Source organism: Agrobacterium sp. 22-3639C2, assembly GCF_053522105.1.
In genome coordinates this window covers 115,344-173,014 of sequence record NZ_JBNWDB010000002.1, presented here as the reverse complement: position 1 = coordinate 173,014, position 57,671 = coordinate 115,344, and the positions used below count along the sequence as shown (strand labels likewise).

Genomic DNA, 57,671 nt, shown 5'->3' with positions numbered 1-57,671 from the left:
CGGTTTTATGAACGCGGCATTCTCGACTCGCGCATGCGCCATCGAGATCTTGCCGGTTGGCACATCAACATTAATGTCGTTCAGCTCCAGTGCGCCATCCAGGAAAGGAAATTTTGGACGTCCATCGATAGCTGCAATCCGGATGTTCTTGCCATCGGCAAGCGGCAAGGCCAGTTCGCGAATATGAATCTGCCCGAGGAAATCAACCTCAACGGAACGGGCAGTTGCGCCAGTGCGAGCAACGAGTTCGCTGACCTTTGCTTCGTAGAAGGCCTTACCCCCGATGACGCCTGCAGCAGCAACAGCAATAATCGCAACCGCCGCCCATAAAGCTTTGGTCCGGCCCTTGCCGGTTTGGGTATTTACCTGTTCCACGAAATTGGTCCTCTCCGACGCGATTTGAAACTGCACGCCTTTTAAGCACGCGAAAGTTGCTCCGCAAGTGGGCGCTAGCGGGACAGTTGGAGAACTTGTCCCAAAACGCAAAACGCCGGGTCCGCTCCTGACCAACATCAAACGGGACAGCCTGGCATTTTGCAGATCATAAAGGTCAAGAATGCTGGACAGCGCCAACGCGGTGCCGGTTCGACCGTCTCAGCTACCGCCACTCACTGGACAATATAGTAGACATAGTCCACCATATTGTTTCCGACGTATGAAGCGTCGGCCAAAGCGAACAAAGTTACAAAAAAACAAGGGGAACTTATGTCGCATCCAACCACGTCAGCCGACGTGGTGCTGTCCGTTCGCAATCTCACGGTGGATCTTCCGCCGGGAATGGAGCGCACCCACGCGGTCAAGAATATCTCTTTCGACCTCCACGCAGGTGAAATCCTGTGCATTATCGGTGAATCCGGGTCCGGCAAATCCGTCACTGCCAGCACGATCATGGGGCTGTTGTCGCCCGTGATAAAAGTCAGCTCCGGCGAAATCCATTTCAAGGGAATGGACATACTTGCGGCCAGGGAAGATAAAATCCGGCCGCTGCGTGGTCAGGCGGTCTCAATCATTTTCCAGGATCCGCTCTCCGCGCTCAATCCGCTGATGACAATCGGGGATCAGATCGCCGAAGTGCTTGAAGCGCATGGCTATGGAACGCCTGAAACCCGCAAGACCAAGGTTCTGGATCTACTTGAAGAAGTCGGTCTTCCCGACCCGCCTCTGATGCGGCTGCAATATCCATTCCGTCTGTCTGGCGGACAACGCCAGCGGGTCATGATCGCCATGGCACTGGCACTCGATCCGGATGTCCTGATTGCCGATGAGCCAACAACCGCTCTCGACGTTACCACCCAGGCGCAGATCCTTGAGCTCATCCGCAAGATACAGAAGCGCAAGGACATGAGCGTCATGTTCATCACCCATGATTTCGGCGTCGTTGCCGAAATTGCCGATCGCGTCGTGGTGATGGAGAAGGGATATCTTGTGGAGCAGGGAAGGGCGGACCAGGTTCTGGTCAATCCCGTCCACCCCTATACCCAGCGACTTGTCGCTGCGGTGCCACGGATGCGGAGCACTGAGCGTTCAGTCAGCGAAGAAGCTCCCGTCGTTCTCAAGGTCGAAAATCTTGAGAAGGAATATCGCAGCTCCGGCTCGTTTTTCCGCAAGGCCCGTATCGTCAAGGCGGTCAATGGTGTCAGCTTCAAGCTTCACAAGGGCCAGACCCTTGGTATCGTTGGCGAAAGCGGGTCGGGCAAGTCCTCGCTCGGGCGTGTCCTGCTGAAATTGCTGGACGCGGATGGCGGTTCAATATGCTTCGATGGCCGTGACATAGCAGCGATGGACGAAACGGCGTTTCGATCGTTGCGACCCTATATCCAGATGATTTTTCAGGATCCTTTCGCGTCGCTTAATCCCCGCCATACGATCGGCAGGATCTTGACGGTCGGCCCCGTTGCCCACGGAATGGCTGTGCATGAGGCGAGAATAAAGGCTCTCGGAATTCTGAAGCTCGTGGGGCTGGATGAACAGGCCTATGACCGTTACCCGCACGAATTCTCCGGCGGCCAACGCCAGCGCATCGGCATTGCCCGTGCGCTGATGTTTGATCCGGTCGTCCTTGTGGCCGACGAAGCCGTGTCTGCTCTCGACGTTTCCATACAGGCGCAGGTTCTGGAGCTTCTGGCGCGGGTGCAGGCTGAAATGAAGGTGGCGATGATCTTCATCACCCATGACTTGAGAGTCGCAAGCCAGATTTGCGACGATGTGCTTGTCATGCACAAGGGAACGGTTGTCGAACAGGGGCCGCCGACAAAAATCTTCCGGTCGCCGGCCCATCCCTATACCCGCAAACTCGTTGCTGCGATCCCCGGTGCGGACTGGGAACCTGCGGCAACTGCCGTCGGCACATAACATCGAAGTCTGACGAGCCGGACACCTCGTCAGACTTTGCATCGCGCGACATCAAAGACCGATTGAACCGCCGGATTATCATGGATCCGGCGGCGCGAGAGGTTTTCCTTTTAAATATCTGATTTAAATAATAAAAATATGATTTCAGGAATAAAAAGTAGTTGCGTTTGTCTACTAATTATCCTTTCATTCAGTCACGAAACTGACATACGACATGGCCGAAAACCTGCACTGCGGCACGCCGGGAAAGCGTGTGCGCCAATGTCGATCTTTGACCATTCGAACGGAAACTCCATGTCCAAACCAACTGAAAACCCGCCGACATCGCCAACTGATATCAATCTCGACGTGCTTGAAGACACGCTGAGCTTTTACATCCGCACGATCAACCTTGCCGTATCGCGCGATCTCGATGCCCGGCTGGACGGGCTGGATGTGGCGAAGGGAACTGGAAAGATCACGACTTTGCTGCTCGTCGATGACTACCCGGGTATCCGTCCTTCAGTGATAGCTCATCTGACGATGCGGGACCGGTCTGCAATGGGCAGGATCATCGACCAGATGGTGTCGCACGATCTGATACGCCGGGAAGTGTCGCAGGAGGACAGCCGCGCCCAGGAGCTTTACATCACCGAAGCCGGAGCGGCGCTTGCAACGAAAATCCGGGAGATCGTTCCGCAGCAATCGCGCGATTTCTTCAGCTTCATCCCGGAAGACGAGCAGAAGCAGGTTATCGACATTTTGCGTCGCGCCTACCGCCATATTGTGGGGCTAGCATGATGGAACGAACGACAAAACGCGTTGCTCTCATATCCGGTGCAAGCCGGGGTATAGGCGACCATATCGCTGCTACTCTTCTTGGCGAAGGCTGGTCGGTATCGCTTGGTATGCGCAGCCCGTCGCTGCCGCAATGGGCTGTGGGTCACGAGGGACAGGTCCATCTTGCCCATTATGACGCAAATGATGCGAGTGCGGAGAAGCGCTGGGCCGATGAAGCGCATCAGCATTTCGGTCGTATCGATGCTGTCGTGGCCAATGCCGGCATCATGATACCGAAGACAGTGATCGAAGCAGATGACGAAGACATCGACGCCATGCTTGCGGTCAACGTCAAGGCACCGAGAAGGCTGGTTAAGGCCGCCTGGGAGGCGTTGAGCGAGAGCGGTCGTGGCCGGGTCATCATCCTCGCTTCCCTCTCCGGCAAGCGGGTGAAGTCCGCATCTGCCGGTAGCTATTCTCTCTCCAAATTTGCGGCGGTCGCGCTTGCGCATGCCATCCGACAGGCGGGCTTCGAAAGCGGCGTGCGCGCGACAGCCGTATGCCCCGGTTTCGTTGCGACAGATATGGCGACCGCCTTATCCGAACGGCCGGCGGATCAAATGACCCAGCCCGCCGATCTTGCCCGCATCATTGCCATGCTGCTGTCCTTACCGAATGAGGCTTCCGTCGCCGAATTTGCCATCAATTGCCAGCTTGAGGAGTTTTTCTGACATGCCCGGTCCTTATGTCGTTCCCGTCCATGGCGATGCGGAATTGCCGAAAGAAGTCGATGTCGTCGTCATTGGCGGCGGCATTATCGGCACCTCCACCGCGCTTGAACTCGTCGATCAGGGACTGCGTGTTGCGCTTTGCGAAAAGGGCGGTATCGGCCACGAGCAGTCGAGCCGCAACTGGGGCTGGGTGCGCATTTCCCGCCGCGACCCACGCGAGGTGCCCTTGATGGCAGAATCGCTGCGCATCTGGGCGGATCTCAATCGTCGTACAGGGCGGGAGACTGGTTTCAAGCGTTCCGGCATCGTCTTTACATGCGCAAACGAAAAGGAATTTTCCGAGCACGAACGCTGGAACCGCAATCTGGAAGGCTACCAGATTGAAAGCCGCATGTTGAGCGCTAAGGAATTCAAGGCGAAATATCCCGGCTCCAACATGGATGTCGCCGGTGCCCTCTATACCGCCGGCGATTGCCGGGCCGAGCCGCAGCGCGCCGCCCCGGCAATCGCCGAAGCTGCCCGCGACCGCGGCGCCTTCATCCTGACCGAATGCGCCGTGCGTGGTCTGCAGCTTTCCGGCGGCAAGGTGTCTGGTGTCGTGACAGAGCGCGGTGAAATTGCCTGCAAGGCGGCGGTCATGGCGGGTGGCGCGTGGTCCAGCCTGTTTCTCGGCAACAACGGTCTCGATCTGCCGCAGCTCAAGGTCATGAATTCCGTGCTGCGCACAAAGCCGCTGGAAGGCGGTCCGGAAGAGGCAATCTGGTCGAACGGTTTTGCGATCCGCAAGCGCCTCGACGGCGGATATACGATCGCGAACGGCTTCCAGAACATCGTCGACATCGTGCCCGCATCTTTCCGTTATGCACTGAAATTCCTGCCGGCTCTGCGGCATGAGTGGCGCTCGCTCGACCTGCGCCTGACTGGCCGCTTTTACGATGAATGGCGCATTCCGCGCCGCTGGGCGCTCGATGAGGCTTCGCCCTTCGAATATAACCGCGTGCTCGATCCCGTTCCGGCCATGGACATGACGGACGGCGCCTTTTCCAAGCTGAAGAAGGCCTTCCCCGTTTTCGAAAAGGCCGAAATTTCGCAGCGCTGGGCGGGCATGATCGATGTGACGCCTGACGCTATTCCGGTCATCGACAATATCGACGCCATTCCGGGCTTTCATGTTGCAACCGGCTTTTCCGGCCATGGCTTCGGCATCGGCCCGGCGGCTGGAAAACTCATGGCTGATATCGTCACAGGCCGCAATCCGATTGTCGATCGTCGCGATTTCCGTTTCAGCCGCTTCAGCGACGGCTCGAAGATCGAGCTGGTCAGCGGCTTTTGAAATGAGAAGCCCGGCGGTCAGGTGGCGCCGATCCTTTTGACGCATGAGGCAGGCAACTGCTGATGGGAGTAGTACCGCCCAAAGAGGCGGAAGCAAAAATAATCGTCGTGTTCAACCATCGGATCAAGGGGAACTAAAAATGTCCGACCAGAACAAGCCGCTTATCAATACCACCCGCCGCCAGGCACTCGGCCTTTTGGCGCTCGGCGCATCCGGCGTCGTCCTTTCCGGTCTTCCGGGTTTTTCCCGCGCCATGGCGCAGGACAAGGCCGCCAAAGGCCAGCTGACGGTCGGCTTCTCGCAGGAGCCTACCGTGTTCAATCCACATATGCCGCATATTGAAGTAGACGAAGGCATCCATTTCAGCATCTTCGACCCGTTGTTTTATGTCGACGAGAAAGGTGCCTTCGTGGCAGCTCTCGCCGCCGAAGTGCCGACGGTCGAAAACGGCGGCATTTCCGCCGATGGTCTCAACTGGAAGGTCAAGCTGCGTGACGACGTCAAATGGCACGACGGCAAGCCGTTCACCGCTGAAGACGTGAAGTTCACGCTTGAACTTCTGGTCGATCCCAACTTCCGTTCATGGCGCAAGACCGGGCACGAATTCGTAAGGGATTTGACCGTGCTTTCGCCGACGGAAATTACCTGGAAGATGGAAAAGCCATTCGCGCCCTATCCCTCGATCCTTGCTTCCACATTTATTACGCCGAAGCACCTCCTAGGTGCGGAAGCTGACCGCAATACCGCCGCCTATAACAACGCGCCGGTCGGAACGGGCGCATTCAAATGGAAAGAGCGGGTTGCGGGTGACTACATTCTGCTCGACGCCAATACCGAGTATTTTGGTGATGGCCCGCATATAGAGCGTCTGGTCTACAAATACGTACCCGACCTGAATGTGATGTACACCCAGTTCAAGACCGGCGACATAGACGTGGTGGGCCTGCAATGGATCACACCCGACCATTATGACGAGGCCAAGGATCTCGCCGGCAAGGTGGTCAACGTCGTGCCGGGCTCAACGATTGAATCCCTCTCGTTCAACATGGAACGTCCACAGTTCAAGGAGCCGGCGGTAAGAGAGGCGCTTTATGCGGCGATCGACAAACAGTCGATCATCGAGGCACTTTATTATGGTTTGCCCACACCCACCGAAAGCTACGTTCCGCAGCAGTCTTTCTATTACAATCCAGATCTTCCCAAGCATGAATATTCCATCGAGAAAGCTAAAAAGCTGCTCGACGATGCGGGCTGGGCGCCCGGGGCGGATGGCATTCGCGCCAAGGATGGCGTGAAGCTGGCCTTCACCTGCTCCACGACAGCGGGCAATCACATCCGCGAACAGGTTCAGCAATACATGCAGCAATCCTTCAAGGATATCGGCGTGGAGATGACCATTTCGAACCTGCCGCCAGCTGTCATGTGGGGTGACTACTGGATGCTGTCGAAGTTCGATTCGGTTATCGTCGGGCTCGACTTCCTGACCGGCCCGGATCCCGATACCTCCGACTTCTTCCGCTCGACGTCGAGTGCTGCAAAAGGCGGCTCGGGCCAGAATACCTGGCAGTTCGTCAACAAGGACGTCGATGATCTTCTGGCCAAGGGCGGCAGTCTCTTCGTGCCGGAGGAGCGCAAGGCCGTCTACCTGAAGATCCAGGAGATCATGCGCAAGGAACTGCCGCTGTTGCCGCTGTTCCAGTACGCAACGGTGCGTGGTCACAAGCAGGGCGTCGAAAACGTGAAGCCAAACGTCAATAACCGCATCGATACCTGGAACGTTGCGACCTGGCGTCTGGCGTAAAGCCTGCCGCAGACAGGGCTTTATGCCCCGATCCATGTGAAGTGCCGGCTTTGAAGCAGCCGGCACTCTGACGGCTATTCGTGGATGGTGCTAGCCAGTTCCACGATGCGACCTGGAGTCTCATCATGCTGACCTTTCTTCTCCATCGGATATGGCAGAGCCTCGTACTTCTGCTGCTTGTCTCGATCATCGGTTTTGCCATCCTCAACCTCGCGCCTGGCGGGCCATTGTCGCAATTTGCCCTGACGCCCGGCATGACGCGGGAGGCGCTTGATCGCATCGCCCACCAGATGGGTCTCGATCGACCCTTGCCGGTACAATATCTCGAATGGGCCTGGCGCCTGCTGCAAGGCGATTGGGGGAAATCCTATCGCGACCAACGTCCGGTTCTCGATATCATCTCCGGCCATTTGTTTGCGACCCTGCTGTTGATGGTCTCATCAACCGTCGTATCCATCCTTGTCGGCACCTGGATCGGTATCAAGGGGGCGACCAAACGTTACACGCTGTTCGATTACACCGCCACGGTCGGGGCCATGGTCGCGCTTTCAATTCCCACCTTCTGGTTCGGGCTGGTGGCCATCTATGTTTTCGCGCTCAGGCTGAAATGGCTACCGGCGGGCAACATGTATACGATCGGCGATCAGTCTTTTTATGACTATGCAATTCACCTGATCATGCCGAGCCTGGTACTTGCCCTCGTCAACATCGCCGTCTGGAGCCGCTACATGCGGACTGCGACGCTTGACGTCATCAATCAGGATTTTGTCCGCACCGCCCGCGCCAAGGGGCTGACCCCGCGCCGGGTTCTGATGAAACACGTCGTCGGCAATGCACTTCTGCCAATGATTACCCTTGCCGGTCTCCAGCTCCCGACGATTCTCGGCGGCGCCCTCGTAACGGAGACGGTCTTTACCTGGCCCGGCATGGGCCGCCTGTTCCTCGATAGCCTTGGTTATCACGACTACCCTGTCGTGATGGGGCTTCTGATGTTTTCCGCAATTCTCGTGCTCATCGGAAGTCTGCTCGCTGACCTCATGGTTGCTCTCGTCGATCCCCGCATCCGGCTCGGATAGAGCCGGATCGACGAAACGCCGCACTCAATCGAAGGAAAGACCATGTCCGCTACAACCCTCCATCCCTCGCAGGCCGCACCGCGGTTTCACTGGTGGCAGAACCGCACGCTGCGCCGTTTCGCCCGCCACAAGCTTGCTGTGCTCGGCCTCATCATGATCACCGTCATGATTTTCGCCTGCGTGGTCGGGCCCTATCTCTTGCCTTACGATGAATTGTTCATCGATCTGCGCGCCCGTTTTGCCCCGCCGATGACCGGTTACCATATTTTCGGCACCGATCCGCTCGGACGCGACATAGCCGCGCGCCTTTTCAATGCCGGCCGCATTTCACTGCTGGTCGGGTTTTTCGCCATGGTGCTGTCGACACTGATCGGCACCATCATCGGTGTCGTTGCCGGTTATTATGGCGGGCGCATCGGCGCGATATTGATGCGTTTCGTCGATGCCTTTCTGTCTTTCCCGAGTATTTTCCTGCTTCTCGCTCTGGCTGCTTTCGTCAAGCCGAGCCCGTTCATGATCACGGTTATCATTGCCGTTACGAGCTGGATGGAAATTGCCCGTCTGGTTGAAGCGGAAGTGCGGTCTCTGCGCGAACGCGACTTCGTCATGGCAGCCCGTATGCTGGGCCTGCCTAATGGCTGGATCATGTTTCGGGAACTGCTGCCGAATGCTGTCGGCCCCATCATCGTTGCCGCGACCCTGACGGTCGCGCGTGCCATCCTTCTGGAGGCCTATATCAGCTTTCTCGGTTATGGCATTCAGCCGCCGCTGCCGAGCTGGGGAAATATGCTGAACGGAGCCCAGCAATATCTCGACAAGGCGCCCTGGCTCGCCATCGTGCCGGGCGTCGCCATCACGCTTGCCGTCACCAGCTTCAATTTCATCGGTGATGGGCTTCGTGATGCGCTCGATGCGCGCAGCGACCTGAACTGAAGGTGTCGGTAGATGGTTTCGTTCTCACCCTTTGACGTGACACTGTGGTATGCGACCGCAGCTTCAGCACCGCATACGGAGCCTCTTTCGGGTCGCGTGCAGGCCGATGTCTGCATCGTCGGCGCGGGTTATACCGGTCTGACGACCGCATTGGAGCTGGCGAAAACCGGCATCAATGTCGTGCTTCTGGAGCGGCAGGAAATCGGCTTCGGCGGTTCGGGCCGCAATGCCGGACATTGCACCCCGACCTTTACCCATTATAGCCTGCCCGAGCTGCGCAGGATGCTGGGTGAGCCCTGGGCGGAACGGCTGATCGAACGGCAGACGCGGGCGAATGACCGCGTATCGAGCATGATCCGCGACTATCAGATCGACTGCGAATGGGTACAGAACGGTTATGTGATGGGCGCACCGCATAAGGGCGCCATGGATGAGATCAGGCGCAAGGTCGAGACCTATAATGCGGTGGGCGCGAAAACCCGGCTGCTCGACCGTGACGAGGTGGAAGCGGTCACCGGCAGTCCGCGTTTCGACGGCGGCTGGCTGCACGAAGAGGCAGGTCACCTCAATCCGCTCGGTTACGCCCGCGGTCTCGGCCGTGCTGTCATCCAGGAGCGCGGAAAGATATTTACCGGCTCGGCAGTGACGGGTTGCGAACGCGACATAACCGGAGGCTGGAAGGTCAAGACCGATCGCGGAGAAGTGGTCGCGTCGAAAGTGATCTTTACCACTGGCGCTTATACGGTTGGTGGTTGGCCCAAGCTGGATCGAACCTTCAAGATTCAAAGCGTGTTCGTTGCTGCCACGCAAATTTTGTCCGAAGAAACACGCCGGACCGTCCTTCCGCAGAACACAACCATTCATGATGGTCGCGGCGATATCTACGTCTACAAATACAATGCCGAAGGCCGGATCGTCGCATCGATGTTTCCCATGGGACGCCGCGGCCGCGACATGGCCTATACGAGACAGGTCATGAGCGAACGGCTCAAATGGCTGCATCCAAAGCTCCGGGAAGAGATCCGCTGGGAGTATTTCTGGTTCGGCGAACTCGATATGCAATATCGCACCGTACCGCGGTTTTATGGTCTCGCGCCGGGCGTTGTGGCTTTGACCGGTCTTTCCGGCCGTGGTGTGCCGACCGGCTCGATGCTCGGTTCCATCCTTTCGGAATGGGCGCTTGGCAAGCCGGAGAACGAGCTTGCCCTGAAGCTGGAACCACTGAAGGCAGCTCCCTTCTTTATGGGTTTCGCACCCGCAATGGCGCTGCGTTACTACCGGCTGCGCGACAACATATCCACGAAACTAGCTGGGGCGGAACTGCCACCCCATGCCTGAACCGGCGCGGCCCCAAGGTCCGTGCCAACATTGACAAAGCAAGGAGAATTCCCGTGACCATGCCGATTTTCAATATTTCCGATGACGTGGATCTTGTTCCGGCCATGCCCGCCGAAGGCCGTGAAGGCGGTTCGTATCGTCGCCAGATATGGCAGGACCAGATCGAAAATGGCACGATCGTCGCAGTCTGGAAGGCCGAGCCCGGCATCTACAATTATCCGGGTCGTGACCTCGAGGAAACTTTTGTCGTCGTTGAGGGCGAGGCAATGTATTCGCAGGCCGAAGCCGAACCGGTGAAGATCGGTCCCGGATCGATTATCAGCATCGCCAAGGGCGTGCCAAGCCGCCTCGAAATCCTGTCGCCGTTCCGTAAGCTCGCAACTGTCATCCCGAAGCCGTGAGGTTTGGGGGAGGGGTGCCTGCAGACCTAAGGCAGGCTGTGTCCTGTATGCGGGGCACGAGGATTTAGGTCTCGCCGATCTGTCTTTCGTCACAGCAATCCGGTGCAACGCTGATGGCCCGACAATCAAAGATTTGAAGAAACAGGGCTCCGAGGAGACGCAGAGCCCTGTTTGCGTTCAATGGTTTGGGAAGCAGCTGGTGCAAAACAGGCCACTCATTTGAAACATCCTTGTGACCGTCATCCCTTTTCCCAGCCCCAGCCGGTGCGAAAAAGCGGTGCCAGGGCCAGGGCGTTGATCCCTTGCTTATGGGGGCGTGCATCGGACATACTTACACTCGAACCACAAAGGGCCAAGGGCAAGACGAGCCAGCGACGTTAGTGCCGGCTCGCGGAGCCATGCGGGAAGATTTTACCTCATGAATACGCGATTTCTCGAAACTTTCCTCTGGGCTGCACGACTGAACAGCTTTTCGGCGGCCGCGGAACGGTTGAATACCACCCAGGCGTCGGTGTCCAACCGAATTGCCGCCCTCGAAAGGGAGCTTGGCGTCGTGCTTTTCACGCGCGATGTGCGCTGCGTCAACTTGACACCTGCTGGTCGTCTGGCGCTGCAGCATGCCGAAAAGATCGTCAATCTGACCGGTGAGTTCCGACAGATCGTGAGTAGCCGGGAGGCGCTGAGAGGCACCGTGCGCATCGGTGCTGCCGACACGATCGTCTATGCCTGGTTGCCGCTGCTCATTCGCCGCATGAACGAACGTTACCCCGGCGTCAGTCTGGATCTGACCATCGACACCAGCCTGAAACTATCCCAGCGCATTCAAAACGGTGAGGTGGATGTCGGTTTCATCATGGGGCCGATCATGGCTGCAAATATCTACAACTCACCGCTCTGTACGTTCGAGTCCTGTTGGGTTGGCGCGGTCGAATTGCCGCTGCCGGAAACGGGCGTCACACTCGAAGATATCGCGCATTTTCCGTTACTTACCTTCTCGACAGGCTCGCAGCCACATCAGGCGTTGCGCGCGTTGCTCGATTCTCACGGGTTGTCCGACAGCCGCATCTATAATTCCAATTCGCTGTCGATCATGACCCGCCTTGTGGCCGCGGCCGTTGGGGTGGGCGCTTTGCCGCGTGTGCTGGTGGACGGCATCATCAAATCCGGTGAGGCGCGTATTCTCGACATTAGTCCGTCAGTACCGCCCCTCACATTTCACACCGTTTATCAGGAGCGTGGCGACAACGCGATTGCCCGGGCCATTGCCGATATGGCGACGGAAATCGTCAGTGAAACCACCACGCAATGGATGACGGCTGCCGCCTAAATTTTGCGCTGCAGCGCAAAATGATTAATCTATAAGCTTACCTTATGGGTTTCGATAGAGTTTTTCCGTTTGTAATGAAAACAGTTCCCGTTCTTAATTCTCCTCGCAACATGAGAGGAGAGCAACGTGAAAGTCTCACTTGTTCAAATGAATACCCAGAATGACAAGGCAGAAAACCTTAAGGTTGCTGCCGATCTTATTGAGAAGGCAGTCAAGGCGGATAATCCTGACCTTGTTGTTCTTCCAGAATACTTCGCATTTCTTGGAGATAATCCCCAGGAGATGCATGAGAGCGGGGAGGAATTCCCTGACGGCGAGATTTACACGCTGCTCTCGGGGCTGGCCAAGAAGCACGCGATCACGCTGCATGCCGGCTCCATCGTCGAGAAGGAAGGCAATCGCTTTTACAATTCGACGCTCGTTTTCGGGCCGGATGGCAAACAGATCGCGCGTTACCGCAAGATGCACCTGTTCGACGTCGATACGCCGAACGGCATCAGCTACCGCGAATCCGACTCCGTTGCCCGTGGCGAAGAAGTGGTGACCTACAAGGTTGGCGACAAGACGGTCGGTTGTGGCATCTGCTACGATATTCGCTTCCCTGAACTGTTTCGCGCCCTGCGGGACAAAGGTGCAGACGTCATCGTTCTCCCAGCGGCCTTCACCCTGATGACAGGCAAGGACCATTGGGAAGTTCTGGCGCGCGCCCGTGCCGTCGAAACCCAGACCTACTTTCTGGCCGTCGGCCAGATCGGCACCCATGCGGGTGGCAAGAAGGCATGCTGGGGGCATTCCATGGTAATCGATCCGTGGGGCCACATCGTCGCCCAATGCTCCGACAGCGTTGGAACGGCCGGTGCCGTCCTTGACTTCGACTATTCGGCCAAGGTGCGCGCCAACGTACCGGTGGCGAACCACCACGTTCTCTGATCGGAGAAAGACTCAATGTTTATCGCCAACCCCATGCCCGAACAGATCGGTGCCGACATCATCGAGCTTCTTGAGAAGGTCGAAGTCGCAACGATCGGTCACGTGCTTCACTCCGGCTTCGTCGATCCTGAAATCCGCGCCGTCCTTCCGGGCAAACGTGTGGCAGGCACTGCCGTCACGCTGCGCATCCCCAATGCGGATTCCACCATGCTCCACTATTTGTCGCAGTTCGTGCGTCCCGGGGATATTGTCCTCATCGACCGTTGCGGCGATACCCGTCACGCCTGCTGGGGCGGTGTCATCACCAACACCATGAAGATGGCCGGCGTTAAGGCCGGTGTCGTTGATGGCCCGGCGACCGACTTCTCGGAGTTCGCCAAGGTCGACATGCCGATGTGGTGCCGTGGTCCTTCTCCGATCACCACCAAGATCCTCGGCCTCGAAGGCGCGATCAACGTTCCGATCAGCGTCGGCGGCCAGGTGATCAATCCGGGTGATGCGATCCTGTGCGATGAAAGCGGTGTTGTCGCTCTTCATCCAAGCCAGGCTCGAGCCATGGCTGAACGCGCCATCGGCATGCAGGAAGCCGAACTCGTGCTTCTGGAGCGCCTGCGCAACGGTGAGAAATTGCCGGACATTTCTGGCGCCAACAAGCTCGTTCAGGCCAAGCTGAGCGCCTGACATCGTCTTATGGGTGGCGGATCAGTCCGCCACTCCAAATAACAATAGAGGAGAACAGGACAATGAAGAAAACAATACTTCTGAGTGGGATTCTCATGCTCGGCGCGGCCGCTCTGCCGGCGCACGCCCAGCAGACCGTGACGTTCCTCGGCTATAGCGGCCTTTTCCAGGAGCGTTACACCAAGGCCGTCATCGAACCTTTCATGGCGGCTAACCCTGATATCAAGATCGAATATTTCCCGCAGCAGGGCTCTGCTGCAATGCTCGGCTCGCTGCGCGCCCAGAAGGCTGCGCCGCAGTCCGATATCGCTCTGATGGACGTCTCCGTCGCCAAAACAGGTACGGACGAAGGTTTGTTTGACAAGATCGACGAAAGCGTAACCAAGAATGTCGCCGACCTCTATCCTAATGCCCGCTTCGAAGGCGTGGCCGGGGTTGGCGTAACGTTCGACAATCTCGTGCTCATCTACAATACCGATGCCATCAAGACGGCTCCCGACAGCTGGAACGCTCTGAAGGATAGCGCCCTCAACGGCAAAGTCGCCATGCTGAGCGCCCCCGATATCGTCGGTATCGGTACCACCATCATCATGGACCATATGAATGGCGGCACTGATTTCATCAAGAACATCGATGCCGGCATCAATGCGATGGCTGAAGTTGCTCCGAATGTGCAGACCTGGGAGCCGAAGCCGGAAGTCTATCCGAACGTTGTAAACGGCCAGGTTTCGCTGGGCGTGGGCTGGAACGCCCGCAGCCAGGTGAATGCTGACGGTTCCAAAGGCAAGATGAAGGTGGTTCTTCCGAAGGAAGGCACGATCCTCCAGATCAACACGCTCAACCTCGTCAAGGGTGGTCCGTCATCCGAGGCTGCGCGCAAGTTCGTTGATTATGCGCTGAGCCCGGAAGCCCAGGCTGCCTTTACCGCCGCCATGTATTATGCGCCGACCAATTCCAAGTCCTCTGTCTCTGCCGATGTGAGTGAGCGCACGGTCGTCAAGGCGATGGACAAGGTCATCCCGGTGGATTGGATTGGCCTCTCGAAGGTCCGCGACCAGATTACGCAGGACTGGCGCCGCAAGGTCATTCCCCTCAGCCGTTGAGACTTCTGCGCAGAGCGCAAAAAAATGAAAGGACTTCCGCGGCTCCCATGGCAGTCGCGGAAGCAGCATACCAAAACACTCGGATCATCTCCTCTGAAGGCGCTGGGGCGGAAGAGGTGGGAGCCGACGCGGACATGCATTCCGAGCGGGGCCTAGGCCTGCACTAGGGGAGGCACCGCGGAACGGCGCAGCGATTTTTCGCCGCGCTTGCGTAGATCAAGGGCCAAGGCATTTCCGATTCCCTGCGGGTCGGAGATGTTCTGGAGAAAGGCAAGAAGCCAGAATGGGAACTTCAGATATCATGCAGCCAGGATTCCTCTCGATTCGTTCACTGACCAAGCGCTACGAGACAATCGTCGCCGTGGATAATCTCAATCTCGAGATTCCCAAGGGCGAACTGGTTGCCTTCCTCGGTCCTTCCGGCTGCGGCAAGTCGACGTCGCTGCGCATGATTGCAGGCCTCTCTCCTGTCTCCTCGGGGTCTATCCTGATCGACGGCAAGGACGTGACGAAACTTGCGCCTTATAAGCGTGACATTGGCCTCGTTTTCCAGAGCTACGCGCTCTTCCCCCACATGACGGTCCTCAAGAATGTCATGTTCGGTCTTGAAATGCGCAAAGTGCCTGCTGCCGAGGCGGAACGCCGTGCCCGTGAGGCCATTGCCATGGTGCGTCTGGAAGGGCGCGAGGACCGTCGCCCCGCACAGCTTTCCGGGGGCCAACAGCAGCGCGTCGCACTGGCGCGCGCCCTCGTCATCCAGCCGTCCATTCTCTTGTTTGACGAACCTCTTTCCAATCTTGACGCAAAGCTGCGCGACGAGATGCGCGCCGAAATTCGCCGTATCCAGAAACAGCTTGGCATCACTTCCATCTTCGTCACGCATGATCAGGTTGAGGCGCTCAGCATGTGCGACAAGGTCGCTGTGCTCAATGGCGGGCACCTGGAACAGCTTGGCACGCCGCACGATCTCTATGAGCGCCCGGCCACTGCATTCGTCGCCTCTTTCGTCGGTCGCACCAACAGGCTGGTCGGCAACGCCGCCGGTGACCGCATCACGGTCGGCGATGCGGTGCTGCGAGCGCCCGGCGCGCACAGCGGTGAGATCGACCTGATGGTACGGCCGCATCGCATGGCCATGACCGTCGCTGGCGACGCCGTCCCCGATTTCGACGGAGCACCCGTCAATCGCATCGCTGGCGAAGTCCGCGATGTCTATTATGCAGGCGACATCCTCCACTACGAGATCGCCGCTGGCGGGCAGACCCTGTCCGTGGAACGCGCGACCTCCGGCGGTGAAACGCCGGTCGCGGCAGGCAGCGCGGTCAGTCTCGTCTGGCGCGTGGAGGATACTCTGGTCTTCGGAGCAAACCGATGACGGCGGCGGTCATGATCACGGCTCCCGGTGGCCGTACCTCTTCCATCGTGTTTCTCGCAACCCTTCTTCTTGGACCCATCATTGCGGTCAACGGTCTGGCCTTCGTGTTGCCCGTCTTCAACCTGCTGCTGCTTTCCTTCCGCGAAAGCCTCGGCGGCGGCGGTCTCGGGGAAGCCCATACGCTCGACAACTGGTCGTCGACACTGACCGACGGTTTTTATATCGAGCTGATTGGTCAGAGCATCCTGACCAGCCTTATGATCACCGTTCTCACGCTGCTCGCCTCCTATCCCATTGCCCTCTACCTTCACCGGGCGCAGGGTCGCTGGAAAACGCTTTTGCTGGTGCTGGTCATTTCGCCGCTGCTCACCTCGGCGGTGGTGCGCACTTATGGCTGGATCGCAATCCTGGCGGATGACGGCCTCATCAACAACATCCTCTTCGCACTGGGTGCGCAAGACGGGGTGCGTCTGCTGTTCAACAAGATCGGCGTCGTCATCGGGCTTACCGAAATCCTGATGCCCTATATGATACTGGCGCTCCTCGCCGGCTTCGGCAGGCTTGATCCTCGCGTCGAGGAAGCTGCGGAAACGCTCGGCGCATCGCCCTGGAAAGTGTTCTGGCGGATCATCGTGCCGCTCACCATGCCCGGCGTGGCCCTGGGTTGCCTGCTCTCCTTCGTGCTGGCCGTCAGTTCGTTCATTACTCCCAAGCTGCTCGGCGGTGGCCGCGTCTTCCTTCTGGCAACGGAAATCTATGATCAGGCCATCGTGACGCTCAACTGGCCACTCGCCGCTACGCTTTCGATGATCATCCTCGTGATTTTCGGTGCCGCCCTGGTGCTCTATTCCCGGCTTCTGCGGGCCATTCTGTAAAGGAGATCGAAGATGGAAGAACGTCCCGCTCCGCTGGCGCTGAAAATTGTCGCCTTCATCATGTTCCTTTTCCTCCTTGCGCCTGTGGTGCTCGTCGTGCCGATCTCGTTTTCGGCCGACAGCTACATGACCTTCCCACCCTCCGGCTGGAGCCTGCGCTGGTATGTGGATCTCATGCACAATTCAAAGATGATCGGCGCCCTGGGCACCAGCACGCTCCTTGCGGTCATCGTTACCGTTCTGTCCATGCTGATTGCGCTGCCCGCCTCCTATGCCATCGTGCGGATGCGGGTGATTGGCGCGGATACATTGCTCGCCTTCTTCACCGCGCCGCTTCTTCTGCCGACTATCGTTCTTGGCCTTGCGATCCTGATCGTCTTTGCCGGTGCGGGTCTGCTCGGTACATTCACGGGTCTGGTGATCGCGCATCTGATCATCGTGTTGCCCTATGCGCTGCGTGTACTCACCACGTCGCTTGCGGGCCTGCCGCTGATCTACGAGGAGGCCGCCTCCACGCTCGGGGCGTCACCTCTTACCGTCTTTCGCCGCGTCACCATGCCGATGATCGCGCCTGGCATCGTTGCAACGGCAGCGCTTTCCTTTCTCGTCTCGTTCGATGAAGCCGTGATTTCGCTGTTCCTCACCGGTCCGCGCATCACGACGCTTCCCGTTGCCATGTATCAGCATGTCGAAACCCAGGCTGATCCGCTTGTTGCCGCCATCTCCGTTCTTCTGATCGTGCTCACGCTTGCCGTCGTCCTGATCGTGGACCGCACGGTGGGCCTGACGAAGACTTTCGTGAAGTAAGGGGCCGGAAAAATGGCTTATCGACAGATCGCAGCCGGCACGACCTATCGTTTCGACGATCTGAAAACCCTGATGGCAAAGGCGACGCCGGAAAGGTCCGGTGACCAATTGGCCGGGATCGCGGCGGAAGGGCCGGTGGAGAGACTGGCGGCGCAGATGGCGCTGGCCGATCTGCCGCTTTCCACCTTTGTTGCACAGGAATTGATCGCCTCGGACGAGGACGAGATTTCGGCCCTGATCGCGCGCCAGCACAACGCACTGGCCTTCGAGCCGGTGTCCTCTCTGACGGTTGGCGAATTTCGCGAATGGCTGCTCAATTCCAAGGTCGGGCACGCGGAACTTGAAGCGGTAAGTTGGGGTCTGACACCGGAAATGGTGGCGGCAGTCTCCAAGATCATGCGTCTGCAGGATCTCGTGACGGTATCGGCCAAACGGGAAGTCGTGACCCGTTTTCGCAACACGATTGGTCTTTCTGGCCGCCTGTCCACCCGCAACCAGCCAAATCATCCGACTGACAGTTCCCGCGGCATCGCCATCTCGGCCATTGACGGGTTGCTGCTGGGGAGCGGCGATGCGGTGATCGGTGTTAACCCGGCCACCAGCGCTGTGACGGACTATATCCGCGTCGTGCAGTTGCTTGACGATCTGCGGCAATGGCTAGACATTCCAACCCAGACCTGCTGCCTTGGCCATGTGACGACGGCTATCAAGGCGATGGAGCGCGCTGCACCCGTCGATCTGGTTTTTCAGTCGATTGCGGGTTCCCAGAAGGCCAATGCGGGCTTCGGCATTGATCTTGCCGTTCTGCGAGAGGCTCATGAGGCTGGTCAGTCGCTGAAGCGCGGAACTATCGGCAGCGACCTCATGTATTTCGAGACGGGGCAGGGGGCTGCCCTGTCGGCCGATGCGCATTTTGGTGTCGATCAGCAAACGATGGAGGCGCGTGCCTATGCGGTGGCGCGCGAATTCTCGCCGCTTCTGGTGAATACCGTCGTTGGCTTCATCGGTCCGGAATATCTCTATAATGGCAAGCAGATCATTCGCGCCGGGCTTGAAGATCATTTCTGCGGAAAGCTGCTTGGCCTGCCGATGGGTGTCGACGTCTGCTACACCAACCACGCCGATGCCGACCAGGAAGACATGGACGTGCTGCTGACCATGCTGTGCGCCGCTGATGTGAACTTCGTCATTACCGTGCCAGGCTCGGACGACGTCATGCTGAACTACCAGACGCTTTCCCATCACGATTCAATCTATGCCCGCGAAACGCTGAAGCGTCGGCCTGCGCCGGAGTTTGAGGAGTGGCTGGTGAATATGGGCGTCACGGATGCCGCCGGCCATATGATCGAGAACCCTGCGTTGATGAACCGCGGGCTTCGCGAACTTGATTTTCTTGGAGGGGACGCCGCCTGATGCGTGACCGCCGGCCCTCCCTCATCTCCAGCCCGCCGGAACGTCTCAAGGCCCTGCGTGTGGCAACCGATGCACGCGTGGCGCTCGGCCGCGCGGGTGCAAGCCCGCCCACGCGCGCGGTACAGACATTTCTGTTGGATCATGCGCAGGCGCGCCAGGCCGTGTGGCGTCCGCTGGACATTGAAAAAATGGAGCGTGACTTGCGCGCTTCGGGTGCGGATGTCGTGCATGTCGCAAGCCGCGCGCAGGACCGTGCGGATTACCTGCGCCGACCCGATCTCGGCCGTGCTCTTTCGGACGAAGGCCGTCTGGCGCTCGACGGGAAGGCCAAGGGAGCCGATGTCGCATTGGTAATCGCCGACGGGCTTTCCGCAACAGCTGTGGAGATGAATGCAGTGCCGGTGGCAACGGCGTTGCTTAATTTACTTGCAAGCAACGGATTGACGGTTGCGCCGATCACACTTGCCACGCAGGCACGGGTTGCGCTGGCGGATGATGTGGGAGCCGTCCTCGGCGCAAAGGTGGCGGTGATCCTGATTGGCGAGCGGCCGGGCCTTTCGGCAGCCGACAGTCTTGGTGCCTATGTCACCTTCAGGCCGGAGACCGGGCTGCCGGATTCCCGACGCAACTGCATTTCCAATATTCGTGATGGTGGCGTGCCGCCCGTCGAAGCGGCGGGGAAGATCATGACCCTGATTAGCGCCATGTGCCAGCAGGAGACAAGTGGCGTGACGCTGGTTGAATTCGAAAAGCCGCTGACGGCTTTGTCCGACTAGAAACAAAGCAGATCTCATTCATAGCCACTAACCGGCAAGGTGCATCGGCTCTATCCGTTGCGCCTGTTGATTTCGCTTTCGAACCACGAAAATAAAGGCAAGCCCATGGTCCAGAGCCTCTCCACAGCATTCGACGTCGCCATCATCGGTGCCGGGGTGGTCGGTTGCGCGGTTGCCCGTCGTTTCGCACTGGCTGGTGCGAAGGTCGTGATCATCGAGAAGGGGTCCGATATTCTTTCCGGGGCATCCAAGGCTAACAGCGCTATCCTCCACACCGGCTTCGATGCGCCTGAAGGCAGTCTGGAACTGGAATTGGTGAAGGCAGGCCGGGCAGAATATCTGTCCATCCACAGGCAGATTGGCCTTAGCCTCGTTGAAACCGGCGCGTTGGTCTGTGCGTGGCATCCCGACGAGGCGCAAAGCCTGGAGGCGATCGCCGAGCAGGGGCGACGCAACGGCATTGCCGAGCTCGGTCTGCTCACGGCCCGGCAAGCCAGGGAATCCATGCCCGGCTTGTCCGACCGTCTTGTCGCAGCACTCGAAGTTCCGGGTGAACATGTCATCGATCCCTGGTCCGCGCCGCTGGGCTATCTTACGCAAGCGGTGGCGCTTGGCGCGCAGCTGGTGCGCAACGCCGAAGTTCTGTCCGGTGCGTTTGATGGCGCGTGGCGGATAGAGACGACGGCGGGTCCGATTCTTGCGGCGAGCGTAGTCAATGCGGCCGGATTGTTCGGCGATATCGTCGATGCGCGGCTGGGGCTTGTCCCAGACTTCACCATCAAGCCTCGCAAGGGACAATTCGTCGTTCTCGACAAGGCCGCCCGTCGGCACGTGCCGCGCATCGTCCTGCCCGTTCCCACCGAAATCACCAAGGGCATCGTTGTGTGTCCAACCGCCTTCGGCAACGTTCTCATCGGCCCGACGGCAGAAGAACAGGATGACCGCGAGCGTGCGACGGTAGAAACGGCGGCGCTGGAAGCGCTGCTGACGCGCGGCAGGGAGATCGTTCCGGCACTCGCCTCCATTCCCGTGACCGCTATCTATGCCGGCTTGCGCCCGGCCTCCGAGAAGAAACATTACCGGATTTCCGCACGGCCGGACCGGCGCGCGATCACGCTTGGCGGCGTGCGATCCACCGGTCTCAGTGCGGCACTTGGTCTGGCGCAGCACGCTCTGGCGCTTCACGAAAGTTTCGGCACGCGCTTCATGCCCCAGCCCGCAGTGCCTCATGTGACGATGCCGAACCTGAGCGAAACCTGCGAGCGGGACTGGCAGCGCGCTGATCATGGCGAAATCGTCTGCCATTGCGAGCTTGTCACCCGCCGTGAGGTCGAGGCGACATTTTCCAGCGCGGTGCCGCCGGGTGATTTCGGAGGTTTGCGGCGGCGCACCCGCGCCGGCATGGGGCGCTGTCAGGGATTTTACTGCAACGCCCGGCTGGCCGCGATGACGGGCGACCGTCTGGCTGTACCGCTTGCGGTCCGTCCGGGAGACGATCGATGAGCTCCCGGAAGCCTTTTCAGCAGACGCAAGAAAACATTCCGGATGCAGATGTAATCGTGGTCGGCGGCGGCCCGGCGGGCGTGGCGGCAGCGCTGGAGCTGAAAGCACGCGGCGTTGCGCGTGTGACGATCCTCGAGCGTGAGCCAGCCCTTGGCGGCGCACCCCGTCATTGCACACATTCGCCTTTCGGCATGCGCGAATTCGGACGCGTTTATTTCGGCCCGGCCTATGCGCGACGTCTGCAGCGGCATGCGCAGGATGCGGGCGTTGATGTCCGCACCGGTCATTCCGTAGTGGAACTGGGACAGGACGGTACGCTGCTGGTTACGTCTGCGCGCGGCGTGGAGACGTTGAAGGCCCGGCGCATTGTGCTGGCGACCGGCGCGCGGGAAAAACCACGCTCAGCGCGGCTCCTGCCGGGCGACCGGCCGGTGGGAGTGATCACCACCGGCACGCTGCAATCCTATGTCGCCTTTCACGGCATCATGCCCTTTCGCCGGCCGCTTATCGTTGGTTCGGAACTGGTTTCCTTTTCCGCGCTTCTCACATGCCTGACGCATGGCGCGCGGCCGGTGGCGATGATCGAGCCTGAGCCGGAACCGCTGGCGCGGTCGCTTTTCCGGTGGTTTCCCCGATTGGTCGGAGTGCCTTTCCATTGCCGCGCAACACTTGTGGACATTCGTGGGAGCGGTCGTGTCGAGGAGGCCGACATCCGGCTGGCAGATGGCCGTATCCTCACCGTCAAGTGCGATGGTGTTCTCCTCACCGGGCGGTTCACGCCGGAGGCTACGCTTCTGAACGCATCCCCTGTTGATGTGGCGGCAGGCAGCGATGGCCCTACGATCGATCAGGACGGCCGGATGGCCAACCCGATGTTCTTCGCCACGGGGAACGTATTGCGGGCCGTGGAAACGGGTGGCTGGTCGTTTCGCGAAGGCCGCCGCGTGGGTGCTGCCGTTGCCGACGATCTCACCTTCGAACCCTGCAACGCAAAGGCAGTGCGTATCGCTTTCGCCGACCCGCTCAAACTCGCGGTACCCACTATGGTGCGATCGGGGGGACTTGACCGGCCGGCTTTTCCCGATTTTCAGCTGCGCTTCATCAGACGTGTTCAAGGCAGGCTTTCGCTTCATCTTGATGGAACGGAAGTGTGGAGCAAGTCCGGCCGATGGCTGCCGGAACGCCGTGTGCTTGTGCCCATTCCCCGCGCCGCCGTTGAGGCGACCCAGATTGCCTTTCACTTTCAGGAGACGAATTGATGCGCATAGCGGCGATCGATCAGGGAACGACGTCGACCCGATGCCTTGTGATAAGCGACGGTGGCACGGCGCAACTCGTCTCAAGCCTGCGTCATGCACAGTTCTATCCAAACCCCGGCCATGTGGAGCATGATCCGGAAGAGCTGTTGCGCAACATCCGCGCGGTACTGGCCGATGCCGGGCCGGTAGATGCGATCGCGATCGCCAACCAGGGCGAGAGTTGCCTGGCGTGGGATGCCGAGAGTGGGGAAGCGCTGTCGCCGGTCATCGTCTGGCAGGATGCCCGCACCGCCGAAGCCCTGGCCGCGTTGCCCCAATCGGCTGAGGAACGATCGAAAGAGATTTGCGGATTGCCGCTCGATCCCTATTTTTCGGCGAGCAAACTGTCGTGGTTGCTAAGGCACAATCCGGCGGTGGCACGGGCGAGAGCCGAAGGGCGGTTGCGCCTGGGCACCACCGACGCATTCTTTCTGGATCGGCTTGCAAGCTGTTTCCGCACCGACCTTGCAACGGCCTCGCGGACGGGACTGCTTGATCTGGCAACCGGTGCCTGGAGCCCGGAACTCTGCGCTCTTCATGGGGTGCCGCTGGATTGCCTGCCCGCAATCGGTCCTGTTAATGGCGGCTTCGGTTCCATCGAGGGAACGCCCATTCGCGTTTCCATCGTCGATCAGCAGGCGGCGCTTTATGGGCACGGTTGCCGCAAACCGGGCGATTGTAAGATAACCTTCGGCACGGGCGCCTTCCTGTTGGCCATCGCTGGTCACGAACGCCCGTTGTCGGGGGAGCTTCTGCCCACCATTGGCTGGCAAAAGCAAGGCGGCGCGGCCATTTTCGCCATAGAAGGCGGGGTTTATGACGCCGGTGCCGCGCTGGAATGGGCGCGAAAGATCGGCCTTTATGTTGACAATACCGAACTTGACGGTTTTGAGGGTTCATCGGCCGTTCGTCGTGGACTGGTGTTCGTGCCTGCATTTTCGGGCCTTGCCGCGCCATATTGGGATAGACAGGCCGTACCGCTTTTCATCGGCATGGACCACGCAACGGCGCGGAGTGACATGGTTCGCGCCCTGCTTGAGGGCATTGCCCTGCTGACGGTTCGGTTGATCGAAGCCGCGCAGACTTTCGTTCCCATCGGCGATACGATTTCGATAGATGGCGGCCTGTCGAACAGTCGCTATTTCGCCCGTTTCCTGGCCGCTGCCAGTGGTCGGACCATCTGCGTTCCGGCCATGCGCGAGTTGACGGCGCTTGGTCTCGCGGAACTGTGCGATATCGATGTCACCGCCATGCGAAAAAATGCCGAGATATTCAAACCCGACGGATCGGTCGAAGAAGCGGATCACGCTCGCTTTGCACGCGCCATAGGCAATGCGAGGGGCTGGTCGGGCGGTTGATGTCCACTTGGAATAGCCGGTTCATCGGCAATATCGGTGTGATCCACAACGGCCGCCCGCTCTAGCGGCGGCTTGGTGGCTTAGCGTGTTGGTCCTGCAACCCAAAACCTCCAACGCGCGGCGCGGCTTAAATTACCAAATCTTTAGTTGTGTACCAGTTCGCCAATACCTAGCTTTATGGCGAGGCTGCATCCGTTGTGGATATGAGCAAGGAACCGGTAAGCCCGTTTCCTGTTGTTATCCAGGAACAGAGCCTTGGTTCAAGGTCGAGATACCCCGTCATGACTGTTCAGGACTGCAATTCGCGCCACTTTCGCCTGCCTCATCAGCGTAACCGAGACATCTCATGATGCGCACCGGACTGGATTTTGCACCGGGCGCGCCTGGCATAGAAGCGCGCTGGACGTCGAGCGCCAAAAACGGGGTCGGCACTGCGCTGTCGGAAGCATCGCCTATCTGGTTCACGCTCAGCCACGGCATTCTGAACGAGGTCTATTATCCGAGGATAGACAGTGCCTGCACCCGCGATCTCGGTTTTGTTGTCACTGGGCCTGAGGGTTACTTTTCGGAAGAAAAACGCGACTGCGTATCCGTTACCCGCCCTTTTAAAAGTGGAATTCCGGCATTTCACATTACCAATACGGCGACGGATGGCTCGTTCAGAATTGAGAAACAGGTGATCAGCGATCCCGCGCGGGCCAGTGTTCTTCAGCAGCTTTCGTTCATTCCCCTGAAGGGACAAATTTCGGATTATCGCGTGACTGCGCTGCTGGCACCTCATCTCGTCAATGCAGGCAATCTTAATTCGGCTTGGATTGGCGACTATGAGGGACATCAGGTCCTCTTCGCGACCGGCCGTTCACGATATCTTGCGCTTGTCTGCGATCTGCCCTGGCGGGCAGTCAGCGCCGGTTTCGTGGGTGTTTCCGATGGTTGGCAGCAGTTGCATCGGCACGGACGCATCGTTGAAGAGTACCAGCGAGCCGATGACGGAAATGTCTCGCTGGCAGGTGAGATCGACTTCAGTGATGTCAATGGCGCGGCAACATTGGCGCTCGGCTTTGGCGAGACGGAATATGAAGCGGCTGCGGCGGCCGTTTACAGTCTGAAGCATGGCTTTGAACGGGCGCACGAGGCCTACGTTGCCAACTGGCGCAATTGGCAAGACCGGCTGGAAACGCTCGACCGCGATACGCATCACGGCATCAATTCCTATCGGGTGTCGACAGCAGTGCTCGCCGCACATCGTGCCGCCGACCGACCGGGCGCTGTTGTTGCAAGCCTGTCGATCCCTTGGGGAGCATCGAAGAGCGATGACGATCTCGGTGGTTATCACCTGGTCTGGCCGCGCGATCTGGTGGAAGCGGCCGGCGGATTTCTGGCGGCCGGCGATCACCACGAGGCGCTGGCGATCCTCAATTATCTTCGTCAGGTGCAGCAGCCATCGGGCCGCTGGCCGCAAAATCTCTGGCTGGATGGCAAACCCTATTGGCCAGGCGTCCAGATGGATGAATGCGCCTTTCCGATCCTGCTGGCGGATATGCTGCATCGACATGGTCACCTGGATCATGCCACGCGGGCGGATTTTATGCCGATGATCCACCGCGCCGCAGCCTATATTCTGGCAAACGGTCCGACGACCGGGGAGGACAGGTGGGAAGAGGATGCCGGCTACAGTCCCTTCACCCTTGCCGTCGAGATCGCTGCGCTGCTTGCCGCTGCCGACCTTATCGATATGGACGGTGATGCTGCCGAAGCCGTTCATCTACGGGAAACGGCTGATTGCTGGAACGAGCAGATCGAACAATGGACCTTTGCCGGTGACGAGACATTCTGCGCCGCGCTTGGCATTTCCGGCCACTATGTTCGCATCGCTTCGCCTGACGCGACCGATGTAGCTCGACCAGTCGGCGATACGCCCATCCGCAACCAGACGCCGGACCGTTCCACGCTGCCGACCAGCGATGTCATCAGCCCCGATGCGCTTGCCCTAGTTCGCTTCGGCCTGCGCGCGCCTGACGATCCGCATATTCTCGCGACGATCAAAGCAATGGACCATTGCCTGCGTGCCGATCTGCCGCAGGGGCCTGTATGGTATAGATATACGGGCGATGGATATGGTGAGCACGCCGATGGAGCAGCATTCGACGGCACCGGGCAGGGGCGGCCATGGCCGCTTTTGACCGGCGAACGCGCCCATTACGAGCTTGCTGCGGGAAGGCGGGAGGTGGCCGAAGCGCTGCTGGTAACGCTGGAGAAATCGGCCGGTGGGAACGGCCTTTTCCCCGAGCAGCTCTGGGACCAGCCCGACCTTCCCGAATACGAGCTTTTCTACGGCCAGCCCTCAGGAAGTGCGATGCCGCTGGTCTGGGCGCATGCTGAACATATCAAACTTCTGCGGTCGCTTGCCGATGGTTCCGTTTTCGACATGCCGCCGCAGGGGGTGGAACGCTACATCCTCAACAAGACGCCGTCGCACCTTCGGATCTGGTGTTTCAATAACAAGATTGCCGGGATGCCGGCCGGCAAGATGTTGCGGCTCGAACTGACGGATGATGCTGTCGTGCACTGGAGTGCGGATGGCTGGGTGACGACCAGCGACACCAGAACGATTGCTTCCGGCCTTGGCACATATTTCGTCGACTTGCCCGTTCAGGATATGGCGGCGGGCGACGCAATCGTTTTTACTTTCTTTTGGCCAAACACAGGGAATTGGGAAAACCAGGATTTCACCGTTCGCCTCGGCGAATGAAGTACATATCGCGCATTGGACAAATGGAGTGTCAGCATGCAGATCGGAATGGTTGGGCTTGGACGAATGGGCGCAAACATGGTGCGCCGTCTTCTGAAACAGGGTCATGATTGCGTGGTCTTCGACGTCAATCTCGACAATGTCGCAGCATTGGTGAAGGAAGGCGCAGTTGGCGCGAGCTCGCCAGACGACCTGGTCGCGAAGCTGTCACCGCCACGCGCCGTCTGGCTAATGCTGCCGGCGGCAATAACGCCGAAAATTGCTCGTGACTTTGCCGCCAGACTGCAGGCGGGCGATGCCATCATCGATGGCGGCAACTCCTTCTACCGGGATGCCATCGATTTGGCGGCGGAATTTGCGCCCCGTAGCATCGACTTCATCGACACCGGTACATCCGGTGGCGTCTGGGGTCTGGAGCGCGGCTATTCTCTGATGATCGGTGGTCCGTTGGGTGCCGTGCAGCGGCTCGATCCGATTTTTGCTTCGCTTGCTCCCGGTGCGGGCCAGGGCATCGCGGCCGATCCCGTCACCGGCACGGCGCCAATGGGATATTTGCATTGCGGACCGTCAGGCGCAGGGCATTTCGTCAAGATGGTTCACAATGGCATCGAATACGGTGTCATGGCGGCCTATGCGGAAGGCCTGAATATCTTGAAGGCCGCGAATGCCGGCACGCAGCACCGGGAGGCCGATGCGGAAACGGCGCCGCTCGCCCACCCGCAATATTACCAGTTCGACATCGATCTTCCTGCCGTGACGGAGGTCTGGCGGCATGGGTCCGTCATCGGCTCGTGGTTGCTCGATCTGACGGCGGAGGCGCTGAAGCAGGACCCTCATCTCGACCAGTATGGCGGGCGGGTGTCAGATTCAGGCGAAGGGCGCTGGACCCTTCAGGCGGCCGTCGAAACGGGTGTTCCTGCGCCTGTTTTGGCTTCCGCCCTGTTCGAGCGCTTCTCCTCACGCGGTGAGGCGGAGTTTGCCGGCAAGGTACTCTCGGCGATGCGCAATGCCTTTGGTGGCCATCTGGAAAAAGCAAAATGAGGGCGCCGGCCATGGACAAGCAGCGATCGGACGTGCTCGTGGTGTTCGGTGCCACGGGCGACCTTGCCTACAAAATGATCTTTCCTTCCCTTTACGCCATGGTGAAACGCGGCGCGCTTCAAACGCCAGTCATCGGTGTCGCCTTCGATGACTGGTCGCGCGATCAGCTGATCGCAAGGGCGCGCGACGCGGTTACCAGCCACGTCGACAAGATCGATGAAGCCGTCTTCGAAAAATTCGCTTCTCAACTGCATTACGTGTCCGGCGACTACCGAAACGAGGCGACATTCGAAAAGCTGCGCGCCGCACTCGGTGACCACGGTCATCCGCTTTATTACCTCGCCATTCCGCCGTCACTGTTTGAAACCGTCGTGACCGGGCTTGATAAGGCCGGGATAGCCGCCTCGGCACGATTGATGGTGGAAAAACCGTTTGGCCGCGATCTCGCCACGGCGGAGGCGCTGAACCAGTCGCTGCACGCGGTTTTCGAAGAGGACGCCATTTTTCGCATCGACCATTTTCTCGGCAAGGAGGCGATTCAGAACCTTCTTTATTTCCGGTTCGCGAATGCTTTTCTTGAACCGGTCTGGAACCGCGATCATGTTGAAAGCGTGCAGATCACCATGGCCGAGGATTTTGGCATCAAGGGACGTGGAAAGTTTTATGACGAGGTTGGATGCATCCGGGATGTGATCCAGAACCATCTCATCAACGTGCTGTTGCTACTGGCCATGGAGCCACCGGCAACAAGCGCTTCGGATGATCTTGTCGATGAGAAAGTGCAGATCCTCAAAGCCATGCCACCGCTCAGCCGCGAGGATGTTGTGCGTGGCCAGTTCGACGGTTATCTCGATGAACCCGGCGTTGCGCCCGGCTCAAGCCGCGAGACCTTTGCCGCCGTGCGGTTTCGCGTGGCCACATGGCGCTGGAACGGCGTGCCTTTTTTCATCCGCGCCGGAAAGAACCTGCCTGCCCATGCAACCGAAGTTGTGGTGCGTTTCAAGCGGCCGCCGATAGCGCTTTTCGGCGATGTTGAGGCGGCGGCCGCAAATTATGTGCGCTTCCGGCTCGGGCCAGATATCGCCATCGGCATTGGCGCGCGCCGCAAGGCTGCCGGGGACGGTATGCTCGGCGAGGCGGTGGAACTGGGTGCTGTCGATGACGGCATCGGCGACATGGCGCCTTATGAACGGCTGATCGGCGATGCGATGGCGGGCGAACGCCAGCTTTTCACCCGTCAGGATGCGGCAGAACTTGCATGGAAAATCGTTGAGCCCATTCTCGACGACCCGGCGGTGCCGCCACGCTATGCCGTAGGAAGCTGGGGTCCGGTCGAGATGGAGAGTTTCGCGCCGCCTGGCGGTTGGGTTGATCCGGAGTGACGCCCATGCCGGCAAATACCACGGACGGTAGTTCAATGACACAGGATCGGATCGTTCTAGCGATCGATATCGGCGGCAGCCACGTCAAGATCCGCTCAAGTGCCGGTGGCGACGAGCGCAAGGTCGAAAGCGGCAAGGCGATGACCGGGCCAGAAATGGTCATTGCCGTAACCGCCATGGCGAAAGACATGACCTATGACGTCATCGCCATGGGATATCCCGGTCCGGTCGTCCACAACAAACCGCTTCGCGAACCGGTCAATCTGGGTACAGGCTGGGTCGGTTATGATTACGCCGGCGCTTTCCGCTGCCCCGTTCGTATCGTTAACGATGCGCTGATGCAGGCAATCGGCTCCTATCAGGGCGGGCGCATGTTGTTTCTCGGTCTCGGAACAGGCCTGGGAGCTGCGATGATCGTCGAAAACGTGGCCCAGCCGATGGAGATCGCTCATCTTCCCTATCGGAAGGGCAAAACGTACGAGCACTATCTCCGAGAGGCGTATCGCGAAGAGAAGGGCAATGCCAAATGGCAAAAGCGCGTCACTGATGTCGTAGAGCGTCTGACTGCCGCCCTTGAACCGGATGAGGTGGTCATCGGCGGCGGTAATGTCGAAAAACTCGATACCCTGCCGCCCCGATGCCGCCGCGGAGACAATGCGCTTGCTTTCGAAGGCGGATTCCAGCTGTGGAAGAACCCGAACCTCATCGTCTAGCCGGTCAAATATGCCAGGTCGGCTGCTGCGTCGATAACCACGCAATCGGCGCGGCGGAGCCTCTACCTAATCGGTTGGAGGCTTCTCGGCCGACACCCACTTGTTCCGGCCTGTCTGCTTAGCGCTCAAAAGCGCAGCGTCCGCGCGTTCCAGGACGCTGCTCACGGTTCCGGCGCCCGGTGATGTTGCGATACCGATGGATATGGTGATCGAGTCAAGCAGACGGCCCCGGTAGGTGAAAGGTGCGCGCTCGACCGCGTGCCGGAGTTTCTCCGCAACCTTGATGGCATCTTCAATGCCCCCAGCCGGCATGAGCACGGTGAATTCCTCGCCGCCGAAACGGAATAGTTCACCCAGATCGCCGACAGCTTCCGAAAGCACCTGGGCGACATATTGCATCACCGCATCTCCGGCATCATGGCCAAACCGGTCATTGAAGCGCTTGAAATGGTCGATGTCGAGCATCAGACATGCAAGCGAATTGGTTGGCTTTTCAATATGCCTGTTCAGCGTCTCATCAAGCGATCGACGGTTCAAAAGACCGGTCAGGGCGTCTTGCCGTGCCATGCCAACCAGCCGCTGCCGAAGCTGGAGGTTTGCAACGGCAAGGCCTATATTTTCGGCGAGGAGTTCGAGATATAGCCGCTCTAACTCCAGCGTCTCGCTACTCTGCGGAATTTCGAGATACAGTAAGCCGACGGTGTCGCCCAATGCGGTGAGTGGTATGCACAGGCCTGTTCCGAAACTGCCATGTAGGTGATGGCAGACAACATCGTCTCCGCCCGGGTTGCTGGCGTGGGGACGTCCGCGACGGAGAGCCCAGCAATCGTCTATCGAAAATTCCGGGGCGGAAAACGAAGGATCGGACCATTGTCCGGTCGATTGGAGAACCGAACTGTTTTCCTTGAGAACAAGCAGGCGGCCGGCAATGGCCGGGAAAATTTGCGGCATGAATTTCGAAACGACGTCGGACAATTCTTCCTGATTCTGGCAGGCCTGAATCCGATGCATCATCTGCAGGATCAGGTCCTTGATGCGTTGATTCCTGCGGTGCTCCGCGTCAAGCCGTTCCCGTTCCAGCCCGTTGCTGCGGAAGATCCTGATAGCCTGGTTCATTTCACCGATTTCGTCACGCCGGCCTTCGTCGGGCAGGTCGATACTGTAATCCTGCCGGGCAAGGCGCGTGACGATGTTGCTCATTTTGATAAGCGGCAAGGCAACGCGTCTGCTGAGGACAAAATAGAGTACGGCCACAAACATCAGGGCGGTGAGCGCAAGCATCACCTTCGCGATCGATCCGTAGAAATCGCTTCGGTCTTTAGCCTGGTCAACCATCGCCTGCGAGCGGGCCGCAATGGCTTCTCTCAGCGTCGCGACGGTTGTCAGCAGGTCCGTATGCAGTCGATAGTGCTCATCGCCGAACAGGACCTGCTGTGCATCGTTCTGGCGGCCGGATCGATAGAAACCGATTGCATCGCGCTCCATCTTGTCCAGTGCGTCGGCGCTCTTTCGGATTTCCTGAAATGAGCCTGCCTCTTGCGGCGAAACACCAAGAGCTGCGAGTTTGTCCAGGGTGTTTTCAAGGTGCTTTTCCTGATCTTCGTCGACGTAGAATTTTGCGAGATGTTGCTCGTCGCCCCGCATGACGTAAAGACGCGCCTCCTCGGTGCGCTCGTCCGCAATGATCGCCAGTTCTTCGGCGAGATCGGTCAGTTCGAGATGATTCTGGATTGCCACCCGCTCTTGAGAAGCGCTTCTGGCCGATAGAATGAATGTGGTCGCCGATACTGTCGTGAGCACGAGGGTGACAGCATAAGCCAGGTTCGTGATGGTACTAAGTCGCATGATGGCGCCGTATACTTGCCGCACGGCATGGAAACCGGGTGCGGCGGGGTCCAATTTCAGATTCTGCTTATGTTAGGCCATCTCGTCAAACGGGAAGTCAACACGCGGTTAACCGTCAATATGATCTGTCGCATCGCGGGCCAAGTCAGGCACCCCATGGCGATGCACCTGGACCGTCTCCACCAACGGTCACAATATCCGCCAGCGCGATTCCGGTATGTCGGCAGCGGGTCAGAAAGCCATGTATTTAGAGGCTTTTGAAAAGCCCCGCGCAGCAACGGAATTATATTTCACGACGCATCACAAAGCCGTGAAACCTTTCGACGCATCGTTCGTTTAGCGCCCATGATCGATAATGACGCAGGACCGAAGCCGGTCGTTGGTGCCGACGAGACTGGCACCCAAACCGCATCCGAAAACGATGCCCATGAAAACGATGATCCGCTCCCGCCTGAGGAGATGGAACCTGCTTTGGGTTTGACGCCGGAGGAGGCCGAGGAGGCTCGCAGGAAATATCTGCTGAAGCGTTTCTGGATCAGCGCGCGAGGGTTCTGGAGCCGTCGCGGCGATCGGCTGGCCTGGCTGTTTTCGCTGGGGCTTCTGGCTATGATCGGCATAAATGTCGGCTTCCAGTATGGCATCAACGTCTGGAATCGCGGGATTTTTGACGCCATTGAGAAACGCGACGCCTCGACGGTCTATTTTCTCGGATCCGTCTTTCCGCTGCTCGTCCTGGGAAGTGTCTTTATCGTGACCTCGCAGGTCTATGTCAGGATGCGCATTCAGCGGCGCTGGCGTTCCTGGCTGACAAAGTCGCTCGTTGGAAGATGGATTGCGAATGGCCGCTATTATCAGCTCAATTTGATCGATGGTGACCATCAAAACCCCGAGGCAAGGCTCTCGGAGGATATGCGTATTGCCACCGAGGCGCCCGTGGATTTTGTTTCAGGTGTCATCGCTGCATTCGTGTCTGCCTCTACCTTTATCGTTGTCTTGTGGACGATTGGTGGGGCTCTCACGGTCTCCATCGCGGGTGTCTGGATCACGATCCCCGGCTTTCTCGTGATTGCTGCTGTTATCTACGCAATCATCACATCCAGTTCCATCGCCTTCATTGCCCGGAACTTCGTCAAGGTTTCTGAAGTCAAGAACCAGGTTGAAGCGGAGTTTCGCTACACGCTTACGCGCGTCAGGGAGAATGGTGAGAGCATCGCCCTGCTTGGCGGCGAAGACGAGGAGCGCAGCGATCTGGACAAGCGCTTCGGCAATGTCCGGCGGCAGTGGCGTCTCATGGCGCAGCAATACATGCGCACCACCGTCGTATCGAATGGATCGATGTTGATTGCCCCCGTCGTACCGGTTCTGTTGTGCGCGCCGAAGTTTCTCGATGGAAGCATGTCTCTTGGCGAGGTAATGCAGGCTGCTTCCGCTTTCACCATTGTCCAATCCGCATTTGGCTGGCTGGTCGACAACTATCCCCGTCTGGCCGACTGGAATGCCTGCGCGCGACGTGTGGCCTCCCTGATGATGTCGCTCGATGGCCTGGAGCGCGCCGAAAAGAGCGACACTCTCGGTCGGATCGTGCGAGGCGAAACGGAAGGCGAGACAATACTCAGCCTCAAGGATGTGTCCGTTTCTCTCGGTGACGGAACGGCCGTCGTCAAGGAGACGGATGTCGAGATCGGCGCGGGTGAGAGAGTGCTTGTCGCGGGGGAATCGGGCTCGGGCAAAAGCACACTGGTTCGGGCCATTTCCGGTCTCTGGCCATGGGGTGGAGGCAGCGTCAATTTTCGCGCCGGCAGCCGATTGTTCATGCTGCCGCAGCGGCCGTATATTCCGGCCGGCACGCTACGTCGGGCGGTCTGCTATCCGCAACCGGCCGAGAGCTGGACGCCGGAAGAGATCGGGGCCGCTCTCGACAAGGTCGGTCTGGGTCAACTCAAGGACAAGATTGAAGACGAGGCGCCGTGGGACCAGACCTTATCAGGTGGCGAAAAACAACGGCTGACCTTCGCACGCCTGTTGCTGAACGCCCCCGACATCATCGTTATGGACGAGGCGACGGCGGCTCTGGACGAGAAAAGTCAGGACAAGATGATGCAGACGGTAATTGATGAGCTACCCGATGCGACGATCGTAAGTGTAGCGCATCGTGCCGAACTGGAAGCGTTTCATAGCCGGAAGATCACATTGGAACGGCGGGAGGGGGGCGCAAAGCTTGTCAGCGATATCGATCTCATTCCTCGCAAGGCGAGAGGCTCCATGCTTCGGAGAATAGTCAAGCGGAGGTGATGGCACCGACGCTTGTGCTGACCTGCTTGAATGCCGGGGTAGGAGAGTTGGTGGCCGCCTCATTGTCGTTGGGGAGAATTCACCGACCAGTTTGGCGCAAACGACCACAAACGAGGGCTTGCGGCGGATCGAAGTGTAAATCGGAACTTCTGCTGTCACGGCACCCCGGAACAATCGTGCATTTTGTTGGTTGGTTGGCATCCCTAAAATGGCAACAAGGGGCAGCGTGTTATGAATAAATTCTTCACTCGCTTCGCAAGCGCTATAGCTTCATTTTCCGGCTCTCCAACGGCTTTCATGGTGGCTCTCGGAACCGTGCTCGTCTGGGGGATCAGCGGACCGCTTTTTGGGTTTTCGGAGGTCTGGCAACTGGTCATCAATACGGGTACGACCATTGTCACCTTCCTGATGATTTTCCTCGTGCAGAATTCACAGAACAGGGATTCCGCAGCGATGGAAGCAAAACTGGACGAGCTGCTGCGGGCGGTGGAGCAGGCGCGCGGTGACTTCATTGGGATCGAGCACCTCACGGAAGAGGAAATCGAAAAGATTCGTGCACGTCTAGAAAGGGAAAGCGGACCCGATAGCGATAAGCCGGCACCCCATCATACCATGGCCCGCTTGCTTTCCCGACGTTAGTGGCATTTACCTTTGGCAGGCGCGTGTCAGTCCCGCTCTATGCGCAGAGAGAATTCGCCTCGGGTCAAAAGTGGCTCGAAGCCGTCATCGAAGCGTCCGAGGCGGATCAGCCCTTTCGAGTATCGGTAGCTGTCGTAGTAGAAGACCAGATTACCCCATGGCGCGTAATAAGCGATGTCGCCGGGACGTGCGTTATCGAACGGCGTGTCCGTGACCTGCGTCAACTTTCGAGGCAGATATGCGATTTTCTCGTTGGTCGAATAGTCTTCGATCGTGAGATCGAGCGGCAGCATTTTCATGAGCTCGCGTGCCGACGGGTTGTCAAACAAGGTCGCGGTCATGCTGTGACCACCAAAGGCCATTCGGAAACTCATCAAGGATACCTCCGTTTTTGTTGCCTGACCGAACAATGCGGACGGGAAAGCTGTGGCCGCGGTAGCCAGCCCAAGAAATAGACGCCGGTCGATCATTGGAATGCTCCCATGCCGAACTGCTTTACGAGGATATTCTCGATGATTTGAATGCCAGCGCTGACGCGGCCAGGAGCAAACCTGCGCTTGCCAGGAAAGTCATGCGGTAGCCGGATGCGTCGTAAAGAAATCCGCCCACTATCGCACCGGCTGATATCGCAAGCTGGATGACCGCAACCATGAGACCACCTCCGGCTTCCGCATCCTGCGGCAGTGAGCGGGCGAGCCACGCCCACCAACCCACTGGCGCCGCAGTGGCGATCATTCCCCAGACCGCAAGCGCTATCGCCGCGACAGGGAGAGTGTTGCCGAAGGCAACAAGTATCACGGCCGTCACCGCCATCAGAGCCGGGATGACGATCAGAACGCGATACAGGCGGTTGGCGAGAAAGTAACCGATAAGGCTGGTGCCAACGATGCCGGCAACTCCGATGCCCAGAAGAATGAAGGTGAGTACCGAGATATCTACTCGTGTCACAGTTTCGAGAAACGGGCGGACATAGGTGAACAGCGTGAACTGGCCCATGAAGAAGACCGAGACCGATGCCATGCCGATAGCGATCAAAGGACGGTTCAGTAGCCTGAATGCATTCTTTGACGTTTTCCCGGGGAGGGGCTTCATGGAAGGGAGGCTTGCCAGCTGCCACAGGAATGCGATCGCCGCGACGGGGACGACAGTGAAGAAGGCACCTCGCCAACCGATGATCGATCCGAGAAACGCGCCGAGCGGAGGAGCAACGACAGTTGCCAGCGCGTTACCGCTGTTAAAGATTGCAAGCGCTCGGGGAACGAGATGCTCCGGTACAAGACGCATGGCGGTCGCCACCGATATGGACCAGAACCCACCGATCACTATCCCGATGAGCGCGCGCCCGACCATGAATATTTCATAGTTCGGTGCGATCGCCACGGTCACGCCAGAAAGGGCCATCAGTGCCGTCAGAGCAAGCAACAGCAGCTTACGGTCCCACTCTCCCGCGAGATACGAGACAAAGAGGCTCGTGACGACGGCGAAAGCGCCGGAGATCGCGATCGAATGTCCGGCCGATCCTTCGCTGATGCGCAGTTCATCCGCGATCGGCGTCAGCAGGCTGAGAGGCATGAATTCAGACGCGATCAGGGCGAAAACGCAGAGCGTCATCGCCAACACACCGCCCCAGTTTGCGGATCGGGATCTGGCTTCCCCTGTGGAAATTGTAGTTTCTATCGACATGGTACGGCAGCTTTTCTTGGCTATTTCTTCAACGGTCTTCCGCTGCTGATGGGAGGCAGCGAGGTGAACATAAGTCATGAAGCATCTTGCAATAAGCCGCCTGTCACGGGATGCAGTCATGAACGATGCTCATCAAAGGGTCTTGTTTAGCCGCGCCCGGCCTGCTTGCGTATTATCTACGTCGATGCAGGGGCTCGGTTCATTCATGAATATCGCTCATGACGGCATGCCTTCGCCGCGGTCTAATCTCGCGACAATCTCCGATCTATCTTTTGAACGACGCTGCTGCATCACCCCTCAAAGCAGCCCACCGGCCGCTCGTCACGGCAACGACAATGGAGAGTGAAGTGAGCAATCAGAACGAAAACGCTTTTACGGGAGAGGGCCTGGACATGGGCCGTCGTGGCCTTCTCAAGATTACGGGTGTCGGCATCGCGGCGATTGGCGCGGCGTCAGTGATGGCGGTATCGAAGGCAGAGGCGCAAACATTGAAGATGACGCAGGACTGGGACAAGGTTTTTCCGAAGAGCGAGAAGGTCGATCACCAGAAGGTCTCGTTCAAAAACCGTTATGGCATCATCCTGGCGGCCGACCTCTACATGCCCAAAACCCGCAACAGCGTCGGAAACCCCGCAATCGTGGTGAGCGGACCGTTTGGCGCGGTCAAGGAACAATCGTCCGGCCTTTACGCACAGACGATGGCCGAACGCGGTTTCGTCACTCTGGCATTCGATCCTTCCTATACAGGTGAGAGCGGCGGCGAACCGCGCAATATCGCGTCTCCCGACATCAACACCGAGGATTTCAGCGCGGCTGTGGACTACATCGGCCTGCGTCCCGAAGTCGATCGCGAACGGATCGGCGTCATCGGTGTCTGCGGCTGGGGTGGCATGGCGCTCAATGCCGTGGCCTCGGACAAGCGTGTGAAGGCCGTGGTTGCCAGCACCATGTACGATATGACCCGCGTCATGTCCAAGGGCTACAACGACAGCGTCACGCTGGAGCAGCGCACGGCGACCCTGGAACAGTTGAGCCGCCAGCGGTGGGTCGATGCGGAAAACGGTACGCCTGCCTATCAGGCGGCCTACAACGCGGAAGTCGGACCCGACGCGCCGCAGTTCATGGTCGATTATCACGACTACTACTCGACACCGCGCGGTTATCATAAGCGGGCGGTCAACTCCCGTAACGCCTGGTCGCAGACAACGCCAATTTCGTTCATGAACATGCCGATCCTGAGCTACATCGCAGAAATTTCGCCGCGCCCGGTTCTATTCGTTCATGGCGAGAAGGCCCATTCTCTCTATTTCGCAGAGACCGCGTATGCGGCGGCGGCCGAACCGAAGGAACTTCATGTCATTCCCGGCGCCAGCCACACGGACCTCTACGACAAGATGGATGTGATCCCCTTCACCAAGCTCGCCAGCTTCTTTGAGCAGCACCTGTCGGCTTGATGCGTCCGGCAGTGACGTAACAGTTCAGGAGCCCGCCCGAAGCGGGCTCTTTTTCTGTTAGTGCGGCATGAGCATTATGCCATAATCAACAGGTCTGGATGCAGGAGGCTCATGAATGGCACGCGATACCGTCAACGATCTTGCAGCTTTCATTGCTGTTGCCCGAGAACAGAGCTTTACCCGGGCGGCGGCGAAGCTGGGCGTATCGCAGTCAGCATTGAGCCACACACTTCGCCAGCTTGAAGCCAGGTTGGGCGTGCGTCTCCTGATGCGGACGACCAGAGCGGTTTCGCCGACGGAGGCGGGCGAGCGGCTGCTAAACGGGATCGGTCCACATTTCGACGAGATCGAAGCGCATGTCGATGCGTTGAACGAACTGAGGGAAAAGCCGGCGGGAACGATCCGTATCGTCGCCGCCGAGTACGCGATAACCTATGTCCTCTGGCCCAAACTCAGGAAATTTTTGCCTCAATATCCCGACATCAAGGTCGAGCTGATCCTCGACAACGGACTGACCGACATCGTGACGGAGCGTTATGATGCGGGGGTGCGTATGGGTGAACATCTCGCGAAAGACATGATCTCCGCAAGGATCGGTCCCGACTTTTGTCTCGCTGTCGTCGGATCGCCCGCCTACTTCAAGAACCGACCACACCCGAGGCATCCCAAGGACCTGGTCGGCCATGATTGCATCAACTTCCGGCTGCCGAGTGCCGGCGGCTTTTATGTATGGGAGTTCGAGGACAAGGGCCGCGAGATCAAGATCAAGGTCGATGGCCAACTCGCCTTCAACAACAGTTTCAATTCGCTGGAAGCCGCGCTTGACGGCTTCGGGCTTGCCTACATCCCGGAGGAAATGATCCTTCCTTATGTCGCAGACGGCCGGCTGGTTCGCGTGTTGCAGAAATATTCCCCGCCCTGGGACGGATATTACCTCTATTACCCCAGCCGTCGCCAGGCATCACCGGCGTTCGTCAGGGTTTTGGAGGCCCTGCGATATCGGGTTTGACGGGAGTTGTCGGCCCCCCTGTGGATGTCCGTAACCCGGAACGATCCATGTCCGACTTTCGTCTTCTCTGCGCTCGCTGCGGCTGACAAGTCCTTATCCTAGATCAGCAGATAGCTGGCTTCAGAAATGCGTTGAACAATGGCTTGCCCTGCAAGGACGATAATGTCGCCCTCCATCGGTTGATGAGGCCGCAGCAAGTGTTTGTCGATCGTCAGCAGGAAATGCGATGAATGCAGTTCGCCTGGGGAAATGGAAATGTAAGACCAGCGATGCCAGGCAAATGGCATGGTGGCGAGGGCCATTCCCAGCAATCCCTTGAGGCGCATCGACCATGTTGACGAGGACTTGGCGTGGCGCGCAGCATCGGTTGCAACGGCACCGTCGACAATATGCTGTTGGTTCCAGGTTGTCTGGCCATGGTTGATCTTCCATGCTTCGGGGTCATCGTTTGCCAGATCGATCCTCGATTTTACCGGTTCGGCGATCAGCGCGACGTTCGGACTGAGCAAGCGTGGAACAAAAGAAAACGGCAGGCTGCGGATTTCGCGCAGGGGCGCGTTGACGCGGATAAGCTGCGCCAGACACCGCCAGTCGAAGCCCTGATGTGACGTATGGTGAGCGGGCACGCGGTCCAGCCGGTATAAGCCTGCCCAAAAAGTCTCTTTCAGATTGCCGGATTGCCGATTGTAGCCCATGAGGGCCGAACCCCAGTTCTTGATCCATACGGCTGGCCCGACTTCGACGGGTACCGTAACCAGGAAAATGCGGGGACGAACGATCGCGCAGACGTGCTCAATGACACGGACGGTGCGGTTGAGGTGGATATGTTCAAGCGTTTCCAGCGCGATGACGATGTCGGCCTCGATCGTTTTGTAAAGGCTCTCGTCGGTGGCGTCGCCGACGATGAAACGGCAGTTTTCGTAGTTGCTGTAGCGATTGCGCGCGGCCTCGATGAAGATTGGATCGTAGTCGATACCGACGTAATCAACGTCAAATTTTTCCAGAATATGTCCGACCGCGGTTCCGGGGCCGCAGCCGATATCCAGTATTCTGACCTTCCGATTGCCGACGTCCTTCTGCACTGTTTCGAGGACCTCAAGCAGCTTTCGATAGCGGCCTGCATGCAGAAAGCGCGTCAGCCAGTTGAAGTTCTGCATTTTTTCGTAAGTCGTCGCGAACGTACCCATCCAATCCGCCTCCATGAACCGTAGATGATGTCGTCTCGCGCTCCCTGTTATCGTAAAGATCGTGCGCGACCCGGCGTTGTATTTTTGAAGTCTGGCACGGCCTGCGTGACCTGCAACTCGACCAAAAGGCTTAAGTCGGAAGCGGGGATACCCACCCTGCCTCCTCTTAAAGGCAGATGTCGACGTGGTGGACGGTGAATCAGCCGGTTCTGACCGGCCGTCCTCTCCCTTTTGGTATGCTGCCGATGCGCAAGGCCTCGTTATACCTTTCAAGGAGGCGCCATCCGGGGCCGGAACCGCTGGGAGATGTGGTGGATGGTAGACAAGAGAGCCTTGATTATCGGCGTAACCGGGCAGGACGGCGCTTATCTCAGTGAATTGCTGCTTGCCAAGGGATACATCGTGCACGGCCTGAAAAGGCGGTCTTCCTCATTCAACACCGGCCGGATCGATCATCTTTATCAAGATCCCTTCGAGGAAAACCTTCGCTTTCGTCTGCACTTCGGTGACCTGACGGACGCCACGAACCTTTGCCGGGTCATTCAGGAGGTCCAGCCCGACGAGATCTATAATCTCGGCGCCCAGAGCCATGTCCAGGTCAGCTTCGAGACGCCGGAATATACGGCAAATGCGGATGCGCTTGGCACGCTGAGGCTGCTGGAAGCCATGCGCATTCTGAACCTCGGCGACCGTTGCCGGTTTTATCAGGCGTCCACATCGGAGCTGTTCGGGGGGATGGGCACTGTTGCTCAGCACGAAGGTACGCCGTTCTATCCGAGAAGCCCCTATGCTGCGGCAAAACTCTACGCATACTGGATGACGGTCAATTACCGGGAAAGTTACGGCTTTCACGCATCCAACGGCATTCTCTTCAACCATGAGAGCCCCATTCGCGGGGAGACATTCGTCACGCGGAAAATCACGCGCGGCGTTGCCGCCATCGAACGCGGTCTCATGAGCAAGCTGCGTCTTGGTAATCTCGACGCAAAGAGGGACTGGGGGCATGCGCGCGATTATGTTGAAGGCATGTGGCGCATCGTGCAGCAGGAAATACCCGAGGACTATGTGCTCGCAACCGGCGAGGCACATACGGTGCGGGAATTCGTCGAGCTTGCTTTCGGCGTGGTCGGCAAGACCATCGAGTGGAACGGCGATGGCAGTGACGAAGTGGGATACGACGCCAAAACCGGCAATACGATCATCGAAATCGATCCCAGATATTTTCGTCCGGCGGAAGTGGATTTTCTTCTCGGCGACCCCAGCAAGGCGCGCAGGAAACTCAACTGGAGCCACTCGACTTCCTTTTGCGACCTCGTTCAGGAAATGGTCGAAGCGGATCTTCGCCTCGTGATGTTGGAAGAGGGAAGAAATGAATTCGTCGCATAAATCGCAAGAAATCCCGTTCAGCTTGAATGGCAAGCGCGTCTGGGTTGCCGGCCATACCGGAATGGTCGGCTCGGCACTCGTGCGACGTCTCCAGCGCGAAAATTGCGAAGTTCTCAAAGTCTCTCGCAGCGAGCTTGATCTGACCCGACAGTACGAGACGGAGCAATGGATGGCGGCGGCAAGACCTGAGGTCATTTTTGTCGCTGCCGCCAAGGTTGGAGGCATTGCAGCAAATGCGGCCTATCCAGCGGACTTTCTTTACACCAATACGCTAATTTCGATGAATATCATGAAATCGGCTGCCGATATCGGTGTTGAAAAGCTTCTCTGGATGGGATCTAGCTGCATCTATCCGAAATTCGCAGCGCAGCCGATCACGGAAAATGCCCTTTTGACAGGCCCTTTGGAGCCTACCAACGAGGCCTACGCGATTGCGAAGATCGCGGCGCTCAAGCTTTCCCAATTCTACTCCAGTCAGTACGGCCTGAATTGCGTCTCCGTCATGCCGACCAATATTTACGGGCTGAACGACAATTTCGATCCGCAAAGCTCACACGTCATTCCTGCGATGATCAGGAGAATGCATGAAGCGAAAATCAGCGGCCAGAACAAGATTGTACTATGGGGTACGGGCAGTCCTCTGCGTGAGTTTCTCCATGTGGACGATCTGGCGGATGCCTGTTGCTTCCTCATGAAATCATCGGCGCATTTTCCGTTGATCAACATCGGCTCGGGGCGGGAGATATCCATCCGCAATCTCGCCCATCTGATTGCAGGCATCGTCGGCTACGATGGGCAGATCGTTTTTGACACCAGCAAACCGGATGGAGCCCCCAGAAAGCTGCTAGACTGCTCGCGGCTCAACGCGCTTGGCTGGAACTCGACGGTCGAACTCAGATACGGAATTCAGGATTTGTATGAGTGGTGGCGACAACCGAAGTCGCTGCAATCGGATATGTTACGACAAGCGGCAAGATGAGATCGCCAAATGCCCTGATATTATCGATTTTGCTTGCCGCCCTTGTGCTCGCATTTTCGGGTCTCTCGTCTGCCGGGCAGCCTGCGGTGCGGGGAGGGCAAGAGCAAGCCAGCCAACCTGATCCACGGCAGTTCGGTTTCCCGATACCTGTTCCAGAACCACGATTGCCGGATGATGCGGATGCCTTCAATCCACCTTGGACAGAGGTAGGCGGCAAGGGGCCGGCAATCGCGGAAATTTCGAGAACGGCGGGCCCTGGCGAGGTTGTCTCGATGACCGGTGTCGATCTCGATGGACGAACGGGTTTCGAAGTCTTTTCGCAACACCCCGGTGCCGCGGAGGGCGTGGTGACCCCGTTGGCGCCGCTGACGGCTGACGCGACGGCGGCGACGCTGCTGCTGCCAGCCACGCTTCCCTCATGGTCCACCTACCTGATCAGGCCCCAGCGGGGCACTGTTCAAGGGCGCAGCTTCGCAATCAATCGCACGGAAAGCTGGTGGATCGGGCCCGATGCCGCAGCGCCGGGAGCCATCGTCTCGGTCTATGGACGCAACCTTTCGCGGTCCAACGGGACCAGCCAATCCTATCTCTATATCAAGCCGGTCGCTGTTGCCGGCTCGTATGTTGCGGCAACCTCCGTCAACCCCTTCAAGGTCGATTTCGAGGTGCCGGCTCTGCCACCGGGTAACTATGAAGTTTGGGTTCACAATACGCATGGCGGCCGCTTCGGCTGGAGCGGTCCGCTGACGCTTGAGGTCCTGTCGCAATCGCCATGGGCGGCGCAGGATAAAAAGCGCATCGATGCTAGGCAGTTCGGGGCAACGGGCGATGGCATGACCGACGACACCGCAGCCATCTTGCGCGCGCTCGACGCCGCGGCCGCTACGGCGCCATCGGTTTTGTATTTCCCCGCCGGGATTTATCTCGTGACAAAGCCTTTGATTGCGCCCGCCAATGTGGCGTGGTTCGGGGAAGGGGTGAACAAAACGGAGATCAGGCTGAACCACGGGATTGATCAGAGCATGGTTGTCGTTAATGGCGACGACACCCGGTTCGGAAACCTGACCCTCAATGCCAACCGCAACATTGCAGGTAAACCTCTTCTTGCTTTGCGCAACACCAAAAACATACGGCTGGATTCCGTACGTATCGACGCCTGGGGCGTGCCGGCGTTCGATGCCCAGGACACCGTAGGTCTTTTTGTGCATGCGTCCGAGCTGATCGAGAACGGATCCTTTTACGGCGCGAGCCGGCAGGTGTTTTTCTCCAACAATCGGTTTCGGATGACGGGTTACGGCGAATCCGTCGTCGCGCTATGGGGTGGGCGCGATTTCGCCATGACGGGCAACGAGCTGACAAATGCGGATGAAAGCCGCGACGACGGTCATGGCATCGGACGTTTTTTTGTTGGCCAGGCGCATTTCGGGAGCATGCGAAACCTCTATTTTGAGAAAAACATCTCGCGAAACGCCGCGCCCCACGACTGCACCAAGGTCGATTGCAACAAGGGCGAACAGATCTGCTTCGAGATCGTCGGGAGCAAGCTTAAAAACGATTTCGTCCGCGCTTCCTCGAACTCGGTTACCTTCAAGTCACTGTCGGATCTGGGGGATGCCATGCCGGGCGGCTTCGATCTCGTCATCGTTGGCGGGCGAGGGGCCGGGCAGCACCGTCACATCGCGTCGACGGACGGTTCTGTCGTTCTGCTCGAGCAACCCTGGAATGTGGTGCCGGATCGAACGAGCCGTTTTGCTCTCGCAGCGACCGCATCGAGAGCCGTGATATACGATAATGTGTTCGATGGCAGGGCAAGCTATGCGGAGCACGATTCCGATTCCACCGGCGTTCTTCTCTACGGCAACGTCTATGACGTGGTGGTCGACAGCAACCGCATCTCCCAGATGCGACACGGCATGATGACGGTTGCGCTGGACTCGACGCGGGGACTCAGCCCGTATTTCCTGCAATATTCCAACAACAGTGTGACACGCAGCAACAGCGGCCTCTATGTCGGCACGACATTCGCGGATTCCGGCGTTGCCGGCATCTGGGGCGGTCTGGGGAATATTTATCGCAGGAACAGGTTCACGGATATCGCCTATATCGGCGTCGAATATGAAACTTGGAACCATCCCGGCGCCGACTATAATGGGACGGTCTTCGATGGAAATACCTTCGCCAACGTCCGCTACGGCTTCGTAGATGCATACAAACTCATGTGGACGCACGACGGCAGCTTCAAGGCCGGACCGGCCGAACGCTCAAGGCGGATCAACACGGTGCTCTACAACAATCATTTTACCCGAGGAACGCCAGGGCCCGTTCAAAGTGCGGGCTTCGTGACGATGCATCCGCAGAACAGCTGGGTAAATGTCGGCTCTACATGGAGCGGTTTTGCAGTGGGAAACGAGGGGCCTAAGGCCGTCACCGTTAAATCGTCCTCCAATGCTGCAAGGCTGACACCTGATTGAACCGGAGTCTATTCCCCGAAAATCCCGGCAAGGTACCTCTAATGACGTATCTGCGGTGAATTGACGAGCTGCCGGAAAGTGGCGAATATGGCTCAATCAATCAAGGCAATACGATGCCACGGGCCATTGAGATCAAGGCTCGACGGTTTTCATTTCAGGCGAGGGGACCGACGGATCGTTCGTTACTCCATGAGTGGCGAGCGATCTGTGGTTCCAGTTCGACGAGGGTAATATTCTTGCAAATTTCAATCTCAACCCGTCGGCGCAACAAGATTTGCGCGACGCTGGTGACGGTTTGTGCCGAACGCAAATAGGCTCGCCCGGTTGAACGAGCGAGCCCTCCCAGTTACCGGGTAACCCCGGTTGCCAGGGACCCGCCAAAGTATCAGGGGGCGACGGGTTACTCTTACAAACCGCTTTTATCGTTTCGGTTCAATCTAGCTATAAGCGGTAGGGTTCGCATCCATCCATGTGCTGTGTGCCGACTTTTCGCGCTTGGGGTAAAAGTATAGGGACAAAAGCGTTAGAGGTTGAGAGACGTTACTTGGCGGCCCCGTTTTCCGCCGCCAAATTGAGCCAGGCATGCACGTCGGTCGCTGTGATCCAGATCCGTCCATCGAACGCGAACATTCCCTTCTCGATTTTGGATGCCGCTATCGTTGCAAACACGTCGACGAATTGCGCCAGGCGTTGCGCATCGCACCGCGGTGGGGACTGGATGTCGTTCAGGGCATCCTGTGTCACATGGACGGGCTGAAGCCCTTTCTCGCCGTTCACGATGATGACGGCACGCTGCCTGACCATATGATAACCAACCGGAACGTTCGCAGATTCCATCTCCGTCTCCCTGGCATTGGTACCGGTCGTTTCTATTCTGTGGAGGAAATCGGGATCCTACCGATCGGAACGCCGGCAAACTCTTTTGATTGGTGCTGGTCCTACGAGACTGCTGGAGGGCACTATTGAGGATAGCAAATTGCGACATGGCGCTATAGCTCTCCAAAAGCGGTAGCTGCTTTCAGGGCCGCTCAAGCAGGGGCGTCGGAAACGCTCGTCTCTCTTAGTTGACGCTTCCTGTGACGACCGCCGCTGAAACAGGGTCTCTGCCGGATACCGACAGGCGGACGCGCACAACGTCTCCCGCCCGGACCTGCGTATGCTCGTCCGCAGCTGTTTCGCGGTATGTACCTGCAACCTGACGCACGATGAAGAATTTGGTCTGGATCATGTCCTCGAGGCTGGAAACCCGCCGCGCCGTCGAGCCGATCTCGGCCATGGATTGAAGGCTGAAGGCCAGCTTTTTTTTCAAACGCATGATGTCCAGGGAGGTTTCCCGCAATTCGGTCGCGGCGTCATTGTGCCTTTTGCTTTTCAGCTCCAGAATACGCCGCTCTACTTCGCTTTTGTTTTGTTGCGCGCGCGCCAGAAACGATGTCGATTCCAGCACCTGCTGGTTCATGGATAGCAGTTCGCGCTTACGCTCTCTCAGTGCTGATTCTGAGGCTGCGCCGCGCGTGACAAGTTCCTTCGAGGCGTTGACGTCCATGTCGAGCAACTCTAGTTGCTGGGTGCGCATGACGTTGCTTTTCTGGAGCGTGTCTATTTCCTGAATGAAGTTCTGTCGTTGGACCTCGAGGTTGGTCTTTTCGTCTTGCTGCGCCGAGAGGCGAAGGCGAAACAGACTTTTTTCAGATTCTACGATCTTCTCCAGTGCGGTGCGATCCCGGACAAGTCCGATTTCGTCGCCCTTATACTCAAATTCGGTGTCGTTGAGTTCCGCTTCCAGTCGGACGCGCCGGATATCCTGCGACAGGAGTTGCATCGACATGTCTTCATATTCCTGCTGGGCCGAGATCAACTGTATGCCCGAGGTATCCCTCTGTGCATTCGACTCGCGCAATCCGCCGCCGAGTGCGAAGAGCTCAAGCACGATCATGCCGGGACGGTATTCATATTTTCCCGGCTTCTGAACGTCGCCGACAACGAAGATCGGAGCATATTCCTTGACCGCAACGGCAACGGAGCGGTTTGCCACATGGCTTGCCAGATCGCGGCTGATCCGCGCACCGATTTCGTTCACTGTCTGGTCGACCACGTTGACGTTGCCAAGAAGCGGATAACCGATCGTTCCATCTGCACTGACGGGAAAGAGGCCGGTCAGGCCCGGGTCGCCGTAGACGGAGATCGTCAAGACGTCGCCGGTAGCGACCTTGTAGTTCGTGCCATCTGCGGCGGCCGGTAATTGGCAAACGGCCAGAGACAGCAAGGTGGTGCTGGCCATCATCAGGGAAAAGCCCCTGGACCTTGTCACGAAGCGCATGTTTCACCTCTCGCTATGGACTACAGCCGGGGGGCGCAGACTGGTCGCCCGTTTCCGCAGCTTGAAATGAGTATTCCAGTCCCGGAAAATCCTCGGCCAGACCGGGGGGTGGCGCTTTCTCGGGCGTCGGATTCCGTTGAGGATGATGCCTGTGATCGGCCGGCCCGCGACCCGCAGCTTGATGACGGCATTTTTCATGCCCGTGCCATCTGCGACGTCCTGCCGGACCACGAATGATACGGCATCAGACAGGGTGGCGATCCGCAACAGGTCTAGGTCATGGGAAACGGATGGGGCCTCGATCAATACCAGCTCGTATCGCTGTCTTGCCTCTGCAATCAGGCCGGCGAAGCGCTTGCTTCCAAGAACAAGATTTGGCGGCAGGTCGCTTTTCTCGGCGACGATGATATCGACCCCGGAGGCCTGATCGCGTTGGATGATGTCGTCCAGAGACACCTCAAGGCCGACCGCCTGGCCAACATGCGACGTCGATCCCACATCGAATTCCCCCCCGAGAGCCGGGTTTCGCAGATTGGCATCGATCAGCAGCAGATTAACGCCGCTCATCGCAAGAGATCTGGCAAGATTGGCGATCACGAACGTCTTGCCTTCCCCATCGGCCGAAGAGGTGAAGGCTATCACTTTCGCCTTGCTCTCGGCCAACTGTATGTGGGTCTGAAGGTCGGCAAACGCGCTGTAGAAATCCGCCGCGCCGCTGCTGAATTTTCCGGGCGTGTTCTGGAGCTCTCTGAAGGAAATGCGTGGAATGCTCCCGATGACGTTCAGTCCGGTTTTCTGTTGAAGAGACGTGATGGAGCCAACGGACCGGTCCGTAAAGTTCAGGATAAAAGCTGCCACCAAGCCGGTGCTGCAACCGAGAAGAAGCGCGACCAGTGCCCACAGACGCTCGTCAGGACTGGTCGGTTTACGGGAAGGCATGGCGCTCGATATGATCCGCGCCTCGGCAGTTGCGATACCGTCCTGTTCGATGGTCTGCTTGTAGCGTGCAAGGTATGTCTCGTAGATCGAGCGGTTCGCTGCTGCTTCCCGGTCAAGTTGCCCGGATTGAACCATTGCCATATCCGTCGTGGAAATGGCGCGTTGCACATCATTGAGGCTGGCCTCTACTTCCTGCCGCTGTTTTTCGTTGACCTCGATCTCGTTGCGCAAGGCAGCGATGATCTGGGCGATCTCTGAATCGATCTGCTTGTTGAGTGAACTGAGCTGGGAGGATAACTGCGGCCGCTCTGGACTCATGACGGCGCCGCTTTCATCGATCTGGGCAATGGCCCTGATGACCCTTGCCTGCTCGGCCCTTAAAAGCTGGATTGATGGTGAGGACAGAACTTCGGTGATCCCGAGCCCGTCACCGCTTTTCTGCAGTTCGAGTGCTGTGGCCAGGCGCGCCCTTGACCCCGCCAACTTGGCCTGTAGCGTTGTCAGCTCGACATTTAGACTTGAAAGACGCTGCGACTGCAACGGAAGACCACCAGTGTCTATCAGTCCGGATTTTTCGCGAAATTGCGACGCCTGGCGTTCAGACTCCTCCAGTTCCGTGCGAAGACTGACCAGCCGCTCCCCGAGCCATGCGCTGACACGCCGGGTTGCCGTTGTCTGGAGGTCGATCTGATAGTCGATATAGGCTGCTCCGAAAGCATTGGCGACTTTCGCGGCAAGCGCCGGATCGTTGGCGTAATAGGATATGTAGATTGTATACGACCGGCCATCATTCATCACACGAACATTGGTCATGAGGTTATCGATCATTTTCGATGTCTCGGCGTCGTTGCCAAGCACGATCGCGTCGGCGTCCGCCCGGTCGGAGTTGGGTTGCCGCCCTTCGAGCAGTCGATCTTTTTGCAGGATGACGAGAACCCGTTCCGCCATGGACCTCGACCCGATGATGTCGAGTTCGGTTCGAAGCACCGGGCTTTCCTGCGGCAGCGGAGAGACCACGGATTCGGTGGGGAGCGCCTGAAGCTTGCGGACATCAAGCGCAAGGGTTGCCTCGGCCTTGTAACGGATGGGGGTTCGCGCATAGCCGATTGCCGCGATTGCGAAACTGGCGAGAAAGCAGATGAAGACGGCTCTGCGCCGCTCCCGCAGTATGGATATGAAGCGGGAAATACCTTCCTGCTCAACCGGAGATGATGACGACTGGATCATGACGGTTCCTGCTGTAAGCGGGGCGTTCGGTAGCGGTCAGTGGATGTCGTGTGCTTAGCGGTCGTACGCCATGTCGCCGATCTTGCAGGCAACTTCCGTGCGGTTCGTTGCTCCAAGCTTCTTCATGATATTGCGGATATGCACCTTTATGGTGCTTTCACAAAGGTTCAGCTCCAGAGCGATATCCTTATTCGCCTTTCCGCACCGCAAGGCCTCCGCAATAGCCGATTGACGGCTTGTAAATTTCGTCGGAGGAACGGATGCGTGTGCAGTCAGGCCGAACAGACTTTTCATGTTCATGACGCTGCTGGCCGGTATGAAACGGCCGCCCGCGATTGCAAGACTGATCGCCTGGACGCAGACGTCGATGCTGACGGAACTCGATATGTACCCGCGCACGCCAAGAGCGATGGTATCCAGAATGGTATTGATATCCTGATCGTCAGAGAGCACGACGACGGCGGCCGGAGACACGGCAGCCACAATCTCTGCAAGATCGCGGTTTGTCTCTGCAGACGGACCGGGCCAGGCGCTGACCAGAACTGCCGCAGGCATGCCGATTTCCGCGCGTGCCTGTTGCCATTCGCCGAGATTGGAGAAGGTCAGGATGCGCCTGTCCGCATATTGATAGTTGAGACTATGGGCGAGGCATTCCCGCTCCAGCATGCGACGATCTATGATGCCGATATAGCCAGCCGCACTTGCTGCGGCCTGCGGATGCAGTGTGCCTTCCGGCGGGTTTTCGGAGATGTGGTTCTGGATCATGACGACAATGCCCCCTGTATTGTTTTTGGTTTCTTTTAATTTCCGCAAAACGTCGATTTTGTACCGTAAACGAGCCTCTGCCTGTTCAGGCGAACGTCAGCTTCCTGACGGTAAAGGCTTCCGCAAAACGTGTAGGCGCACGGCATTCCATTCCCCGCAGCCGCGCCAGACCGCGAAAGGTATCTGCATCGAACCAGTCCTTGGATCTCTGTGTTCCAAAATGCTGCAAGAGAAGCTCGACCTTCATGTTCATCGCGTCTTCGCTCAACGGCACGTAGGCGTTTCTTCTGCCGAAATCGCCGTCCCATTTCGGGATTTCGTATTCCATGATCAGGTGATTTCTGAAGATGTTGGATGTGAGCCTGTTGATTTCGCGGTGATCCTGATGCGCGTCCTCGCGGCTATGCGTGAATATGACGTCAGGACTGACTTTGTCGCGCAATGTCAGCAGCCATGACTTGATCTCGCGGCTCTGCGAGGGAAAGTAGCTGTCCTGAAACGATGCCAGTTCAATTGAGTAGGACGCTGCTTTTGCAAGAAAAGCTTCGGCGGAACTGCGTGCCTCCAGGGCGCGCTCGTTACCGGCACTGAGGACGCACCAATAGACATCGAGCAACACGCCCTTTGAAAGCAGGCTGAGTACCGTGCCTCCGACGCCGATCTCAATGTCGTCGGAGTGAGCTCCGAGACAAAGGATCGACAGACGATCACCGGCGGAAGCGAGGGACATGTTTTTCATGGCAGCAGCTTCGTGTTTGACGACTTGCGTGCCATCGACGCATCGTCTCCAATCCATGGCATGTCACCACGCTCTACCATTGCCTCCAACGTCTGCCAGTCGCGCAGCGTATCCATTGCCCGCCAGAAACCCTCATGTTTGTAGGCCATCAATTTATCTTCAGAAATCAACCTCGAGAACGGTTCCAGCACGAGTTCCTCACCCTCGCGCATGTAGTCGAAAATTTCGGGTCGCATCAGGAAGTAGCCGCCGTTTATCCACATGTCGGATGTTTCCGACGACCGAAATTCCCGGACCCTTCCGCTCTCGTCGATTTCCGCCAGGTGGTAAGTGAGGGGCGGTCTGACAGCCAGAAAACAGGCGAGCTTGTCGCTCTTTTCGAATTGGTCAATCATGTCGTCGAGATCGACGTCGGTCAGGCCGTCGCTATAATTGGCAAGGAACATCTTCTCGCCCTTGAGATGATGGCGTACGGCCCAGAGGCGCTCGCCTATATTGCGCCATATCCCCGTATCGATCAGGGATACGCGCCAGTCCCTAGGTAGCTCCTCGAGCAATTCCACGCGTCCGGGGCTCGATATGACGCAATCGGCATAGCTTTCCGGCCGGCTGTTCAGAAAGAATTCTTTTATGACGTGCGCCTTGTAGCCAAGGCAGAGGATGAAGTCCTCATGCCCGAAACGGGCGTAATATTGCATGACATGCCGCATGATCGGTTGAGACCCGAGCGGGATCAGCGGTTTCGGGACGCTTTCGGAATATTCCCTGATGCGAGTACCCCTGCCGCCACAGAACAAGACGACCTTCATTGTACCAACTCCTTCGGATCAATGATGGATATGTCGGGAATTGGAACGACGAATTTCCCGCCCCAGTTCCTGATGTCGTTCATTTGTGCAACGATCTCATTCTTCAGGTTCCAGGGGAGAATGAGAACGTAATCCGGCTTCATGCGCTGGATTTCGCTCACGGGCCGGATCGGAATATGCATTCCCGGCGTGAGGCGACCATGTTTGTAAGGATTGCGATCGACTGCAAAATCGATGAAATCGGTGCCGATACCGCAATAATTTAGCAGCGTGTTGCCCTTTCCCGGTGCGCCATAGGCACAGATCGATTTGCGCATTTCCTTGAGGCGGATGAGGAAAGACAGGAGGTTTCGCTTGGTTTGGCGCACGGCTTCGGAGAAGGCCGTATAGGTCTCTATTCTGTCGAGCCCAGCATTCAGCTCCCGTTCCAGGAGGCTATCCACGCGGGCTTCACGCGGGAACTTGCTGTCCTCGTGCGAGAAAAAGACCCGCAGCGAACCGCCATGTGTGGGGATCTCTTCGACATCGAAAACCTTTAGCCCATGCCGGCGGGCCATTTTTTCTATGGTCAGCAATGAGAAGTAGGAAAAGTGCTCGTGATAGATGGTGTCGAACTGGTTTTCCGCGATTAGCTTTTCGATATGCGGGAACTCAAGGGTGATGACGCCTTCAGGCTTGAGCAGCACTTTCATACCGGCGACGAAATCGTTGATATCAGGCACCTGGGCAAGGACATTGTTGCCGATGATGAGATCGGCTTTTTGGCCTCTGGCCGCCATATCGGTTGCTAGAGCCTCGTTGAAAAATTCAGTCAGTGTCGGAATACCTTTGCCGATCGCCACCTTTGCGACGTTGACCGCCGGTTCAATTCCGAGCATCGGGATGTTGCTGGTCAGGAAATGTTGCAGCAGGTACCCGTCGTTGCTGGCAAGCTCGACAACGAAACTGGATTCGCCAAGCGCGAAGCGCTCGATGACCATGTCGCAGTACCGCTTTGCGTGAGCGACCCAACTGTCCGAGAACGAGGAGAAATACGCGTACTCCGTGAAAATATTCTCGGGCGCTACATATTCCTGAAGCTGGACGAGGAAGCATTCGTCGCAAACGAATGCGTGGAGCGGATAAAACGGCTCGACGTCGTTGGCTGCGTCAGCTGCGACGAAGCTTTCGCAGGGCGGAGACATTCCAAGATCGACGAAGGTATGCACCAATGGCGAGCTGCAAAGACGGCAAAGCCCGACGTGATGCGTCGAGCTCAGTCTTGCAGAAAAAACTGCCTCATTATTCATCTGACGCCCCCTGATTTCATCGCATTGTCTTCGAGTGAATTTCAGAAAATTCTTTTATTAACTGGAAAAAATACTATGGATCGGGGTGAGTGACGATACTGCATTCGGCTCGAAAACGTCATCCATAAGCCGTAGGGTTATATTGGAATCCGCTAAAATTCGCTTCCGGCGGCTGGTTTCCGCAACCGAAAGGGTGACTTATTTGCCAGCCCGCCTTCAAGGTATGGTGCTGCCTATGGGTGTATTCCGGAGCCGCTGAAATGGCGGAGAATTCTTCTTGAATACGGGATTGCATCAGGAGCGCCGAATGCTGTTTGAGAAGACGAAAATCGAGGGGCTCTGGGTCGTCAATACGGTGCCTGTGCGGGACAGTCGCGGCTCTTTTGCCAGGACGTTCTGCAAACGCGAATTTGAGAGCAACGCGCTGGTATCGGACTTCAGTCAGCACAGCCTTTCTCTATCGAAGCTGAAACACACAGTTCGAGGGCTGCATTTCCAGCGACCGCCGCATCAGGAGACAAAGCTGGTTTCCTGCGTCAAAGGATCGATCTGGGATGTCGCCGTCGATCTACGCCGCGGCTCGCCCACCTATCTGCAATGGGTTGGCACGGTGTTGTCGGCCGACAATGGCGCGCAGTTCTACATTCCCGAGGGTTTTGCACACGGCTTCCAGTCGCTCAGCGACGACGTTGCTGTGTCCTATTTGATTTCGGTGCCCTATGCCGAGGCAAGTGCGGCAGGGATCCGGTATGACGAGCCCGCGATAGGTATAGAATGGCCTGCGCCGCCCTCGGTCATATCGGAAAAGGACCTCGGTTGGCCCGCTTTGCAATGAAGGTCTAGCGCGTCAGGAAACCGAGGTTCGAGACAAGACCCGCCTCGAGCAGCCTGCCGGCAGCGCTCGCAATATCGACAAACGGCATCTTAGACCTTTCGGCGATATCCAGTAGTGAGTTGGTTCCATCGGCGAGGTTGAGTATCCATAGATAGGCCATGGTGCGGTCGTCATTCGTCTTATGGCCGCCTATCGCAGGAAAAAGCCCGTATTTTCCCAGCTGTGGCTCACCCTTGGGCCGAAGGTTCAACGGCGTCCAGTTGTCTTCGAGAGCATCGATCATGTCCATGATCATCCAAAAGGATGAGTCGAGATGTTCGGGCCGGATGAAGTCGAGATTGTCGGCCGAGGTGTGATATTCGGGAAAGGTTCCGAAAGCGCTTCTTTGCAATAGTCCGACCGGCAGGTTGAAGCCCGGCGAACAGAACTGGCGCTCGTCATAGCCGTAGGGAATGAAGTCGGCGATTGCAAGATGTTTGCGATCCTCTCCGCAGCGGGTGCAGGCGGCGATCCGGTCGATCAGTGCATCTCCCCTGCGGCTGCGCTTGTAGTTCGGCCCGCCCCCGTCACCAATGCACGAAACCACAAGACCATGCGCAATGTTCGATATCCCGTCTTCGTTTTGCGCAAGCCATGACAGGGAGCCGATCGTTCCGGGTGCGAAGACGAACCTGTAGCTGTAATATGTGGACCTGCTTTTCAGGCCTGCAGCAAGACACGTCAGCAATGCCAGGCCGGAACAATTGTCGTTTGCGAGCGACGGGTGACAGATATGCGCGAAGAGAAGCACCTCTTTGGTGCTTTGTCCGATATGCAGATATTCGCCGTAATACAGATTGCCTGACGCCTTTTCGGTGTCGATGACGACCTCATAGTCGCCTTCCTCTAGCTTGAGGAATTCATGATGCGACATGCAAAGGCCCCAGGCATCCGTGTAATAGGCTGTTTTGTAAGGAATGAGATCGGGTTGTGCCGGCAAGGTGTAGATATGCGCTTGCAGTTCGGCCAGCGGCATCACGCGACGTTGAGGGATGCTGTAGCTCATGAGATGCAGGTTCGACATTTGAAAATCGATTACCTTGCGTCCCGCTGCGTTCTTCACATAGGCGTCCCGGACGCTCCATTCCTGGGGCACCGTCCAGTCGAAAACCCGCGTCCCGCTTGGGACGGCGCGCTGCTCGATATCGATATAGTCTTTAAGGATATTGATCGTATCGCGCACGCCTTTGCCGGTGATGCTGCGACAGATCGGAAAGAGGCGGGAAGCCAGATCATGAATAGTCTGGCCGATACCTGCCTCTCTCCATGCATCGCCTGTCAGCTTTGCACCGGGCTCCATCTTGCCCATCCGGGCCTCCTGTTTAAACCGATGCCGTAATATCGGCGTTCTGGCGCGGCGCGGCCATGGGGCGGCGCAGGTTGATGTCGATATCCTTGTCGCCGATCAGCTTCTGGAGCTGGCCGATCCGCTGATAGTGCGGTCCCTCGAATTCGGCCATTGTCAGGCCGGCGCTCTTGTAGGCCCGGTAGAGTTGCTCGGCACCTGCGGCCGCCGTCCATGTCGGTCTGAACGCCGGAAGCGCACGGGCGATCTTGCCAAAATCGACGCGGTAGGAACGGGTATCGGGGCTTGCATCGCTCGCATATTGCAGCCGGCATCCAGGTACCGTGAGAGCGACGATTTCGGCGATCTCCCGGATCTGATAGTTGTGCGCATCCTGTCCGACGTTGAAAGCCTGATTGTGTATGGCATCGGTCGGCGCTTCGAGCGCAGCCAGAAAGGCGCGCGAAATATCCTCGATGTGAACGATTGGGCGCCATGGCGATCCGTCGGATTTCAGGAGGATCAGTCCTTCCGTCACCGCCCAAGCGGTCAGGTTGTTGAGGACGATATCGAAACGCAGCATGGGCGAAAGGCCATACGCTGTTGCCGGACGCATATAGACCGGCGAGAAGCCGGGGCTCGCGAGGCTTGCAATCTCCCGCTCCGCCAAGACCTTTGACGTGCCGTAGGCCGATACCGGTTTCAGCTCTGCCGTCTCGTTGACCAGTCCCTCGCCAGCGGCGCCGTAGTTGCTGCACGACGAGGCGAAGATGAAACGCTTGACGCCGGCCTGTTTTGCGGCTCGCGCTGCCCGAACGCTGCCGCGGTAATTGATCTCATAGGTAATTTCCGGATTGAGATTGCTCAGCGGATCGTTGGAAAGCGCTGCAAGATGAATGACAGCGTCGAAACCTTCCATATCCGAAGGCTGGATATCGCGGATGTCCTTGCATACGCCGGGGACCTGCGGCAAAGGTCCGCCTGGAACATAAGCGCAGCGATGGTAGAATTCAGTGTCATAGCCGTGTACTTCGTGACCCGCCTTGCGCAGGATGGGTACCATGACGGAGCCGATATATCCGCGATGCCCGGTGACCAGAACGTGCATGAAATTTCCCCTCAAAATCTATTTTCGATTGCAACGAGCGTATCTTTTCAGGCGAGATCGATGCACCGCGCAAAGCGGCTGTATCGATAATGCGAACGGTCTAGGTGCGCCGGCCGGTTAAGGCTTTCGGATGCTTTCCGATAATTTGGGCATGTCGGTCATTACCAACCCATGGCTGACCTGATGCTGCGCGTTGCCGTTGAAACGCCGGAAGACGACATCGGATGGGCGTCCCGTCAGGAATTTGTCGACGCCGTATTCCAGCGCTTTACGGTAGACGACGAGCGCTCCATCGATGGCGTCAAGCGTTTTGGCTATATCCTCGTCCTCATGCGTGTAGCTTACAACGAGAGACGGTGCGAGAAGGCCGCGACGGATGGTTTCCTGCAGAAACAGCGAGCGAAAAGCCTGAGACGGCTTTCCGGTCTGGTCCAGCGTGAAGTAGCTGAGGCAGGCGGAGTGGCCCTGAATGCCGAAGTAGGAATCCAGTCCGTGCGCAATTGCGATCTGGCTGATGGCGGCGCGCAGCGAATTTCCCTGTCGGACCAGATGTGGGACCACGGGTTCCTGCGTGTAAACTTTCATGGTCGCGATGGCCGCCGCCATCGCATGCGTTTCCGCGCCATGCGTCGTCGAAAGCAGGAAGACGCGGGGGGCATCGGTTTGATCGATACCGCCTCGTTCCATGAACTCCCGCTTGCCTGCAAGTGCGGAAATCGAAAAGCCATTCCCCAGCGCCTTGCCGAAACAGGATAGATCGGGGACGATATCGTATGTCTTCTGCGCGCCACCCGCATCCCAGCGGAAGCCGGTGATCATTTCGTCGAGAATAAAAAGCGCGCCGTTTTCGTGACAAAGCTTCTGGAGTTTGTGAAGAAACTGGTCCCGAGGCGGATCACCGCGTGACGGCTCCAGAATAAAGGCGGCGATACGACCTGGAAAGCTTTCAAACAGACTGCGCGCACTCGCAAGATCATTGTAGCTGAAGCCAAGGACCAGCTCCTGGATCGCCTGAGGAATGCCCGCATTCATCTCCGTTGTTCCGATGAACCAGTCGTCAGTGGAGAAAAAGGGGTGGTCGCTGCAGCGCGCGATCAGGTCACGGCCGGTAACAGCCCGTGCAAGTCGTATCGCGGCGGATGTTGCGTCGGAACCGTTCTTGCAGAATTTGACCATTTCGGCCGTCTGGATCGTATCAAGGAAGGTCGAGGCGCAATCCACCTCGATCTTCGAAGGGCGCGTGAAATTGCAGCCGCGGTATAGTTCCGCACGCGCCGCCTCTACGACGTCGGCATACGCATGGCCAAGGCCGA

General features: G+C 58.0%; 48 protein-coding genes (2 of these 48 cut by a window edge). 33 read left to right on the top strand and 15 right to left on the bottom strand.

The features are described 5' to 3' along the window. Positions 1-375, bottom strand: the 5' portion of a protein-coding gene (locus tag ACQZ6D_RS08530; protein ID WP_025596013.1) for a hypothetical protein. Its footprint begins 1,653 nt before the window's first position; only the first 375 of its 2,028 coding nucleotides appear in the window; it begins with the start codon at positions 373-375; the stop codon falls past the left edge of the window. A 330-nt stretch (positions 376-705) separates the two neighbouring features. On the opposite strand from ACQZ6D_RS08530, the gene ACQZ6D_RS08525 reads away from it, so the two are divergent. From ACQZ6D_RS08525 to ACQZ6D_RS08405, 25 genes are all read left to right on the top strand, one after another. Then, the gene (locus ACQZ6D_RS08525) at positions 706-2,352 is read left to right on the top strand and encodes an ABC transporter ATP-binding protein (RefSeq protein WP_448730282.1); all 1,647 of its coding nucleotides are present in this window, start codon (positions 706-708) and stop codon (positions 2,350-2,352) included. Between the two features lie 294 nt (positions 2,353-2,646). Further along, positions 2,647-3,132: a MarR family winged helix-turn-helix transcriptional regulator gene (locus tag ACQZ6D_RS08520; protein WP_026330963.1), complete on the top strand. Its 486-nt coding sequence runs from the start codon at positions 2,647-2,649 to the stop codon at positions 3,130-3,132. Next, complete coding sequence (locus tag ACQZ6D_RS08515; RefSeq protein ID WP_019566403.1) at positions 3,132-3,842, top strand: SDR family NAD(P)-dependent oxidoreductase; 711 nt, start codon at positions 3,132-3,134, stop codon at positions 3,840-3,842. Before ACQZ6D_RS08520 ends, ACQZ6D_RS08515 begins: the two co-directional genes overlap by 1 nt. 1 nt (position 3,843) lies before the next feature. After that, a complete protein-coding gene (locus ACQZ6D_RS08510) occupies positions 3,844-5,175 on the top strand; it encodes an NAD(P)/FAD-dependent oxidoreductase (protein ID WP_019566402.1) in 1,332 nt (443 codons plus the stop codon). 139 nt (positions 5,176-5,314) lie between these two features. Further along, complete coding sequence (locus ACQZ6D_RS08505; RefSeq protein ID WP_112154433.1) at positions 5,315-6,976, top strand: peptide ABC transporter substrate-binding protein; 1,662 nt, start codon at positions 5,315-5,317, stop codon at positions 6,974-6,976. A gap of 125 nt (positions 6,977-7,101) precedes the next feature. Further along, the gene (locus tag ACQZ6D_RS08500) at positions 7,102-8,052 is read left to right on the top strand and encodes an ABC transporter permease (RefSeq protein ID WP_013761327.1); all 951 of its coding nucleotides are present in this window, start codon (positions 7,102-7,104) and stop codon (positions 8,050-8,052) included. Positions 8,053-8,094: 42 nt separating this feature from the next. Further along, on the top strand, positions 8,095-8,985 hold the full coding sequence (locus tag ACQZ6D_RS08495; RefSeq protein ID WP_111800421.1) for an ABC transporter permease: 891 nt from the start codon (positions 8,095-8,097) through the stop codon (positions 8,983-8,985). 12 nt (positions 8,986-8,997) lie between these two features. Further along, positions 8,998-10,323: an NAD(P)/FAD-dependent oxidoreductase gene (locus tag ACQZ6D_RS08490; protein WP_448730283.1), complete on the top strand. Its 1,326-nt coding sequence runs from the start codon at positions 8,998-9,000 to the stop codon at positions 10,321-10,323. A 59-nt stretch (positions 10,324-10,382) separates the two neighbouring features. Next, positions 10,383-10,724 carry a cupin domain-containing protein gene (locus ACQZ6D_RS08485; protein ID WP_153793293.1) on the top strand — a complete coding sequence of 114 codons (342 nt, stop codon included), beginning with the start codon at positions 10,383-10,385 and terminating at the stop codon, positions 10,722-10,724. Between the two features lie 418 nt (positions 10,725-11,142). Then, on the top strand, positions 11,143-12,051 hold the full coding sequence (locus ACQZ6D_RS08480; protein WP_003517687.1) for a LysR family transcriptional regulator: 909 nt from the start codon (positions 11,143-11,145) through the stop codon (positions 12,049-12,051). Positions 12,052-12,198: 147 nt separating this feature from the next. Next, complete coding sequence (locus ACQZ6D_RS08475) at positions 12,199-12,981, top strand: carbon-nitrogen hydrolase family protein (protein WP_003517686.1); 783 nt, start codon at positions 12,199-12,201, stop codon at positions 12,979-12,981. A gap of 15 nt (positions 12,982-12,996) precedes the next feature. Further along, on the top strand, positions 12,997-13,662 hold the full coding sequence (locus ACQZ6D_RS08470; RefSeq protein ID WP_038493653.1) for an RraA family protein: 666 nt from the start codon (positions 12,997-12,999) through the stop codon (positions 13,660-13,662). 62 nt (positions 13,663-13,724) lie between these two features. Further along, positions 13,725-14,765: an ABC transporter substrate-binding protein gene (locus tag ACQZ6D_RS08465; protein ID WP_112154434.1), complete on the top strand. Its 1,041-nt coding sequence runs from the start codon at positions 13,725-13,727 to the stop codon at positions 14,763-14,765. A gap of 301 nt (positions 14,766-15,066) precedes the next feature. Further along, a complete protein-coding gene (locus ACQZ6D_RS08460; protein WP_013761322.1) occupies positions 15,067-16,140 on the top strand; it encodes an ABC transporter ATP-binding protein in 1,074 nt (357 codons plus the stop codon). After that, complete coding sequence (locus ACQZ6D_RS08455; RefSeq protein WP_019566396.1) at positions 16,137-17,015, top strand: ABC transporter permease; 879 nt, start codon at positions 16,137-16,139, stop codon at positions 17,013-17,015. Before ACQZ6D_RS08460 ends, ACQZ6D_RS08455 begins: the two co-directional genes overlap by 4 nt. A 12-nt stretch (positions 17,016-17,027) precedes the next feature. Then, entirely contained in the window at positions 17,028-17,822 is a 795-nt protein-coding gene (locus tag ACQZ6D_RS08450) for an ABC transporter permease (RefSeq protein ID WP_013761321.1), read from the top strand. A 12-nt stretch (positions 17,823-17,834) separates the two neighbouring features. Further along, the gene (locus ACQZ6D_RS08445) at positions 17,835-19,235 is read left to right on the top strand and encodes an ethanolamine ammonia-lyase subunit EutB (protein WP_448730284.1); all 1,401 of its coding nucleotides are present in this window, start codon (positions 17,835-17,837) and stop codon (positions 19,233-19,235) included. Next, the gene (eutC, locus tag ACQZ6D_RS08440) at positions 19,235-20,011 is read left to right on the top strand and encodes an ethanolamine ammonia-lyase subunit EutC (RefSeq protein WP_112178599.1); all 777 of its coding nucleotides are present in this window, start codon (positions 19,235-19,237) and stop codon (positions 20,009-20,011) included. The genes ACQZ6D_RS08445 and eutC overlap by 1 nt, the downstream gene beginning before the upstream one ends. A 105-nt stretch (positions 20,012-20,116) precedes the next feature. Then, positions 20,117-21,514, top strand: coding sequence for an FAD-dependent oxidoreductase (locus tag ACQZ6D_RS08435; RefSeq protein ID WP_448730285.1), 1,398 nt, complete (start codon positions 20,117-20,119; stop codon positions 21,512-21,514). Further along, on the top strand, positions 21,511-22,773 hold the full coding sequence (locus ACQZ6D_RS08430; RefSeq protein WP_173993511.1) for an NAD(P)/FAD-dependent oxidoreductase: 1,263 nt from the start codon (positions 21,511-21,513) through the stop codon (positions 22,771-22,773). The genes ACQZ6D_RS08435 and ACQZ6D_RS08430 overlap by 4 nt, the downstream gene beginning before the upstream one ends. Further along, positions 22,773-24,170 carry an FGGY family carbohydrate kinase gene (locus ACQZ6D_RS08425; RefSeq protein WP_112650515.1) on the top strand — a complete coding sequence of 466 codons (1,398 nt, stop codon included), beginning with the start codon at positions 22,773-22,775 and terminating at the stop codon, positions 24,168-24,170. Before ACQZ6D_RS08430 ends, ACQZ6D_RS08425 begins: the two co-directional genes overlap by 1 nt. A gap of 346 nt (positions 24,171-24,516) precedes the next feature. Beyond that, complete coding sequence (locus tag ACQZ6D_RS08420) at positions 24,517-26,922, top strand: glucan 1,4-alpha-glucosidase (protein ID WP_162647835.1); 2,406 nt, start codon at positions 24,517-24,519, stop codon at positions 26,920-26,922. Positions 26,923-26,958: 36 nt separating this feature from the next. Next, the gene (gene gnd / locus ACQZ6D_RS08415; RefSeq protein ID WP_003517664.1) at positions 26,959-27,963 is read left to right on the top strand and encodes a phosphogluconate dehydrogenase (NAD(+)-dependent, decarboxylating); all 1,005 of its coding nucleotides are present in this window, start codon (positions 26,959-26,961) and stop codon (positions 27,961-27,963) included. Beyond that, positions 27,960-29,345 carry a glucose-6-phosphate dehydrogenase gene (zwf, locus tag ACQZ6D_RS08410; RefSeq protein ID WP_081307511.1) on the top strand — a complete coding sequence of 462 codons (1,386 nt, stop codon included), beginning with the start codon at positions 27,960-27,962 and terminating at the stop codon, positions 29,343-29,345. The genes gnd and zwf overlap by 4 nt, the downstream gene beginning before the upstream one ends. A 35-nt stretch (positions 29,346-29,380) precedes the next feature. Continuing rightward, positions 29,381-30,058 carry an ROK family protein gene (locus tag ACQZ6D_RS08405; protein ID WP_111804122.1) on the top strand — a complete coding sequence of 226 codons (678 nt, stop codon included), beginning with the start codon at positions 29,381-29,383 and terminating at the stop codon, positions 30,056-30,058. A gap of 66 nt (positions 30,059-30,124) precedes the next feature. Here the strand turns inward: ACQZ6D_RS08405 and ACQZ6D_RS08400 are convergent, their stop codons facing one another. Then, complete coding sequence (locus ACQZ6D_RS08400) at positions 30,125-31,903, bottom strand: diguanylate cyclase (RefSeq protein ID WP_112154487.1); 1,779 nt, start codon at positions 31,901-31,903, stop codon at positions 30,125-30,127. Between the two features lie 345 nt (positions 31,904-32,248). Here ACQZ6D_RS08400 and ACQZ6D_RS08395 point away from each other — a divergent pair, with 345 nt between their 5' ends. Beyond that, on the top strand, positions 32,249-34,195 hold the full coding sequence (locus ACQZ6D_RS08395) for an ABC transporter ATP-binding protein/permease (RefSeq protein ID WP_038493635.1): 1,947 nt from the start codon (positions 32,249-32,251) through the stop codon (positions 34,193-34,195). Positions 34,196-34,426: 231 nt separating this feature from the next. Next, positions 34,427-34,834 (top strand): low affinity iron permease family protein, encoded by a 408-nt coding sequence (locus ACQZ6D_RS08390; RefSeq protein ID WP_448730286.1) that lies wholly within the window; start codon positions 34,427-34,429, stop codon positions 34,832-34,834. 26 nt (positions 34,835-34,860) lie between these two features. Here ACQZ6D_RS08390 and ACQZ6D_RS08385 read toward each other — a convergent pair whose 3' ends face one another. Further along, the gene (locus tag ACQZ6D_RS08385; RefSeq protein WP_112154437.1) at positions 34,861-35,304 is read right to left on the bottom strand and encodes a cyclophilin-like fold protein; all 444 of its coding nucleotides are present in this window, start codon (positions 35,302-35,304) and stop codon (positions 34,861-34,863) included. 25 nt (positions 35,305-35,329) lie between these two features. Next, complete coding sequence (locus ACQZ6D_RS08380) at positions 35,330-36,517, bottom strand: MFS transporter (protein WP_173995222.1); 1,188 nt, start codon at positions 36,515-36,517, stop codon at positions 35,330-35,332. 392 nt (positions 36,518-36,909) lie between these two features. Between ACQZ6D_RS08380 and ACQZ6D_RS08375 the strand changes: the two genes are divergently transcribed. Continuing rightward, positions 36,910-37,971, top strand: coding sequence for an alpha/beta hydrolase (locus ACQZ6D_RS08375; protein ID WP_112154489.1), 1,062 nt, complete (start codon positions 36,910-36,912; stop codon positions 37,969-37,971). Positions 37,972-38,086: 115 nt separating this feature from the next. After that, positions 38,087-38,980 carry a LysR family transcriptional regulator gene (locus tag ACQZ6D_RS08370; RefSeq protein ID WP_038493626.1) on the top strand — a complete coding sequence of 298 codons (894 nt, stop codon included), beginning with the start codon at positions 38,087-38,089 and terminating at the stop codon, positions 38,978-38,980. A gap of 98 nt (positions 38,981-39,078) precedes the next feature. On the opposite strand, the gene ACQZ6D_RS08365 is transcribed toward ACQZ6D_RS08370, so the two are convergent. After that, on the bottom strand, positions 39,079-40,440 hold the full coding sequence (locus ACQZ6D_RS08365) for a class I SAM-dependent methyltransferase (protein WP_448730287.1): 1,362 nt from the start codon (positions 40,438-40,440) through the stop codon (positions 39,079-39,081). 42 nt (positions 40,441-40,482) lie between these two features. Here ACQZ6D_RS08365 and gmd point away from each other — a divergent pair, with 42 nt between their 5' ends. From gmd to ACQZ6D_RS08350, 3 genes are read left to right on the top strand one after another with little or no spacing between them, the layout of a single operon-like run. Further along, a complete protein-coding gene (gene gmd, locus ACQZ6D_RS08360) occupies positions 40,483-41,553 on the top strand; it encodes a GDP-mannose 4,6-dehydratase (RefSeq protein ID WP_019566379.1) in 1,071 nt (356 codons plus the stop codon). Further along, positions 41,537-42,532 (top strand): GDP-L-fucose synthase family protein, encoded by a 996-nt coding sequence (locus ACQZ6D_RS08355; RefSeq protein ID WP_162647837.1) that lies wholly within the window; start codon positions 41,537-41,539, stop codon positions 42,530-42,532. The genes gmd and ACQZ6D_RS08355 overlap by 17 nt, the downstream gene beginning before the upstream one ends. After that, entirely contained in the window at positions 42,475-45,003 is a 2,529-nt protein-coding gene (locus ACQZ6D_RS08350; protein WP_448731729.1) for a glycoside hydrolase family 28 protein, read from the top strand. Before ACQZ6D_RS08355 ends, ACQZ6D_RS08350 begins: the two co-directional genes overlap by 58 nt. A 540-nt stretch (positions 45,004-45,543) precedes the next feature. On the opposite strand, the gene ACQZ6D_RS08345 is transcribed toward ACQZ6D_RS08350, so the two are convergent. From ACQZ6D_RS08345 to ACQZ6D_RS08315, 7 genes are all read right to left on the bottom strand, one after another. Continuing rightward, positions 45,544-45,840: a hypothetical protein gene (locus ACQZ6D_RS08345; protein ID WP_019566376.1), complete on the bottom strand. Its 297-nt coding sequence runs from the start codon at positions 45,838-45,840 to the stop codon at positions 45,544-45,546. A gap of 223 nt (positions 45,841-46,063) precedes the next feature. Next, a complete protein-coding gene (locus ACQZ6D_RS08340; RefSeq protein WP_236770840.1) occupies positions 46,064-47,287 on the bottom strand; it encodes a polysaccharide biosynthesis/export family protein in 1,224 nt (407 codons plus the stop codon). Between the two features lie 39 nt (positions 47,288-47,326). Next, entirely contained in the window at positions 47,327-49,489 is a 2,163-nt protein-coding gene (locus ACQZ6D_RS08335) for a polysaccharide biosynthesis tyrosine autokinase (protein ID WP_112154439.1), read from the bottom strand. Between the two features lie 54 nt (positions 49,490-49,543). Continuing rightward, positions 49,544-50,254, bottom strand: a complete 711-nt coding sequence (locus tag ACQZ6D_RS08330) for a response regulator transcription factor (protein WP_065663168.1) — start codon at positions 50,252-50,254, stop codon at positions 49,544-49,546. Positions 50,255-50,339: 85 nt separating this feature from the next. Then, positions 50,340-50,993 (bottom strand): PIG-L deacetylase family protein, encoded by a 654-nt coding sequence (locus ACQZ6D_RS08325; protein ID WP_026330955.1) that lies wholly within the window; start codon positions 50,991-50,993, stop codon positions 50,340-50,342. Further along, complete coding sequence (locus tag ACQZ6D_RS08320; RefSeq protein ID WP_112154440.1) at positions 50,990-51,802, bottom strand: glucose-1-phosphate cytidylyltransferase; 813 nt, start codon at positions 51,800-51,802, stop codon at positions 50,990-50,992. Before ACQZ6D_RS08320 ends, ACQZ6D_RS08325 begins: the two co-directional genes overlap by 4 nt. Continuing rightward, positions 51,799-53,091, bottom strand: coding sequence for a class I SAM-dependent methyltransferase (locus tag ACQZ6D_RS08315; protein WP_013761294.1), 1,293 nt, complete (start codon positions 53,089-53,091; stop codon positions 51,799-51,801). The genes ACQZ6D_RS08320 and ACQZ6D_RS08315 overlap by 4 nt, the downstream gene beginning before the upstream one ends. Before the next feature lie 307 nt (positions 53,092-53,398). Here ACQZ6D_RS08315 and rfbC point away from each other — a divergent pair, with 307 nt between their 5' ends. Continuing rightward, on the top strand, positions 53,399-53,926 hold the full coding sequence (gene rfbC, locus ACQZ6D_RS08310) for a dTDP-4-dehydrorhamnose 3,5-epimerase (RefSeq protein ID WP_112154441.1): 528 nt from the start codon (positions 53,399-53,401) through the stop codon (positions 53,924-53,926). A 4-nt stretch (positions 53,927-53,930) separates the two neighbouring features. Here rfbC and ACQZ6D_RS08305 read toward each other — a convergent pair whose 3' ends face one another. The 3 genes from ACQZ6D_RS08305 to ACQZ6D_RS08295 form a co-directional block, all read right to left on the bottom strand. Beyond that, positions 53,931-55,274: a DUF4910 domain-containing protein gene (locus ACQZ6D_RS08305; protein WP_112154442.1), complete on the bottom strand. Its 1,344-nt coding sequence runs from the start codon at positions 55,272-55,274 to the stop codon at positions 53,931-53,933. 13 nt (positions 55,275-55,287) lie between these two features. Continuing rightward, positions 55,288-56,358 (bottom strand): NAD-dependent epimerase/dehydratase family protein, encoded by a 1,071-nt coding sequence (locus ACQZ6D_RS08300; RefSeq protein ID WP_112154443.1) that lies wholly within the window; start codon positions 56,356-56,358, stop codon positions 55,288-55,290. A gap of 117 nt (positions 56,359-56,475) precedes the next feature. Then, positions 56,476-57,671: the 3' portion of a glutamate-1-semialdehyde 2,1-aminomutase gene (locus tag ACQZ6D_RS08295; protein ID WP_112154444.1), read on the bottom strand. 208 nt of this gene lie beyond the right edge of the window; only the last 1,196 of its 1,404 coding nucleotides appear in the window; the start codon falls outside the window, past its right edge; the stop codon is at positions 56,476-56,478.

What these genes read in the sequence shown, in the direction of transcription:
- ACQZ6D_RS08525 (WP_448730282.1), top strand. Translation starts at nt 706, where the DNA reads ATGTCGCATCCAACCACGTCAGCCGACGTGGTGCTGTCCGTTCGCAAT.
- ACQZ6D_RS08520 (WP_026330963.1), top strand. Translation starts at nt 2,647, where the DNA reads ATGTCCAAACCAACTGAAAACCCGCCGACATCGCCAACTGATATCAAT.
- ACQZ6D_RS08515 (WP_019566403.1), top strand. Translation starts at nt 3,132, where the DNA reads ATGGAACGAACGACAAAACGCGTTGCTCTCATATCCGGTGCAAGCCGG.
- ACQZ6D_RS08510 (WP_019566402.1), top strand. Translation starts at nt 3,844, where the DNA reads ATGCCCGGTCCTTATGTCGTTCCCGTCCATGGCGATGCGGAATTGCCG.
- ACQZ6D_RS08505 (WP_112154433.1), top strand. Translation starts at nt 5,315, where the DNA reads ATGTCCGACCAGAACAAGCCGCTTATCAATACCACCCGCCGCCAGGCA.
- ACQZ6D_RS08500 (WP_013761327.1), top strand. Translation starts at nt 7,102, where the DNA reads ATGCTGACCTTTCTTCTCCATCGGATATGGCAGAGCCTCGTACTTCTG.
- ACQZ6D_RS08495 (WP_111800421.1), top strand. Translation starts at nt 8,095, where the DNA reads ATGTCCGCTACAACCCTCCATCCCTCGCAGGCCGCACCGCGGTTTCAC.
- ACQZ6D_RS08490 (WP_448730283.1), top strand. Translation starts at nt 8,998, where the DNA reads ATGGTTTCGTTCTCACCCTTTGACGTGACACTGTGGTATGCGACCGCA.
- ACQZ6D_RS08485 (WP_153793293.1), top strand. Translation starts at nt 10,383, where the DNA reads ATGCCGATTTTCAATATTTCCGATGACGTGGATCTTGTTCCGGCCATG.
- ACQZ6D_RS08480 (WP_003517687.1), top strand. Translation starts at nt 11,143, where the DNA reads ATGAATACGCGATTTCTCGAAACTTTCCTCTGGGCTGCACGACTGAAC.
- ACQZ6D_RS08475 (WP_003517686.1), top strand. Translation starts at nt 12,199, where the DNA reads ATGAATACCCAGAATGACAAGGCAGAAAACCTTAAGGTTGCTGCCGAT.
- ACQZ6D_RS08470 (WP_038493653.1), top strand. Translation starts at nt 12,997, where the DNA reads ATGTTTATCGCCAACCCCATGCCCGAACAGATCGGTGCCGACATCATC.
- ACQZ6D_RS08465 (WP_112154434.1), top strand. Translation starts at nt 13,725, where the DNA reads ATGAAGAAAACAATACTTCTGAGTGGGATTCTCATGCTCGGCGCGGCC.
- ACQZ6D_RS08460 (WP_013761322.1), top strand. Translation starts at nt 15,067, where the DNA reads ATGCAGCCAGGATTCCTCTCGATTCGTTCACTGACCAAGCGCTACGAG.
- ACQZ6D_RS08455 (WP_019566396.1), top strand. Translation starts at nt 16,137, where the DNA reads ATGACGGCGGCGGTCATGATCACGGCTCCCGGTGGCCGTACCTCTTCC.
- ACQZ6D_RS08450 (WP_013761321.1), top strand. Translation starts at nt 17,028, where the DNA reads ATGGAAGAACGTCCCGCTCCGCTGGCGCTGAAAATTGTCGCCTTCATC.
- ACQZ6D_RS08445 (WP_448730284.1), top strand. Translation starts at nt 17,835, where the DNA reads ATGGCTTATCGACAGATCGCAGCCGGCACGACCTATCGTTTCGACGAT.
- eutC (WP_112178599.1), top strand. Translation starts at nt 19,235, where the DNA reads ATGCGTGACCGCCGGCCCTCCCTCATCTCCAGCCCGCCGGAACGTCTC.
- ACQZ6D_RS08435 (WP_448730285.1), top strand. Translation starts at nt 20,117, where the DNA reads ATGGTCCAGAGCCTCTCCACAGCATTCGACGTCGCCATCATCGGTGCC.
- ACQZ6D_RS08430 (WP_173993511.1), top strand. Translation starts at nt 21,511, where the DNA reads ATGAGCTCCCGGAAGCCTTTTCAGCAGACGCAAGAAAACATTCCGGAT.
- ACQZ6D_RS08425 (WP_112650515.1), top strand. Translation starts at nt 22,773, where the DNA reads ATGCGCATAGCGGCGATCGATCAGGGAACGACGTCGACCCGATGCCTT.
- ACQZ6D_RS08420 (WP_162647835.1), top strand. Translation starts at nt 24,517, where the DNA reads ATGATGCGCACCGGACTGGATTTTGCACCGGGCGCGCCTGGCATAGAA.
- gnd (WP_003517664.1), top strand. Translation starts at nt 26,959, where the DNA reads ATGCAGATCGGAATGGTTGGGCTTGGACGAATGGGCGCAAACATGGTG.
- zwf (WP_081307511.1), top strand. Translation starts at nt 27,960, where the DNA reads ATGAGGGCGCCGGCCATGGACAAGCAGCGATCGGACGTGCTCGTGGTG.
- ACQZ6D_RS08405 (WP_111804122.1), top strand. Translation starts at nt 29,381, where the DNA reads ATGACACAGGATCGGATCGTTCTAGCGATCGATATCGGCGGCAGCCAC.
- ACQZ6D_RS08400 (WP_112154487.1), bottom strand. Translation starts at nt 31,903, where the DNA reads ATGCGACTTAGTACCATCACGAACCTGGCTTATGCTGTCACCCTCGTG.
- ACQZ6D_RS08395 (WP_038493635.1), top strand. Translation starts at nt 32,249, where the DNA reads ATGATCGATAATGACGCAGGACCGAAGCCGGTCGTTGGTGCCGACGAG.
- ACQZ6D_RS08390 (WP_448730286.1), top strand. Translation starts at nt 34,427, where the DNA reads ATGAATAAATTCTTCACTCGCTTCGCAAGCGCTATAGCTTCATTTTCC.
- ACQZ6D_RS08385 (WP_112154437.1), bottom strand. Translation starts at nt 35,304, where the DNA reads ATGATCGACCGGCGTCTATTTCTTGGGCTGGCTACCGCGGCCACAGCT.
- ACQZ6D_RS08380 (WP_173995222.1), bottom strand. Translation starts at nt 36,517, where the DNA reads ATGTCGATAGAAACTACAATTTCCACAGGGGAAGCCAGATCCCGATCC.
- ACQZ6D_RS08375 (WP_112154489.1), top strand. Translation starts at nt 36,910, where the DNA reads ATGGGCCGTCGTGGCCTTCTCAAGATTACGGGTGTCGGCATCGCGGCG.
- ACQZ6D_RS08370 (WP_038493626.1), top strand. Translation starts at nt 38,087, where the DNA reads ATGGCACGCGATACCGTCAACGATCTTGCAGCTTTCATTGCTGTTGCC.
- gmd (WP_019566379.1), top strand. Translation starts at nt 40,483, where the DNA reads ATGGTAGACAAGAGAGCCTTGATTATCGGCGTAACCGGGCAGGACGGC.
- ACQZ6D_RS08355 (WP_162647837.1), top strand. Translation starts at nt 41,537, where the DNA reads ATGAATTCGTCGCATAAATCGCAAGAAATCCCGTTCAGCTTGAATGGC.
- ACQZ6D_RS08345 (WP_019566376.1), bottom strand. Translation starts at nt 45,840, where the DNA reads ATGGAATCTGCGAACGTTCCGGTTGGTTATCATATGGTCAGGCAGCGT.
- ACQZ6D_RS08340 (WP_236770840.1), bottom strand. Translation starts at nt 47,287, where the DNA reads ATGATGGCCAGCACCACCTTGCTGTCTCTGGCCGTTTGCCAATTACCG.
- ACQZ6D_RS08335 (WP_112154439.1), bottom strand. Translation starts at nt 49,489, where the DNA reads ATGATCCAGTCGTCATCATCTCCGGTTGAGCAGGAAGGTATTTCCCGC.
- ACQZ6D_RS08330 (WP_065663168.1), bottom strand. Translation starts at nt 50,254, where the DNA reads ATGATCCAGAACCACATCTCCGAAAACCCGCCGGAAGGCACACTGCAT.
- ACQZ6D_RS08325 (WP_026330955.1), bottom strand. Translation starts at nt 50,993, where the DNA reads ATGAAAAACATGTCCCTCGCTTCCGCCGGTGATCGTCTGTCGATCCTT.
- ACQZ6D_RS08320 (WP_112154440.1), bottom strand. Translation starts at nt 51,802, where the DNA reads ATGAAGGTCGTCTTGTTCTGTGGCGGCAGGGGTACTCGCATCAGGGAA.
- ACQZ6D_RS08315 (WP_013761294.1), bottom strand. Translation starts at nt 53,091, where the DNA reads ATGAATAATGAGGCAGTTTTTTCTGCAAGACTGAGCTCGACGCATCAC.
- rfbC (WP_112154441.1), top strand. Translation starts at nt 53,399, where the DNA reads ATGCTGTTTGAGAAGACGAAAATCGAGGGGCTCTGGGTCGTCAATACG.
- ACQZ6D_RS08305 (WP_112154442.1), bottom strand. Translation starts at nt 55,274, where the DNA reads ATGGGCAAGATGGAGCCCGGTGCAAAGCTGACAGGCGATGCATGGAGA.
- ACQZ6D_RS08300 (WP_112154443.1), bottom strand. Translation starts at nt 56,358, where the DNA reads ATGCACGTTCTGGTCACCGGGCATCGCGGATATATCGGCTCCGTCATG.